Source organism: Xanthobacter aminoxidans (assembly GCF_023571765.1).
Taxonomy (GTDB): Bacteria; Pseudomonadota; Alphaproteobacteria; order Rhizobiales; family Xanthobacteraceae; genus Xanthobacter; species Xanthobacter aminoxidans.
In genome coordinates, this window is sequence record NZ_JAMJXC010000024.1 from 1 (window position 1) to 56260 (window position 56260).

Consider the following 56260-nt stretch of genomic DNA (forward strand, 5'->3'; position numbering starts at 1 on the left):
CGATTACATCGAGATGTTCTACAACCCCACCCGCAAACACGCACGCAACGGGATGCTGTCGCCCATCGAGTTCGAACGGCAGCACAAAGCGACCCCCGAAGGCGTCTAGAAAACTAGGGGCGGTTCATCCGGAGGCGTGGGGCATCGCCCCACGCCTCCGGTTGTCCTTCATCACGATACGATGATCAGTCCTGAACTTTTCCAAGCGCGGCGGCGAGGTGCGGACGCATTGCGCCCAGTCCCTAGGGAGAGTTCGGGCTCACCAGGAGCACACTTTCGCGGTCACCCGATGCGACAATATCCGATGCCCTGTGCAGGAATGCGGGATCTTCCGCCGCTATTCCCACATGCCGCGCAAACGGGCCCCAACGTCGATCCTCACATTCGGGACCGCGCCGGTCCTTACATCCTCTGGACAGGCCTTCGGCCAGGACACATGCTCGAAATGCGGAAGAACAGACTTCGGGATGAAGCGCGTGCGGGCCGCCAGAAGGTCCTTCACATGGACCGCATCGAGGAATTTCAGCCCAGCGCCAGAAGCAGACCTCACCAAGTGCGAGCCTGAACGTCCGGCATGGGGCCGCCCCCCCGACGGTCAGCTATCGAGTAACGAGTGCCGTGCAGCTGCCCTTTTGCTCCGCGACTCCATTACGGTCGTTTGCGATTTGCGGATCGCTCCCCAGAAGACGCCGCATCTTTATTTGGACTACCGGCGTGATTGGCACCGATGGGCGGCCTTGCTGGGCCGGAGGCAGGTTTTGCCTCACGGATCGGATGGGTGCCCTAACTATCTTCCACGACGCTTAATGCGTCAGGGATCTTCGATCTGTTGGAAACCGCCCTCGCAAAACTCGTCGCTCCGTGAGAGGGCACGATAAAGTGCTGACTGCCAACTGTTGATGTTCCGTCGGCTCCGACTGCGAACCTCGAGCTCCAGATCGTCGCGCAAGCCTTCTGGACCATCTGCCTGAAAAGTCTCTAGGAATGCCACCTTGCGGTCCACGAGTTCGACGGCCGCGTGCTCCGAATAGAGGTGACCCAGGCCCAGCTTGTCGAAATGGTGTCGCGCACGTTCTACCGTCGTCTCCGAGGCACCGTGTGGCTCGCGAACCGAATAGGTCACGGTCAAACCCTCGTCGAAGATCAGCGTCGCCTTGATCAGTCGGTGTGCGCTCCAGTCATCGAAATAGGGATGAAAGAGCAAACGCTCGACTCGGGTCGCTCGATAGATTCCCTTCTCGTGGTTGCAGTCGGAGCAGCAGGGTACGAGGTTGGCCGGCACCACGGCGAGCTCGGGATAGTCCTCGCGCGTTAAATAGTGGTCGAGAGTCTTCACGTCCCGCTGTGCGCAGAGCGGGCAGCGACCATAGCGTGCTGCGCCTTTGAGCTTGACGTATGTCCGGCGTTCGCCGCCCTTCACTAATGCCCTGTCGTAGACACCGCTGAGGTCGGCCGCCGGTATCCCGACCGGCACCTCGACGGCGAATTCGTGCAGGGCGGCGCGGTTCGCATGCTCCAGATAGGACGCCGCGCGAGTCTCGACGTACGGGCGCTGCAAAAGGAGCGCAGTTCGATCGGCAACCGAGCGCGTCCTAGTAGCGCACGCGGCGAAAAGCTCGCCTGCATCCTCCTCCGGCAGCGCGACCGCCTGCATCAGCCGCGGGCCCGCAGCATGGTTCGCGCAAGCGCGCGCCCTTCCGACCCCACGCGGTCGCCGAAGCGTTCGAGCACGTCCTCCAAATCATCCGACTGTGCGACCACGGTGGCTATGAGATTATGGTGACCGCTCTCCGTGACCTGAACGCGGAATATGTCCCTGGTCAGGGCACCCAGATTCTCCCCAAAGGTTTCGATTTCGGGTCGTTCCACCGATACGGCCCCGCCCGGTCGGAACAGCAGCGTCACGCAATCGGAAGGGACCTCCTGTACTACGACGGGGGAATGCGTGGCCAGGATCGCCACCCCGTTTCGCTTCGAAAGCAGGTTCGACAGGGCCCGGACGAAGGCCATCACCAACGGCGGATGCAAATGCGCCTCGGGCTCGTCGATGAGAACAAGAGTCCGTTCGCTGACCAACTCCGCCAACCGCGTCAATGTTAGGAGCACGATTTTGTGTCCTGAACTGGCTTTGGCGAAAAGATCACCAGCCGCCTTCTCAACACTCTGAGCAGGCAAGTCTGCCAGAGAGGAAGGGCCCAGCGCGCTGAACAAGGGATCCGCCTCGAGGATGCGCATCGCCGACTGCCAGCGCGGGCGGCTAGAGCTGCGGAGGCAGTGGAGTGTGCTGTCCACGAAATCGGTCAGTAGATCCTCCTCGCTCTTGTTGCCTGTGGCCCGCTCGTCGCCCCGCTTGATGCGCTTCTTCAAGCCGACATAAGTATAGCTGAGACCACTTCGCGTGCCGGCCTTCATGCTGCGAAGCAGACCGGAGGCGGAACGCGGCGGTGGATCGAAGCTGTCGAAGGCGCTGAAGGCCACGGTGATCAGGTTCGCGAACTGATCCTTGGCGTCCGCCACCGCTGCGCCCAAAAACCGTAACTGCCCCAGTCGACGATCACGCCTGTTGCGAAGCAGCGAGCTCATCGAGGTGAGCAGCGTGGTCTTACCCACGCCATTCCGTCCGATCACGACATGGATGTTGGTGGGCGGCAAACTGTTAGGCTCGACCTCGAACAGGATTTCCTCTTCGCTGTCGGGGAACCGGTACGAGAAGTTGAACGGGGTCAGTACCGCATCGTTCTGCAGGGTTGATGCGAATTTGGCGTAACGAGTGTCACCGATGGATCGCATGAGAGAGACGCCGTAGGCGCTCTGCTGTTTCAACGCTTCCAGATCGCCTTGATTCCAAATCACGTCCCGCAAAGCGGTCAGGATTTCGACCCTGACATTCTCGTCCAGATGCAGCAGCGATTCATAGTATTCTTGGCTTTGGCCCAGCGAGGCGTATTCGGGGGTCAAGAGTTCGAACTCTTCGTCGATAGGTGTATAGCCGCTGGTCATGCCGGACTGCATGATCTTGACGTCGCCGATGTCGAGGCGTGTACCTTCGCTATCGAAATAGACCAGCGCGAAATTGGTCCTGAAGCCATAATCATCCCAATTATCTCGTACGACGAATACCTCGTATCTACCTTCAAGGTTTCTGTATCGGCGAGCGCGTTCCGAATAGGGGATGACTGTGAATTTCATTGGTGGGTACGATCGCTAGGGAAGCTCTGTTCGATAATACTTCGCAGACATCGGTGGTCGCTGGCAACCGGCTATGTCGGAATTCCGGAGGCTGTAATCTCAGCCGTCGACACGCCTCGGCTGGTCTCATAATCCGCTCGGCGGAACCGATACATTCGGAGCATACGGTACGGTCGAAGGCAATGTTGCTCGGCGGTTCCGCAACATGGAGTGTCTTTCCAGGCGCGCTTTCCGCTAAAACCCGCCAGTCCGCATGCCACCCTATGCCTGCCCATTACCCCTCCGGCTGGGCTTCTTTAACACGCCGATCGTCCATGCGGTCGTGCGAACTCGCGATCCTCCGGTTTGGCCAGGTGTCGAACTCGAACACGAGATGCACGACATCAGTCGAGAAGCGACCTTGGATCCCATGGACCACGATATCGACGTCGCGCAAGTGCTTGGTAGTAATGATCTCCTCCCCCAGCAAAAGCGTCGTTTTCACGCGATCGGAAGGCAATGCAGCGCGGATCCCTTCCGAGATCAACAGCGTCCACTCGGCCGCGTCGCGGTCTGTCACGTATGCGAGCATACCTCCGAATCGCTCCAGGGTATAAGGAGCACTGGCATCATCGAAGCGCCCCAAGCCCTCCGCGCCGAGATAGTCGGCGGCGATGTCACCCGGTCTCGTGAGCTTCTTCGCCTCAAGGCGCAGGTCGAGACGGTCGCGATGGATCGCCAGCTGTATGTCGGTGGGCTGGGCGCGCGGTCCGATCGCCGGATCGTATCGCCGAGCGACCTCGACATGGAAGTCCATGCCCGTCAGACTGGGGATCGACGATCCTGGGCTCGGCGCAACGATGAACTGCTCGTCGCGGATCTCCTCCATAGCCTCGATAAGCGCCTGGCTTATCGACGTCTCGTCCGGAAGCTTGGCTCCCTTGAGGGCCTTGTTGCTCTTGCCGAACCACCCGGGCCGTCGCTCCGTCGACGCCGGCTCGCGAACCCGTCGCGCCGCTTCGCGCAGGCCGCCGATCGCCTCGCCGAGGAATCGATGCCAGGCGTCGTCCGCTAGGTCATCCGCAGGCCATCTTCTCATGGACATTCCGAAATGACCTGCCTGATGACTTCGCCAGCGTCGTCCACGGCCTGATCGGCCATCCAGGCGAACAACGCCGAAGATTTACTCAGGCGCGCCACGCGGCTGTTTGCGTCGAACGAAACGACGCTCGAAGCCACGAACTTGCCGTCACGGCTCGGCGGTGCGGCTTCTTCCTTCTCTGCGTCTTGCCCGAACGCGACGCGGAGCCTAACGACGCCGTCGCCGTGCCCTTCGATCGTCACCGATGGCGCGAACCGCTCCGTGAACGCGGCTGCGAGGTCGCGGCTGAAGCGATCCAGATAGAAACGGATTTGATCTTCACCCGCTTCCACAAACGCGTCGGCAGGAAGTTGCGCGTCGGCATACCCTTCCGAGAAAGAGAGGAACTCTTTTACTGCGCGTCGTAGATCCGAGCCCGCACCTAGCGCATCCAGGATGGATTCGTCCTTGTTCGAGGAACCATGCAAGTCCAGAAAGGCCGGCTCGGAAGCGTCTTCGAATGGGCAAGGAAGCGAGAGCAGATCACCCTTCTCGAAACGTTTGCCGTCTAGCAATACCGTCGCGCCGTAGAGGGCCGCAAAATATCGCACGACGCCCGATTCGAGGAACGCTTTCAGGGACCAAAGCGCGTCGATCTGCCGAGAGACTTGCGTATGCTCGAAGTGCTGCGTGGCCGATGCAGCGCGGCGATCATTTGCAAAAAATATCCCGTAGAAAGTGGAATTAAAGGCATGCGGCGCTTCGAGCACGCGTAGCCCCTTGAAGGCTCGTGGCACCAAAAGGATGTTGCCGGAGAAAAGCGCCCGATAGCCTGCAGCAATCTCCTGTTCTAAAGCCTTAGGCAGGGCGACGAGATTGACGGGTAATTTTCGCCCCTGGCTGTCGGTCCGCACCGGGAAGCGGAAACCCGTATCCTCCTCATTGCCGCCGCGCTGGATGCGCAAGCCCGAGCGCATCAGGAAATCCTCGACCGTCGATTTGCGCCGCCTCGTGAAGTTCCGAAGTGCGTCGCGGGTCCGCCGGTCCACCGTTCCTAGAATGAGCGGGCCGAACCAGCCATTGGAGTCCCCCTGTAGGTCCCTAACCTGGACGGTCTGCAGGTCGGTTTGCGACACAAAAAGCGCCCAGACGTCTCCAACCTCGCCTAGCGGTAACGAGGACAGCCGAGGTCTGTATACGGAGACGAGGTCGGACGGTTGGGGCGCTTGGTGGCGCGCCACCACGACCGTCGCCGCCGCACGGGCGCCGGTGAAGAGCCGGTATCGCAGATAGGAAAGATTGGCCACGGAACGGACGGAGACTTTGGAGGCTAATGCCGTGGCGAAGCGTTCCGATTGGCGACCTACTAAGGAGGTTGTCGGCAGGATAAGCCCGATGACCGCATCTTCCTCGCACAGACGCTCTACGGCGAGCCAGACGAACGCGTCCGAAAGGCGCCCGTGCATAACGGGTGTCTCAGCCTGCAGTTCGGCGAGAAATGCGGTCAACGCGTCATCGGTCACCGGAACGCTCTGGTTCGGAGCCTGGCTATTGCGTCTCGTAGCCTGACGCTTCAGCCGACGCCAAGGGGGATTGCCGAGAACATGGGTGAAGGTTGTGCCCTCGAAAGGATGCGAGAAGGCACTGGCGACAACGATGTTGTCGGCGAGGGGCGGCAAGAGCTTCTCGCCCGCATCGATTCCGGCGAGATCCTTGATCGCCACTCCGGCAATATAGTCTAGCATCGTCATATATAGGCTGAAGCGGCAAACATTGGCGGCCTGGGCGTTCTTCTCGATGCCGAAAATACAATCCCTTAACAGGTGGCGAGCCGAGTTCGCGTGGGCGGGGCCCCAGCCGCCGGGCGGAGCGCATCGCTCCATGATGCGGCGGTAGGCGGAGACGAGGAACACGCCGGAGCCGGCCGCGGCGTCGACCACCCGCGAGGTCGCATCCATAGGGCGTTGGGCATCGGCGCGCGTGACGACGAAATCGGCCAAGTAAGGCGGCGTGTAGAAAGCGCCTTCGTCGCGCTGCGCATCGCCGTCCTCTAAGCGAAGGAACCGCTCGTAGATTGCCGAAATCGTTTCGGTGCGAAGCACCTGGAACGAGACGTCGAGGAAGCTTAGCTGCCTTCCCTCTACCTTCTCGTCCCACCGCACGACCCGATGGATGAACGGGATCAGCTCAGACGGAATTTGGGGACGCTCGGTCTCCGCGATCGGGAACACACAGCCATTGATCGCCCCGTCGATGCCGTCCAGGACTGCCCAGACCTCGTCGGGCGAGAACTCCGGATAATTGGACCGCAAACCACGATGGGAAGCCGCGTCGGCGAATCCCATACCCTTGCATCCAGAGGCCCGGATGACATCGCGCAGCCACTGCTCGTCGATCAATCCCCTATCAATCAGCACGAACAGGTAGATAAGCTTGCCAACCAATGCGTTCACGAGCGCGCGGCCTTGGCGCGTATCGAGCTGGGGAAAAGTGGTGCACGCGTATCGGTTGAGTTGCTCGATCGCGGCTACGAGCCGGCTGTCGATTGTGTCCGCGCGCGAGACCTTGCGGTCCTTCCAAAAAATGGAAGTTGTCAGGGAGCGCGCCGAAACGTCCTCCAACGATGCGGGTAAAACGTCGTCGACGTCCTCGTGGCGCGTCAGGACAGACCCGTCGGATGGAGGGCCGAACCCGTTCCTCACTTCCACCCCACCAGGGGTTACGACGACGAGCAGCGGCACGACGCCCTGGGTCCAGACGCGACGGTGTAGTTCGTCCGCGGCCATGTCGTCGCGCGCCTGGCCCACATATACAACCGGCTTGAAAGATCCTGGAATCGCGCCATCAGAAATGCCGAACACGGAATGGACGCCGATCGCCCCAAACGCCGTCATGACGACGTGTACATTCTCGAGCCGATCGAAGGACTCGGCGTTGGCGAAATACGTCGCGCTGCCAACGTAGCCTAGCGCGCGACACAGCGACTCGACCTTGCGCGTGAGGGACGCGTCGTCCATCGCTCGCCTCCCCTATCCGCCACGTCCATGGGTGACACGACACCCTAAACCATAAAAAGGCATTAAGCCACTGAAAACAAACCGATTACTCAGGCGAGATTGTGCAGGCAGTGCTGGCACTTAGCCGCGGCGGTTCACTTTCGCTATTCGAGAAAAATGCGCGAACGCGATCAAATTCGTGGACGAACGAAACGTGCTAGACCGGATGCGGCACCATATCGTCTCATGCGTCGCATCTGGGCAGATCGACGGCATTTGTCGCGGGAGGTAGCGCCTCCTCTACGATGCACGGCTGGCGTGGCCGGCGGAAAAGAATGCGGTCCCGCTACCGTTGAGCACGATGCGATGGCGGATCCGCGCGCTTCAACGTTCGAGGTGAGCGCGTCTTATCGTGACGCAAGCTTGGTGTCGCTGGTGAAGGCGCGAATGTCTGCTCCTCGGTGGAATGCCAGTCGGCAAATGTCGCATTGGTGCCGACGAGCCCCAACTCACCAATGACCGCATTTTGGGACGCAGCGGTTGCCAGCTCAATGACTGAGATGGGGGCGCGAAGCAGACGTCGCTAAAGGCGAGATCAAAGGTCGGCAAAGGGTTCCGCACCCCTCAGGGGAACGCGGCGCCGGATCCGTGGAATGTCACGGCGACGACGGAGCCTCCTTCCGGCTTTATCCTCGGCTCATCCAAACCCCAGCAGTCTCCGAACCTCCGCGTCCACCTTCCGCAGCACGGCCGGCGACACCGACCCGATAGGCTCCGCCAAGCGCGCCTCGATCGTCGCTATCTTGCAAGGGCGGATGACAGAGGGGGCCGGCAGGCCACTCTCCCGATACCCGGCGCCGAGCAGCACATCGCCCGGCCAGGGGCGGTTCTCGGCACTGGTGATCATCACTACCCACAACAACTCGGCGGCTTCGCCCACGCCGCCGGGAGACACGACCAGTGCGGGGCGGTGCTGCCGGGTGGAGCGATCCGTGTAGGGGAATGGAACGCGGACGACCGCGCCCTTCTCAAAGGTCGGCATAGGCCTTGCGGTCCGCGTCGCTGTCCCACTCGGTGAAGGTGGCGAAGGGGTCATCGCCGGCCTTCGTAGCGGCCTTGGTGAGCACCACGCGGCCGTCCTCAATGCTGTAGGCGATCTCGTCGCCCTCCTTGAGGTGCAGGGCTGTGCGCACCGCCTGAGGAATGGTCGTCTGGGCCTTGGACGTGAGCTTGCTGACGATCATGCCGGCACCTCCATGGGAATAGGCCTTAATGTAAGGAATATCCTTACCGCGATCAAGTCGTCAAACCCCCTGTAGAAACTCGGTCATGGTTTCCGGCCACCTCCACGAAATCGACCGGCCCGCCCGGCTGCTCGTCGTCGAACATCCCCACCACCAGCCGTCCGGTCCGCCAAGCAAACGTGTCGAGGTTGGTCCTGTATTTCTTCAGCACCGGCCCCTCCGCGACCTGCTGGTGACCATGGACGATATGGAAGTCGCCATGCCCGCCGTGATCGTCTTCAGGGTAGATATCCCACAGCAGAGTCTGCTCCCGCTGTCGATGGAGCGGGCGCCAGCGGTCGACGGCGGCGTGAACATAGACGCGGTGCAGGTCCACATGCATGAGCGGGAGGCCGGCAAGCCAGGTGACGTGGGCCGCGGGGATCGGCAGCGGCTCACCGGGAGCCCACGTCGATGTACCATAGGATGCCAGCGTGGCTCCGCCGCCGTTTACGATGAAGCGGGGCATTCCGATCTCGGGGAACTTCACTAGCTCCACCAGCGTCGCCTCGTGATTGCCCATGAGGCAGATCCACTGCCAGCCTGGTGAGGGACCGGCCATAAGGCGCTCGATGATGTCCCGGCTCTGCGGTCAGCGATACACATAGTCGCCGAGGAAGACGATCGTGCCACCATCGGCGCGGGCCTCGATGGCGACCAGCGCCGCATCGAGCAGATCGAACCGGCCATGCAGGTCGCCTATGGCAAAGGTGAAGGGCACGGGCTGCCTCTCACAATCCGGGCTGGCGCGGGGCGTCTCCGCCCGGTGCGGGAACATCCAGCTCTGCCACGGCGGCAATCTCTGCCTGGACCCGGACGAGGCCGAAGCGCTCTGTGAGCCATCGGATGGCCTGCTCGAGCCGCACGCGCAGAACCTGCATGACCAGCGAGATCGCCCCGACGCCGCTGGCATGGACGTCCGGCTCACCCCAGGTCTCCGCGTCGAGCACGAACCGCCGGCCATCTTCGGCAAGATGGAAAGGGCCCGCCGGAGAGAGGCTGAGCTCCGGCGCCACCTCCTCGACCAGGTCGAGGGCCGGAGCCTCCAGGATCTCACGGATCTCGGCAGCCAGCGCCTCCGACTTGCGGAGCGCATCCGCGCGCTCGGCTTTCAGCCGGGCGGAGGCGTCCTTTTCGGCCTTGAGATCGTCTGATAGCCGTTCGGCTTTCATTCGTGCCAGGTCGCGTTCACGGGCGATCTTGTCCGCCGAAACCGAGAGAGTGCGTGCCTGATCGAGCTCGGCAGCGAGCCGGCGGCGCTCGTGGTCGCTCGCCGCCATGCGAACCGCGGCCTGTCCGGCCGCCTCGGCTAGCCGGGAATTTTGTTCGGCTATCCAGCGATCGGGTGCCAGCCGCTCAGAAAGGGTGGGCGGGGCAATCGTCGGGATCGCTGGCGGCGGTGCCTCGAGGATCCGCTGCACCTCCTCGTGCTTGAGGCGCGCCGCTTCCAGCTCCTGCTCGGCGGCGACCTTCGCCTTGTACTCCTCCGGCGTGAGGTGCGGCTTCTTGCTGGCTTCTTCGCCGCGAACGATGCAGGCGTCGAGGTGCTGCCGGGCGTGTTCCGCCCAGGAATCCTGAAGAGCGGAATAGGACTTCTGGCGGCCGTGACGCCTGGCGAGCTCCTGTAGTGCCTTGTTGACGCTGATCTTCAGCTTCGGTCGCGCCTTGGCGCGCCCGTCGACGCGGACTGGCGAACACAGGATATCCACGTTGCCGGCGCCGTCCTCGTCGGCGTCGTAACGCACCGCCCAGACGCAGTCCCTGCCGAAGGCTTCGTCGGCCCACCGCCGTGCCTCCTCGACCAACTGCCGGACACGGGGATTGCCCTGCCAGTCGCGAGGGTCGCCGGTCTCGGCGAGCCAGCCCTTGGACACGATTACTAAGAGGTGCATCGCCAGCGCGCCGTTGCCGTCGCTGGCGATGGCGTGTCGGCGTTTGTGCTCCTTGAAGGCGGCGACATAATCCGTGCCGGCCTTGAATCCTTCGCCCGCGAGCGACCAGAAATAATTTTCGGTGGCGTCGGCCCCGGGCCGCTGGCGCTCCTTGCCCTTTTTGTCCTGACGCCGGGCGTGGGACTGCGCGGATGTCAGGTCGGCGAACGTCTTGATATGCGCGCCCCGGTCCTTGCGTGTCACGCAGCGGACGGCTGCTTTTGGCGGCTCAACAAGCCCGGTGATTGGAGACATAGCGGATGCGTCCTGAATGTAGTTAGCACACTAGGGGATTGCCTTCGGCCCGCTCCGCTAATCCCCGTGTGCCGGGGTGTCCCCCTGGCCCCCAACCTCCGCTTCCACCTCGACAGGAGGCTCCGGCAACAGCGCCAGGTCGAGCCGCAGGAACTTCTCCAGGCGGCGGCGCGTCTGCATGCGCATGTGCCCGCTCGTCTCGACGACGCAAATCGTCTGGCGTGAGACGCCGATGATCTCTTCGAGCTGCCGCTGGGTGAAGGTTTCGATGGCCTCCAGTTCCGACAGCGCCGCGTCCTCATCTCCGATTGGAGGGCAAATCTCGAACATCGTTTCCGCTCCTTCTTTTCGCTAAGAAAATTTAGTCAGACCGTCGTCCGTCCGGTGCTCTCTGGGCGCCCAACTCGCCCAGAGAGCACAGGCACTGCCGTGCCATCGCGGCTGCGGCCTGAAGGCGGTCGAGCCTGTCAGCGACGCCCGCCATAGCGACGCCGGCGCTGCGGATCGCCTCCAGCAGCTCCGGGAGTTCAGGGATGAATTTGTTCTCCGTCAGGGTTTTGTACACCGCTGCGGCCAGGGCAGCCGTGCTGAACGGAGCCATCTCGCTTTCTTCGATAAGCAGTTCCGCCATCGTGTCCACGAAGGCTGCCCGCCGTATCGGATCGAAGTTGGCGCGACCGCTCGTAAGGACAGTGACCAGGCCCAAGATGTCCTCAGGCGATGCATGTTCGGCCAAGCCGGCTCGCAACACCTGCCTGGCTTCGTCTATCACCGGCGCAGGCGGAGCTCGCCGGTGTACCATCCACGCCTGCTCTCGGCTTTTTCGCGCGAGCTCTCCCGTGGCCGAATGCTCTGCTGCGTGGAAGAACCCCATGACGCTCGCATCGGAGCAGATGTCGGCGAACTTCCGGAACCAGCGCCAGGGCGCGAGGTGGGTCTTTAGGGCCGCCACCGGCGTGATGGAGTGATGGGGAGCCGAGTTGATGATCTCGGACATCAGAACGCTCCCATGGGCACATGCTGCCCTCCGCGGGAGGCCAAATCACTGCGATGCCGCGCCAGGACATTGGAGCAAATCGACTGAACGACCAGGTGGTCGGGGACAGCAGATCTCCGAAAATAGCCGGAACCCGAGGCCTCAGACTGACCGGAGGCAAGGGCCGGCGGAGCATCCTTCCATCGGCCATCCCGGAGCCAGTAGCCCGGCATGGCGATGAAGCGCGGCTCGCGGCCTCGACAGGCAGATCCATACCGCATGGCTCCGGCCAGCAGGTCAGCAGCTGTCACACCACGCTGGCGCGCAGCCCGGTATTCACGCCGGGCGCCATCCTCACCCTCCCGTTTGGGGTACTGCCCGAACCACTCCTGGAAGTCGCTCTCGACCGCGGCCCGTGGCGTGGCGGATCGGAGAGGTTCGGTAAGCTGATGGTGGCGCTGCTCCTCCAGCATTCGGCGGGGGGCAGGGGGATGCTCCCCTCTTACCGGTTTCTCTTCCTGGATTCGGGTCGCATTCCTGCAACTGCCTCCGGTCGCATTCTCGCGACCAGTGCCAAGGGCGGCCAATTCAGGGGCGGTCGCATTTTCGCAACCGGCTTCCGGGCTTTCCGACACCAGGTGCCGGATCCCCAACCGATCAAAGCGAAGCTCATAGTCAGTACGCTTGCCTTGCTTACGATCGGCTTCGACCCAACCGCGGTTCTCCAACTCCGCGATCGACCGCATGATCGCGTGTCGGCTGAGTGAGAGCAGGGCGGCAAGGCGAGCGACCGAGGGATTGCACTGGCCGGTCCGGCTGTTCAGATGATCCAGCAGCAAACCAAAGAGGTTCTTCGCCGTCGAGCACAGCGTGTCATCCACCAGACATGCCTGGAGCAGGCGCCACTTGTCGAGCAGCGTCACCTGGCTTGTTGGCTGCCGCTCCTCGTGGTACTGAAGATGCGCGGCTTGAGAAGAGCTGTTTCTGAATTGGGCCCGCGAAGCGCTGCCACGCTTCGCGGGTCTTTCGTTTTGAAGCCCCATCACTACTTTCCTCTGCTGAGGGGTAGTGATGAGGAACGCGGTTATTTCAATTCAACGGCTTGCGCCAAATTCCCAAGCTGTATGTCGTGGGTTCGATTCCCATCGCCCGCTCCAGTTTCGCGAGCTGTGACAAGAGCTTGTCGGCATACCGTTGAACTCGGCGCTCCCCGTGGGGGTCTACCGCCTGTTCCGGTGAGCTGACCGCATTTGGATCGGCGCCCGTCCCGGTGGTTTCCTTCACCATGAGGAGGTCGCCCGGGATGTGCGACCACGTGAGGCTCCCGGTCCAGTATCGGCCGCAGGGTGCAGCTCCAGCTTCGACCTGCGCCGACCAGGTCGCTTGAATCGGATCTCATCGAGGATGCGGGCCAGCCGTCCGCACTCTGGGGGCTCGGCCATGACGCCATATCCCGGTAGCCGGCGCATCATCGAGACGATGCCCTGCGCCTTTCGGACTCTTTTCGTACCCCCGGCCTTCTTCGGTCTATTCGCCTTATCGTACCCCCCGGAAGCACGCTCGTGGCGTATGCTGTCGCCAATCGAGTTCGAACGGCGGTACAATGCCAAAGCTAAAGGCGTCTGGAAACTTGGGGCAACTCAGAGACCTGAACGGCAAAGCGCTGGCTCCATCTCGGATGTTTAGCGCAAGTTGACGTGAATCAAGCCTGTTGATTTGGGTTCCGTTGTATCAACTTAAATAAAAATTCGCTGCGATTGGGCGCGCCGCCTCGGGCGGTACGAGGTGATTTCAAGAATCATCGATTCTCGGAATTTGGTGCAGACCTTGGACCAAATCAGCCCGAATGCTTGCCGAGCTTCACCAAGTTTGACCGTTACTGAATCAATGAGATCGTAACCATGAGACAAAAACTGAAGCTAGCCCTGTCTTCGCTGACGTTGATTGCGCTTTCGGTGATGCCCGGCGCTGCCCAGCAGTACAAATATGAAACCCCGATTGCGCCCGGCGTTTCCGTACCGGATAAGGTCGACACATCAATCGGCGAACTCAACTTGTCGCATGGCTACCCCGATGCACCAACCATTCAGACGATCTACGACAATTTGGACCGCTCGCGCGCCCTGCAAGCCTATCTGCTTGGCCTACCCATAGTAAATCAAGTCGGAATGAGAGATGCGCTGCGTGGATTTGGGCCGGTCAACCAGACGAACGTCATCTGGGAGAATTTGGTCGACTCTCGGACCGTGGAACTGACGGCAAACGACAACACCGTCTACAGTTTCATTTGGCTTGACACACACAAGGGCCCGTTAGTCGTCGAAATTCCACCCAAGGTCTTGGGGGCTATCGATGACTTTTGGTATCGCTGGGTTGCCGACGTCGGCATCACCGGTGACGACAAAGGCAAGGGTGGCAAGTACCTTGTATTGCCGCCGGGATATCAGGGCGAAATTCCACCCGGCTATTTTGTCGTACGGCCCAGCACATACGGCAACTGGATGCCGTTCCGATCGTTCCTTGTCGACGGTTCACCCCAGCCAGGGGTCGAATCCGTGAAGAAACATCTGAAGATTTATCAGCTCGCAGACGCCGCCAATCCGCCCGCAATGAATTTTGTCAATGTATCGGGCGTTCCGTCCAATTTTGTTGCCCCTGGTGACTATTCTTTCTGGAGTCTGCTGAACCAAGCGATCCAGGAAGAACCGAGCGAAGGAAGTGATCCAACCACGCTGGGCCTTTTTGCTTCCATCGGGATCGTTAAGGGAAAGCCGTTTGATCCCGATGCGCGGATGAAGAAGATTCTGGAGGACGCTGCGAATATCGGCGCCGTGACCGCACGCACGATCGCCTTTAAGATTCGCAGTGAAGACGCCTACTTCTATCCGAACAGTTCCTGGCGGCTGCCCTTCTTCGGTGGCTACAAATTCGAAGTCGCACCGGGGGTTGCCAACCTGGATGGGGCCGCCTTCTTCTACTATATCGCCACAGGCGTGACACCGGCGATGGCATTGAAGATGGTCGGCCAGGGGTCGCAGTACCCGTGGGCAGCCCAGGACTCGAAAGGCAACCCGTTCGACGGTGCCAAAACCTACAAACTGCACCTGCCTCCAAACATTCCGGTCAAGGATTTCTGGTCGGTTATCGTCTACGACAATCAGACGCGCTCCATGGTGCAGAGCGATCAGCAGTTCCCCAGCGTGAGCAGCCAGAACAAAGGCGTCAAGGTCAATGATGATGGCTCCGTGGATGTCTATTTTGGGCCAAAAGCTCCCGCTGGCTTTGAACAAAACTGGGTGCAAACGCTTCCTGGCAAAGGCTGGTTTATGATCCTTCGCCTCTATGGACCGTTGGAGCCATGGTTCGACAAAACATGGCGTCCTGGAGAAATCGAGCTGCAACAATAAAATCCAGCACTGCCAAGCCCCGGCTTCAACGCCGGGGCTTTTTGCTGCAGCGCGCGAATTTGGCGACGCCCGACATGATGCGCGCGCTCCGAGAAAGCGTGGAACCCGGTGAATTCGCGGCCACCAGCGACGCCATGCGGGATACTGGTCGCGTGTGACAGCGGCAACATCTCGTATTCGCCGGGCGCCTCAAGGACGTCCGACGCGTCACCACACGATAAGACCGCAACGCCTTCAGCTTTCTCGCCGCCGTCCGCATCGCTGCGACCGTCAGCGACTGGTCATGAACATCGACCCCAGGATTTTCTGGATCGCGGCCGGGACGGGCTCGATGATCCGGTCGGGAAAGCGCAGGCGCAGTCTTGCGGCGGCGTCGCTGAGCGGGCCACCTCCGATCACCACGGCATCCGCGCCGTCCTGCTCGATGCAGGCGGTCGCCGCCGCGGCCAGCGCCTGGTCCTGCGCGGGAGGATCCGCCGCGAGCGAGAGGGGATCACCATCCGGCACGCGAACCCCCGTAAATTGGCCCTGAAGGCCAAGGTCGCGGACGCCGGCCTCGATGGAGCGCACGAGATCCGGCGTCGTTGTGGCGATCCCGAAGCGGGATCCTTTCGCCGCGGCCTTGAGGATGGCCGCTTCACCGATACCAACCACGGGAACCCGCAGGAGCGCACGCAGCGCCCCCACTCCCGGGTTGCCGAAGGCCGATACGATGATGGCATCTACGCGCGATGCCTCCGCGACCCCGATGCGGACGACCTCATCGGCGGCCTCGGCAAGGGCGGCCTCGTCCACGATCATGGCGGCCCCGCTCTTGGCCGTCACCCCTCGCAGGGTGACGGCATCGGGCAGGAGGGGCCCCGCGACCGAGAGCATCATCTCGGTCGAGCGGGTGGAGGTATTGGGATTGATGAGGAGGATCGTTGTCACGGCAAGTTCCTGATACCCGGGCCGGACCGCGGCCCAGGGGAGAGGCGTCAGGCGGTCTGAAGCGGACGTTCGGCCGGCGCCGTCTCCGGCACGGCTTCCATCGACTTTCCGAAGGTCTCCGGCGCGAACTGCACGGCGATGGCGAAGATCGCGTACATGCCCGCCATCATGGTGAACATGCCGGCGACACCGGCCATGTCGAACACCCGGCCGGCAAGCAGCGGCATCCACGCGCCCGCCATGGTCCCGAGCGCGAGAATGAACGCCGTGCCGAAGCCGCGAACCCGGGTGGGGTAGTTTTCTGGCGCGAAGATCCAGATGGTCGTGTTCAGGAGCAGCACGAAAAACTGAAATGCGGCGCCGAACGCGAGGATCAGCGCGTCGGTGGTGGCCAGGAAGCCGAAGCCGAGCCCCGCCGCCACGGCGCACAGAGCGCCCGTCGTCAGCACGATCTTGCGCGGGACGCGCGCTGCCAGCACCGCCGCCGTGAGCGCGCCGAACAGGCTGCCGCTCTGCAGGATGATCGTGTACAGGAAGCTCCGCGTAATCGTATGGCCCTGCGAGACGAGGATCGTCGGCATGAGGGTCAGCACGGTGAGCTGCGCGCCGAACGTCATCCAGGACGCGATCCCCACGGCAAGGGTGCGGCGAAGAAGGCCGCGGCGGAAGATGTCGGCCACGATCGCGCCGAGCCTGGGCGTCTCGATCACCGGCTGCGAGGTGACGTGATCGGTCACCGTGACGTTCTTGGTCGAGAAGGACCCGGTCGCAAGCTGCGACAACACGCGATTGGCTTCTGCCACCCGGCCTCGTGTGACCAGGAAGCGTGGCGTCTCCGGCACGAAGCGCCGATAGAACACGACCAGGACCGCCGGTAGCACGAGCGCACCGAACAGCCACCTCCAGCCGTCCCCGCCCGGGAACAGGGTGAAGATCAGGAGGGCGAAGGCCGGGGCCAGCATGTTGCCGAGGCCGCCGCCTCCCACATTGATAAGCCCGACCGCCGTGCCGCGGAACTTGGAGGAGCAGAACTCGGCGAGCAGGGTGACTGCCGTCACGATCTCTCCGCCGAGCCCGAGGCCGACGATGAAACGGCCGATGGCCATCGTGGTATAGCCCGGCGCCAGCGCGCAGATCGCGGCGCCGACCGTGAACAACAGCAGGTTGACGTTCAGCATGAAGCGGCGGCCCACCCTGTCGGCCAGGACGCCGGAGCCGAGCCGCCCCATGGCGGCAGCGACGAAGGTCATCGTGTTGAGAAACCCGATGTCGGCCGCGGAGAGATGCCACTGTTCCCGCAGGAACGGGGCGATCAGCCCCACGGTGTTCTGCTCGAAGACGTCGAACATCACCCCGAACAGCACCAGCAGCACGATGAGCTTGTGCGCGGTGGTCACGCCGATCTTGTCGAGCGCCGTCTCGACCTGCACCGCCGCCTCGGACGCGGGGGCGGAAAGCTGCACGTTTTCCCCAGCCATGGTCAGTCCCTTCGTTGGTCCCCAAACCCGCAGGACGGCTGCGATTGAATTTTCAATATACCCGTTCTGCAAAATTTTTTTCAGCAACTTCCATGCCAGCGCAACGATCCGCATGGTGCCGCGCGGCGCTTTGGGTCATACAGGAGCTGGACCGCATGCCAGCGGCAGGCGGGCCGAACCGCAGTTCGGCTGACGGCACAAGATGATAGGAACAGGTGAGGCGCGGTGAGCACGACGATTTCCGCCAAGGACTCGCTGGTGGCGCGCATCACCCGCCACAGGGATGATCTGTCTCCGACCGAGAGGCGGCTCGCCGAATTCTTGATCGATTTTCCGGGCAATCTGCCTGCTTATACGGCAACCGAGCTTGCCAATGCCGCACGGGTCTCCAATGCGGCGGTGACCCGTTTTTTTCACCGGCTCGGGTATGAAAGCTATAACGACGCGCGGCGGCAGGTGCGGCTGGAGCAGAAGGCCGGCTCGCCGCTGATGCTGCTGAGCGGCGAGAGCCATGCCAGCGATACGTTGCGCGCCCACCTCGAACTCAGCGTCCAGAACCTGTCGGAGACCTACGGCGGATTGTCCGACGAGATGATCGACCGGATCGCGCGGGCCATGCTCGCGGCAAAGCGGGTCTGGTTCGTGGGCTTCCGCAACAACCAGTCCTTCGCGGCCTATCTGCGCTGGCAGGTCTTCCGCGTCATCGAGACCAGCATCCTTCTCCCGGTTGCGGGGGAGACCATCGCCGAATATGCGGTAACGCTGAATAAGGGCGACGTCCTCATCGTCTTCGCCCTGCGGCGTTCGACGCCCGCCTCCTCCCACCTGATCACGCGGGCAGTCGAGGCTGGCGCGCAGGTCCTGTGCGTGGCGGACTCGGCCACGGAGAACCCGGGCCCGGCCACATGGCTCATCACCTGCCAGGCGCGGGCGGCCGGCCCGCTGGACAACCATGTGGCGGTGATCGGGCTTTCGCATTTTCTGGCCACCCGCGTCCTGGAACTCAGCGGCCGTGAAGGCCGGCGCCGCATGGCCGCGATCGAGGCAGCCCACGATGCCTTCGACGAGGAGCCCTAGGGCATTTGAAAAGCGCGCTGCGCCCCGACAAGGTGTTTGCCTTGCCGGCCCCGTTCATTCCTCAAACCGCGGGATGTCTTCGACCTCTAAAGGCTGGAGACACAAGCCGTGTCGCAACAGACGGAACCTCCGCGACATCGCCCCGAGCTTCTGCGCAGTCCATGGTGATCTTTCGAGACCATCGCGTTCGCGACGTTCACCGGGGTCGGTGGGCTCAGGCATCGCCGGCTGTGCTGGAGCCCATCGGCACCACCATGCCGGCTGCAGTCGCGGAACCGGGGACCGCCTGCCAGCGGATCAGCGCCTCGCGCCCTGCCGGCGTGAGGCCGTAGATGCCGCGATCCACGCGGGCAAACCAGCCATAGACATTGTCCAGAAGGATTTTTCCGGCGTTGGGCGCGAACGCACGCAGATCGCGCGGGCGTTTGGGGGTCTCCACCATGGCCAGAGCACAGGCGAGCGCCTGCTGCCGATAGGCGGTCATGATGGGTGTACGCGACCCGCCCCCCACCGCCGGATCGCCCAGCCGGCGCCGGTGCTCCTCCACGAGCCGCGACCTGCGGCGCGGATCCTTGCGCGGCATGGGAGACGTGGGGCTGACGAGGACCGTCACCTCGCCCCCAGACGAGACGCCGAGCATGCCGAAGCCGAGGCGCCGACACAGGTTGCGGAAGCGCGCGTCGCTTTCCCGTCCGTTTCCGCGCACCGATGTGCGCGCTGCGAGCCAGACCTCGTCACAGGCGGAGGCACGGTCGACGGCCTGGAGGACGAGTTCCAGATTGAAGCTGAGCTTCAATTCCCCGATGACCACGATCGGGATTCCGTCCCCCGCCAGCGCAACCAGGTCGCAGCCGCCGACCTCGCCTTTGACGGCAAAGCCGAGGCCTTCCAGAAACGCCTTCACGGGCAGATAAAGGGATGTCTCCAGGATCCGCCTCCGTCAGGCCGGCCTGTGCCGGGCGGGGCCGGGAGGGCGGACCTCCGGATTGGTGGCGATCCAGATGATGTGGCGCGCCCCTCCGCGCCCGCCATTGGCCCGCACGCGCGCCTCTTCGACGCCGAACCCGGCTTTGCGAACCCGCTGGGTGAAATTCCGGTCCGGCCTCGACGACCAGACGGCCAGCACGCCGCCGGGCCGCAGCGCGGCCCTGGCCGTGTTGAGGCCGGCACTATCGTAAAGCTGGTCGTTGGCCGCGCGTGTCAGCCCTTCGGGTCCGTTGTCGACATCAAGCAGGATCGCATCGAAAGTCGCCCGGCCGGCACGGATCAGGCCGACCACATCCTCTTCGCGGATGCTGACACGCGGATCGGTCAGGCAACCCGCGAAGATCCCCGCCATGGGGCCCCGCGCCCACGCGACCACCGCCGGCACCAGTTCCGCCACGGTGACACGGGCATCGGGCCCGAGTTCGGCGAGCGCCGCGCGAAGGGTGAAACCCATTCCCAGCCCACCGATCAGCACATGCGGCCTGGGGCGGTCCCGAAGTCTGGCGCAGACCATCGTGGCGAGCGCCTCTTCAGACCCGCTGAGACGGCTGTTCATCAGCTCGATGGACCCGGCCATGATCGAGAATTCCGCGCCGCGCTGCATCAGGCGGAGGCGGCCGCCGCCATCGGGCACGTCCGCGGTGTCGAGCTGCGACCAGGGGATCACGGGTCACTCTTCGGTTGAGGATCGCGTTTTGCGAGCGGCCTTATATAGGCCAAACCTCCGTCCCCTCGCTACCGGCCAGCAGACGACCACGTGCCGCCGCACGACGGGAAGGCTCGTGTCTCAAGTTGAGGGGCAAGGCGGATCTGCCGATAGCGGACACTCGACCTGGCGGCCTTGATCTCAGCCATTGACTGCATGTTTCAATTCAACGGCTTGCACCGAACTCCCTGACTGTATGTCGCGGGTTCGTTTCCCATCGTTCGGTTCGGGCAATCCCGCAGGCAAGCCGTGCGTCAGTCGTCCGCGCCGTCGCCGGAATCGGGAAGGGTGGCTTGCAGCCGTTCCGCCGCTTCCTTGAGGTTGGGCACCAGCGCCCGCGCCTTCTCCAGCGAGAAGCGCGGCAACGGGCCGTGGCAGGCCACCGCCGCCACCACCGTGCCGCGCCGGTCCTTCACCGGCACGGCGATGGCGACGAGGCCTTCCAGAAACTCCTGATCGTCCGTGCTGTAGCCATTCTTCGCGATGCGCTCCAGCTCGGCGTCGAGCGCCTCGACGGTGGTGATGGTGTTCGGCGTCTGCGCCTTCAGGTGCAGCGTCTCCAGAATGCGCCGGCGCTGGACGGGGCGCATGGCGGAGAGGAACAGCTTGCCGGAGGCGGTGCAATGCATGGGCACCCGCGAGCCCACCTCCAGATGCAGGCGCAGCGGCCAGGCCGCCTCCACGCGGTCGAGATAGATCGCTTCCGAGCCCACGCGCGTGACGAAGTTGCAGGTCTCGCCCGCCACGTCCACCAGCGCTTCGAGGATGCCGCGCCGCTCGGTGCTCACCGAGTTGCGCAGCATGTCGAAGCCCATGCGCAGGAAGCGCGGCCCCACCGCGAAGCGCCGGCCGTCCGGCTCGCGCAGCAGATAGGATTCCGCCTCCAGCTTCTGGCACAGGCGATGGACGGTGGGCTTGGGCAGGGAGAGCCGCACGCACAGCTCGGGCACGCCGAGGGGCGTTTCGGAGCGGGCGATCTCGCCCAGAAGATCGAGCGCGCGGAGCATGGCCGAGGCGTTGTCCCGCTCCTCGGGCTTCTCCGGCTTCTCCACGCTCTCCAGCTGCTGCTTCGCTGCCTTGGCCATCTGAATCGCCAGCCTCTCGCTGCGTGCAGCCTTAGCGGCTGGCGGCGGGGTGTCAAACGGAACGCAGGTGCACACAGCGCCCCTCGCACTGCACAACATAAATCTCATTAAATGAGACGTTTCAGTTCAAAAAATGCATTGACTCATCTCATCCCTTCGTCGCATCGTCCGTTTCGCAGAGAGGAAACTGCCAATGCAAGGCGAGGAAAACTTCGACTTCGTCGTCATCGGCGCCGGGTCGTCGGGGTGTGTTCTGGCCAATCGGCTGAGCGAAGACGGCAAGAGCCGCGTCGCCCTGCTGGAAGCCGGACCGAAGGACACGAACCCCTGGATTCACGTGCCCATCGGCTACGGGAAGACCATGTGGAATGATCGCCTCAACTGGCGCTTCCACACCGAGCCGGAACCCACCATGGGCGACCGGCGCATCTACTGGCCGCGCGGCCGCGTGCTCGGCGGGTGCTCCTCCATCAACGGCCTCATCGTCATCCGCGGCCAGCAGGAGGACTACGACGGCTGGGCGGCGCGCGGCGCCACCGGCTGGGGCTTCGAGGACGTCCTGCCCTACTTCCGCAAGCTGGAGGACAACCCTGCCTTCGCCGGGGATCCGCTCCACGGCACCGATGGCCCTGTGCGCATCAGCTCCATCCCGCGCAAGCACGAGCTGATCGAGGTCATCAAGGAGACCGGACGCAAGCTCGGCGTGCCGGAGACGGCGGATTTCAACGGCGCCCGGCAGGAAGGCGTCGGCTATTACCAGCTGACCACCCGCAGCGGCTTCCGCATGAGCGCGGCAAAGGCCTATCTTGCCCCTGCCAAGGGCCGCGCCAATCTCTCCATCCTCACCGAGACGCAGGCCCGCCGGGTGCTGTTCGAGAACGGCCGCGCCGTGGGCGTGGAGGTGAGCGTAGGCGGGCGGGTAAAGGTCATCCGGGCGCGGCGGGGGGTGGTGCTGTCGGCGGGCGCGGTGCAATCGCCGCACCTGCTCATGCTCTCGGGCATCGGGCCGGCGGAACACCTGAAGTCCAACGGCATAGGCGTACATGTGGACAGCCCCGGCGTGGGCGGCAACCTGCAGGATCACCTCCAGCTGCGCCTGCTCTACCGCTGCACCAAGCCCATCACCACCAACGATGCGCTGAACTCCCTGTTCGGTCGCCTCAGGATGGGGCTGGAATATCTCCTGTTCCGCGGCGGCCCGCTGGCCATCGGCATCAACCAGGGCGGCCTGTTCACGCGGGTGCTGCCGGAATCGAAAACCCCGGACATCCAGTTCCACATCGGCACCCTCTCGGCGGACATGGCCGGCGGCAAGGTGCATGACTATTCCGGCTTCACCCTCTCGGTGTGCCAGCTCAGGCCGGAGAGCACGGGCTGGGTGCGGCTCGGCTCTGGCGATCCGCTCCAGCCGCCGAAAATCACCGCCAATTATCTGGCCACCGACACCGACCGCCGCTGCGCCATCGCCGCCATGAAGTTCGCCCGCAAGCTCGCCGCCACCGAGCCGCTGAAGAGCTATGTGGCGGAAGAGAAGATGCCCGGCCCGGGCGTCACCGACGACGAGGGCCTGCTCGCCTTCGCCCGCGAATATGGCGCCACCATCTTCCACCCCGCCGGCACCTGCCGGATGGGCCCCGACGCCGACCGCGACGCAGTGGTGGACCCGCGCCTAAGGGTCCGTGGCGTCGATGGCCTGTGGGTGGTGGATTGCTCCGTGATGCCGAGCCTCGTGTCCGGCAACACCAATATTCCCGCGATCATGATCGGAGAAAAAGCCGCCGACATGATCCGCGAGGACGTGATGAACAACAGGAATGGGCGAGACAACGCCCCAAATCAAATCAATGACGGGAGGACACAACAATGGCTGGGCAAGCAGGAGCTTCAAGTCGCGAGCTGAGGCGCGTGGTCGGCGCCAGCGTCATCGGCGCGACCATCGAGTGGTATGACTTCTTCCTGTACGGCATCGTCGCCGGCATCGTCTTCAACAAGCTGTTCTTTCCGGGCGACGACCCGGTCGTCTCCATCCTGCTCGCCTACACCACCTTCGCGGTGGGCTTCGTGGCGCGGCCGGTGGGCGGGCTCATCTTCGGCCATTTCGGCGACAAGCTGGGCCGCAAGAGCATGCTCATCATCACGCTGATGATCATGGGCGTGGCGACGGTGGCCATCGGCCTCCTGCCCACCTATGCGCAGATCGGCGTCGCCGCGCCCATCCTGCTGCTGCTCCTGCGCATCGCCCAGGGCATCGGCATCGGCGGCGAGTGGGGCGGCGCGGTGTTGATGGCGTATGAATACGCGCCGGAGGACAAGCGCGGCTTCTTCGCCTCCATCCCGCAGATCGGCCTTGCGCTCGGCCTGTGCCTCGCCTCGGGTGTCACCGCCATCGTCTCCATGCTGCCGGACGAGCAGTTCATGGCCTGGGGCTGGCGCGTGGGCTTCATCGGTTCCATCGTGCTCATCATCGTCGGCATGTACATCCGGCTGAAGGTGCAGGAGACGCCAGAATTCGAGCAGCTGAAAGCGGCCAACAAGGCGGAGGCCATCCCGTTCATCACCATGCTGCGGGAGTATCCGCGCAACGTGTTGCTGGGCATGGGCGTGCGCTATATCGACGGCGTGTTCTTCAACGTCTTCGCGGTGTTCTCCATCGTCTATCTCGCGAACTACGTGAAGGTACCGCGCACGACCGCGCTCTGGCTGGTGACGCTCGCGGCGTTCGTGATGGTGTTCACCATCCCCATGTTCGGCAAGCTGTCCGACAAGTGGGGCCGCCCGCGCACCTATGCGATCGGCTCGGCGCTGCTGGCGCTGGTGGCATATCCGGCCTTCTGGCTGTTTTCCACCGGCTCCCTGCCGCTGATCGCCCTCGGCATCGTGTTCCCGTTCGGCGTGCTCTACGCCATGTGCTACGGGCCTGAAGCCGCGCTGTTCTCGGACCTGTTCGACGCCCGGGTGCGCTACACCGGCATCTCGTTCGTCTACCAGTTCTCCGGCATCGTCGCGAGCGGCATCACCCCCATCATCGCCACCTATCTGCTCGCCCGCGGCGACGGACAGCCCTGGCAGGTGTGCGCCTACGTGGTGTTCGCGGCGCTGGTCTCCATGCTCTCGGCGCTGGCGATCCGGGTGCCGGCCCCCGGCACCCAGTTATCGAAGGCCACGCGCGCCTCGACCGAAACGGTACGCCAGCCAGCGCGCTGACGGGTTTCCGATCTGGAGGCGGCGCGCGGCCGCCGCCTCCCTCCCCCGAATTGCAAGATCTCCAAGGTTCCAAGAGGATTTTTTCGTCATGAAGATGACCACCGAAGAGGCGTTCATCAAAGTCCTGCAGGCGCACGGCATCAACGAGGCCTTCGGCATCATCGGCTCGGCCATGATGCCGGTCTCCGACCTCTTCCCCAAGGCCGGCATCCGCTTCTGGGATTGCGCCCACGAGACCAATGCGGGCCTGATCTGCGACGGCTACACCCGCGCCACCGGCCGCATGGCCATGGCCATCGCCCAGAACGGGCCGGGCGTGACGGGCTTCGTCACCGCCATGAAGACCGCCTACTGGAACCACACCCCCATGCTGCTGGTGACGCCGCAGGCGGCCAACAAGACCATCGGGCAGGGCGGGTTCCAGGAAGTCTCCCAGATGGCCATGTTCCAGGACATGGTGTGCTACCAGGAGGAGGTGCGCGACCCCTCCCGCGTGGCCGAGGTGCTCAACCGCGTGATCGAGAAGGCTTGGCGCGCCTGCGCCCCGGCGCAGATCAATGTGCCCCGTGATTTCTGGACCCAGGTGATCGACATCGAGCTGCCGCAGATCGTGCGCCTCGAGCGTCCCGCCGGCGGCCGCAACGCCATCGCCGAAGCGGCGCAGATCCTGTCCGAGGCGAAGTTCCCGGTGATCCTCAACGGCGCGGGCGTCGTCATCGGCAACGCCATCGGCGAGGCCATGGCGCTGGCCGAGCGGCTCGATGCGCCCGTCTGCTCCGGCTACCAGCACAACGACGCCGCCCCCGGCAGCCATCCCCTCGCCGTCGGCCCGCTCGGCTACAACGGCTCCAAGGCCGCCATGGAGCTGATCGCGCAGGCCGACGTGGTGCTGGCGCTCGGCACCCGGCTCAACCCCTTCTCCACTTTGCCCGGCTACGGCATCGACTACTGGCCGAAGCAGGCGAAGATCATCCAGGTGGACATCAACCCGGACCGCATCGGCCTCACCAAGAAGATCACCGTGGGCATCTGCGGCGACGCCAAGGAAGTGGCGGGCCAGCTGCTCGGCCAGCTCGCCCCCGGCGCCGGCGATGCCGGACGGGCGGAGCGCCGCGCGCTGATCCACCAGACCCGCTCGCGCTGGCTCCAGCAGCTCGCCTCCATGGACCATGAGGACGACGATCCCGGCACCCGCTGGAACGAGGACGCCCGCGCCCGCGACAAGGGCCGCATGTCGCCCCGTCAGGCGTGGCGGGCGATCCAGTCGGCGCTGCCGAAGGACGTCATCATGTCCACGGACATCGGCAACAACTGCGCCATCGGCAATGCCTATCCGAGCTTCGAGATCGGGCGGAAATATCTCGCGCCGGGCATGTTCGGTCCGTGCGGCTACGCCTTCCCGGCCATCATCGGCGCGAAGATCGGCTGCCCGGACGTGCCGGTGTTCGGCTTTGCCGGCGACGGCGCCTTCGGCATCTCCATCAACGAGATGACCTCCATCGGCCGCGAGGAATGGCCGCCGGTGACCATGGTGGTGTTCCGCAATTTCCAGTGGGGCGCCGAGAAGCGCAACACGACGCTCTGGTACGACAACAACTTCGTCGGCACCGAGCTCGACCCCAAGCTCTCCTACGCGAAGATCGCCGAGGGCTGCGGCTTCAAGGGGGTGCGCGTGGACACGCCGGAGAGCCTCAGGGAGGCCATCCACACCGCCGCCGAGGAGCAGAAGAAGGGCATCACCACCTTCATCGAGGTGGTGCTGAACCAGGAGCTCGGCGAACCCTTCCGCCGGGATGCCATGAAGAAGCCGGTGCCGGTGGCCGGCATCGCCCGCGCCGACATGCGCGAGCAGATCGCCCGCTGACCGAGATCCGGGCGGGGTTCAGCTTATCAGCACGCCCCGCCTGGCATTTTCTGCCCCAGTCCCCCGAGAGGAAGGCCATGCTCGCCCTCGACCGGATCATCGACGCCGCGCGTGCCGCCCCCCGCAGCATCGTCCTGCCCGAGGGGAGCGACCCGCGCATTGCTGCCGGCGCGCGCCGCGCCGCGCGGGAAGGGATCGCCCGGCCGATCCTCCTCGGTGCCCGCGAGGAGGTGATGGCGGCCCTCGATGGTGATGTGCGGGGCATCGCCATCGAGGATCCCGCCACATCGCCGCGTTTCCAGGCCTATGCGGAGGCGCTGCACCTCCTGCGCCACGCCAGGGGCATGGACCTCGCTGCCGCCCGTCGGCGCATGCGCGAGCCGCTCGCCTTCGCCGCCATGATGGTACGGCAGGGGGATGCCGACGGCACGGTCGGCGGCGCGGTGGCCACCACCGCCGAGACGGTGCGCGCCGCGCTCCAGATCATTGGCCTCGCGCCGGGAGCGAAGATCGTCTCCAGCTTCTTCCTGATGATCCTGTGCGAGGACTATCACGAGCAGAAGGGGGCCTATGTGTTCTCCGACTGCGGCCTCGTCATCGATCCCGACGCGGCGGAACTCGCGGACATCGCCCGTGCCGCCGCCCATTCATATACCGCCATGACCGGCGAGGCGCCCCGCGTGGCCATGCTCTCCTTCTCCACCAACGGCAGCGCGCGCCACCAGCGGGTGGACAAGGTGGTGGAGGCGGTGCGCCTCGTACGGCAGGCGGAGCCGGATCTGGTGATCGAGGGGGAATTGCAGTTCGACGCCGCCTTCGTCGCCACGGTCGGGGCGGCCAAGACGGCGCCGGGATCGAAGATCCGGGGGGATGCGAACGTGTTCGTCTTCCCCAATCTTGATGCCGCCAATATCGGCTACAAGATCGCCCAGCGCATCGGCGGGGCGAAGGCCATCGGCCCGGTGCTTCAGGGGCTGGCGAAACCCGCCAACGATCTCTCGCGCGGCTGCTCGCAGGACGACGTGTTCCACATGATCGCGCTCACCTGCGCCCAGGCCGGACGCACGCTCCCGGTCGCGATGTCTGGAAAGATTGAGGGCGTCTGGCAGAACTCACGGCCCGCCGCAGCCAGCCTCGGTGAGACGCGGGCCGGCTGAAAGGACGGATCAGTTGCCCAGCTGCAGCATGGACTCGGAGGCCGCATAGGCCTCGCCCCACTGGGCGAGCGTCTTGGAGACGGCCGACAGCGAGATCGGCTGCCCGGCCGCGCGCGGTGCCGCGGCCGCGAACAGCGCTGCCACCAGCACGAGCGGCAGGAAGACCTTTCGCAGTTCGTCTTGGGTGTTCATCTGGGTCACGAGCGTGGTTTCAAGCGACCAGTATATCCCCAGCTACATCCCTCGCCAAATGCGGCGCAACATCGCGCTCTGCTGCGCCGCACAATGGCGGAGAAAATCATGCGGTGCCAAGCTGTAAGGTGGCGCCACCCCTTCCACTTGACGCACCGTCAGCTTCCGGACTTGCCGTGCACGTTGGGCAGGAAGAGGTCCTTCCAGCTCTGCGCCGTGGCGGCGATCATGCCGGTGCGGGTCATGAAGTCCGCATATTTCTGGATCGCCTGCGGCGTGGTGGTGAAGGTCACCTGCGGGTCGTTCAGGATGCCCTCGATGAGCGCCACTTCGCTGCCATCGGCGGCGAGGCGGACATAGTCCCGTGCGGCAGCCGACTTGTCGCGATTGATGATGGCGATGGCCTCTTCGAGCGCCGCAAAGAAGGCGGCATAGATTTTCGGATTGTCATTGGCGAAGCGCGTCGTCGTCCACACCACGTTGAAGGTGGAAGGCTGGCCCAGCACATCGAAGGTGTTGAGCACCATGTGCACGCCGGGCTTCCTGAGTTCCAGTTCCTGGATCGGCGCGGCAGTGAAATGGGCCGTCACCTCATTGCCGGCCAAGAGCGCCGCCATGCCATCGGGATGGGAGAGCGTGACGGTCAATTTGTCGAGATCGTTGCGGTGGTCCGGGCCCAGCTCCTTCTCCGCGGCCATCTGCAGGAACATGGCCTGCACCGACACCTTCACCGCCGGCAGGGCAATCTTGTCCTTCGCGGTGAAGTCCTTCAGCGAGCGCACATTGGGATTGGACGTATTGAGCAGCAGCGGCATGGAATTCATGGCCGCCGCCGCCTTGATCGGATTCGCGCTATCCTTGGTCTTGGCCCACAGCAGCACCAGAGGCGGCACGCCGCCGGCGGCGAACTGGATGGCGCCGGACAGCAGGGCATCATTCATCGCCGCGCCACCGGCGAGCTTGATGTAGCGGGTTTTCAGGTTCGGCACGCCACGCGCCGCCGCCTCCTTTTCCAGCAGGCCGCGGTCTTCCATGATCATCAGCGGCAGATGGCCGAGGCTCGGCTGGCGGGCGATGGTCACGTTGTCCACTTCCGCCACCGCGGCTGACGTCATTGCGGCGAGCAGCACGAGCGCGCCCGCCAGCTTCCGTTTGAATGCGATCATCCTTGAGCCCTCTGTCTGCGTTTCCTCGCCCGTCTTAAGGGCGTCGCCGGGTCTGATGCCCGGATCGGGTCTGATGTTCGAATGGGGTTTTGGGCGGCTTCAAGTTCGGCCGCGACGGATCACCGGAGCGGGGACGCCCTCGATCATCACATTGATCGCTGCGGGAAGCCCGCTCGCATGGGCCTCGGCGAGGGCATCCGGCAGGTCGGCGGCATCGGTGACAAGGGCACCATATCCGCCCAGCGCCCGCACCACCTCGTCATAGCGGGTGGGCAGCAGGTCGCAGTAGCGGGTCCTCCCGGCGCCATAAGTACGCAGCTGGATCTGGTGCTCGGCGTTCCAGCGGGCGTCGTTTCCGATGACCGCGATGAAGGGCGCCCCAACGCGCAGGGCCGTGTCGAATTCCGCCATGTGGAAGCCGAAGGTGCCGTCCCCCATCACCGCCACCACCGGCGCCTCCGGCCGGGCGAGCCGGGCCGCGATGGCGAAGGGAATGGAGGCGCCGATGGTGCCGGACACGCCGTTGATGATGCGGTTCTGCGCCTTGACGATGGCTTGCGGCCACTGGCCGATCTCGCCGCCGTCGCACACCAGCGTCCCGTCGGGATGCCGGGCGAGGAAATCGCGCACCGCGACGCACAGCTCCACCGGATGGATACGACCCGAGGCAGCCCGCATATTCGCCCAGGCTGCCGGCAGGAAGGCCAGCGCCTCGCGCGCCCGCGCGAGCCAGGATGCACGGGGCGCCGAAGCGGCCGGCGGAGATGCGGCGAGGGCGGCGAGCACGCTGCCGGCCTCCCCTTCCACGCGCTCCACAAGGAGCGGACCTTTCGCCCTGGTGGCACGCGCCAGAAGGTCCGGGTCCGCGTCCACCACCGCAAAGCGGCAGGACGCCGCCACCGCGGGCGGCGCGCCGAACTTGAGGGTGAAATCCAGCGCCTTGCCGAGCAGCACCACGAGGTCTGCCTCGGCCAGCAACTCGGCAAAAGCGCCGAGGCCGGGATCGTTCACCCCGCGCGGGCTCTCCATGCCGATCACCGGAACGCCCGTGGCGGCTTCCAGCCGCGCCATGGCGCCCCGTCCATGCGGCGTGCACAAGGCGGGGCCGCACAGGATGAGCGGCCGGTCCGCGCTCTCAAGCAGCGCCGCGAGGCGCCCTGCGATGACCTGCGCGTCCGGCGCAGTCGGCGGCTCAATCGTCACGGCCGGCTCCGATGTGGCCAGCCGCTGCTCCAGCAAATCCACCGGCAGCGCGAGATGGACGGGGCCGGGCCGCCCCTCCCGCGCAATGCGGATGGCCCGCGCGATGTCGGTGCCGAGCGCTTCGGCGCTCTCCACCATCCACGAGGCCTTGGCCATGGGCCGCGCGACGGCCGCCTGATCCATCTCCTGAAAGGCGCCACGGCCCAGTTCGCCGATGCCGGCCTGGCCGGACAGCAGAAGCACCGGAGATTCCGCCCCCAGCGCCGTGAACAAGGCGGCCGCGCCATTGGACAGGCCCTGCCCGCCGGTGACGAGCGCCACGCCGATCTCACCGGTCAGGCGCGCATGGGCATCCGCCATATGCACGGCCGCCGCTTCCTGGCGCACGTGGACAAGGGCGATGTCGGTCTCCAGCAGCGCATCATAGACGGGCATGATGTGGTTGCCGGACAAAGAAAAAATGCGCTTCACCCCATGCGCCTGGAGCGCGCGGACAACGAGGTCCGCACCACGCGGGGCGAGGTCCTGCCTCGCGTTGGGGAGAGGGGCGGCGGCGGTGTGGGCGGGTGCGGGGCTCATGCGACGTCCTTCAGCAGGCTCTGGCCGGGCGCGACGCGGGTGAAGGCCACCGCGGCCGTGGAAATGTCGAGGCGGCCTGCCTCCTGCCGCACCAGCGTGTAGCGCGAGGTATCAAGGTCCGAGGTCTCGGGAAAGTCCTCGCGGAAATGGGCGCCCCGGCTGTCCTCGCGGGCGAGCGCCGCGGCGGTGATGGCCTGGCTGACGAGCACCAGATTCTCGAGGTTCAGCCGGTCCATCCAGGTGAGGTTGTAGCGGCGGTCGCTGTCCGGCGCGCCGGCGCGGGAGACGGCATCGCCGAGGGCACCCAGCGTCTCCTGGGCGCGCTTCAGCCCCTGCGCCGTGCGCAGGATGCCCACGTCGTCCCACATCGCCTCGTAGAGCGCCTCGCGGATGGCGGGCAGGTCCCGCGCGTCGCGGCCCAGCGGAGAAAAGGCGCGCTCCAGCGCCTGTTCCATGGCCGCCGGGTCAGGATCGGCCAGGGTACGCCCGCGCTCCACCTCCCGCGCCATGGCATCACCGGCGATGCCGCCGAACACGGTGGAATTGGCGACACCGTTGCCGCCAAGGCGATTGGCGCCGTGCACGCCGCCCGTATCCTCCCCGGCCGCATAGAGACGGGGCATGGCGGTGCCGCAATTGCCGCCGAACACCACGCCGCCCATCATGTAATGCGCGGTGGGGATCACCTCAACCCGACCGCCGGCCAGATCGAAGCCGCAATCGGCGCAGCGTTCCACCATGCCCTTGAAGGTCTTGCGCACATGGTCGGGGCCGAGATGCCCCATCTCGATGTGCACGCCGCCATGGGCGGTGGCATAGCCGTCGCGGATGCGGCGCATGATGGAGCGGCTGACGATGTCGCGGGTGGCCCGCTCGCCGCGCGGGTCATAGAGGTGCATGAACCGCGCGCCGGTGCGGTCGGTGAGCCAGCCGCCGGCGCCGCGCAGCCCCTCCTCCAGCACGGTGCCCGTCATGCGTGTGCCGGGGCCGGCGAGGAGGCCGGTGGGGTGGAACTGCACCATCTCCATGTCGCGCAGCGCGAGGCCGGCGCGCAGGGCCATGGCGAGCCCGTCGCAGGATTTGTCGCCGGAGGGGGTGTGGTACTTGTACATGGTCGGCCCGCCGCCGGTGGCGAGCAGCACCGCGCGCGCCTTCACCAGCACCGGAACGCCGGTGCGCATGTCCAGCATGAGCACCCCGGCGAGGCCGGAGCCGTCCGCGGCGGGGATGAGGTCGAGGGCGCGATGGTCCTCCATGCGGTTCACGTCACGCCGCCACACCTGTTCCATGAGGCGGTTGATGATCTCGATGCCGGTGAGGTCGCCCTTGTGCACCGTGCGGTCGAAGGTCTGGCCGGCGAAGGCCTTCTGGTGGACGCTGCCATCCGGATTGCGATCAAAGAAGCAGCCGAGTTCAGTCTCCAGCTCGCGGATGCGCACCTGCGCCTCGGTCACCAGCGTCCAGGCAAGATCCTGGTCGTTGAGCCACTTGCCGCCTTCCACCGTGTCCATGAAATGGCGCTCGACGCTGTCGCCGGGCGCGAGGGCCACGTTGTAGCCGCCCTGCACCATGCGCGTGCAGCCGCATTTGCCAATGAGGCCCTTCACCGCCACCGTCACGTCGAGGTCGGGCGCCGCCTTCTTGGTGTGAAGCGCAGCGAACAGGCCGGCTCCGCCCGAGCCGAGGATGAGGACGTCCGTCTCCCGGACCGCGACGGCGGGGGTCATTCGGACGCTCCGATGCCGGCCAGCACCGCGTCGCGGCGGGCCGCGACATCCGCCTGCACCCGGTCGAACAGGGAGCCGCCATGGGCGTCCATGCCCACCAGCAGTGGCCCGAAATCACGGATGCGGAATTTCCAGAGGCTCTCGGGGTGGAGATCGTCCATGTCCACGTCCTCGATCTCCTCGATCCACGTGGTCTCCAGCGCTGCCGCGCCGCCGACGATGGCGAGATAGGCGCCGCCCAGATCGCGGAAGGCCTCCAGCGTCGCCGGACCCATGCCGCCCTTTCCGACGATGAGGCGCACCCCTTCCCGCTCCATGAGCGGGCGGGTGAAGCGCTCCATGCGCATGGAGGTGGTGGTGCCGATGCAGAAGGGCGTGTAGCCGGCGGGCGCGGCGGGGGATTTCTCCACCCGGTGCACGTTGGGCGCGGTGTGGATCACCGCATGGCCGTTCAGGTCGAGCCGCGTGGTGCGGCCGCGGTCGAACATGTGAATCTGCGTGGCGTCGCGGATGCCGAACAGGGTGCGCTGGAGCGTCACCGTATCACCGACCTTCAGGGCACGGACCTGATCGGCATCAACCGGCATTTCAAGGACATGGTGGGCCATCGGGGCGCTCCGGATCAGCTGAAGGCGATGCCGCCGGGGGTGAAGGTGGCCCGCGCGCGGCGGGCGGAATGGCACTGGATGTTCACCGCCACCGGGTTCTGGGTGATGTGGGTGGCGGCGACTTCCACATGGACGGCGAAGGCCGTGGACCGCCCGCCGAGGCCCTGCGGCCCGATGCCCAGCTCGTTCACCGCGCGGGACAGCTCGGCCTCGATCTTCGCGCCTTCGGCATCCTCGCACACTGTGCGCAGGGGCCGCGTGGCGGCGATCTTCGCGAGGTGCATGCACAGGTCCGAGGTGCCGCCGATGCCGACGCCGACGATGGTGGGCGGGCACACCCGGCCGCCCAGCTCGATCACCCGGTCCACCACAAAGCGCTTCACGGCGGTGATGCCGTCCGAGGGCAGCAGCATCTTGAGGAACGAGCCGTTTTCCGAGCCCGAGCCCTTGGGGATCATCTCGATGGAGACGGTCTCCTCCCGGTCGTCGAAATCGATATGGATCACCGGCACGCGGATGCCGCAGGAAGTCTGGTCGTTCTTGCGGGTGATGGGATGCACCACCGACGAGCGCAGGGAGTTTTCCTTGGTCGAGCGCGCCGCGCCGCGGCGCACCGCCGCCTTAAGCCCGGCCCCGTCGAAGGCCACGTTGCGGCCGATGGTGATGTTGTAGATGGGAATGCCCGTGTCCTGGCACAGGATGTTGCGGGTGCGCTCGGCGACCTTGATGTTCTCCACCATGGTGCCAAGGATGGCCTGGCCGGTGGCGTCCGTCTCCGTACGCTGGAGGTCCGAGAAGCCGGCCTTGATGTCCGGCGGCAGCAACTGGAGCGCGCGCAGATAGAGGTCGGCGCAGATCTTTTCGACTTCGTCGAGGTTGAGGTCCATGGGGTGCTCCTAGAAGACCAGCGCCAGACCCGAGAGCAGGATCATCAGCGACAGCATCTGCTTGAATGCCTTCTCGTTCAGGCGGCCGTAGATCTGGAGGCCGAGCACGGCGCCGATGGCGAGCGGCGGCAGGGCCAGGACGATGAGCAGCCAGGATCGCCCGTCGATGCCCACCACCCCCACGGCTGCCAGCGTCACCACATGCGCGAACAGGATGAAGGGCTGGTACACCCCGCGCGCCACCTCCTTCGGCCAGCCGCGCAGCTGGGTCCAGATGGTGGGGACCACCCCCGAGTAGCCGCCGAGGCCGCCGAGGATGCCGCCCACGAAACCGATGCCCGCATTGGCCCACCGGCCGCCCCCGCCGATCACCGGAAGGCGCGGGGCGAGGAGCGCGTAGAGGGCATAGGCCGCCATGCCGAGGCCCAAGGCGAGCTTCAGCGGGGCGGGGTTCACCGCCGTGAGCACCAGGACGCCCAGCGGCACTCCCACCAGCGCGCCCACGAGGAAGGGCGCGAGGCGCACCCCGTCGATGGACCGGCGGATGGGCCAGACCAGCGTGAGATGCAGGATACTGCCGCAGGCGACGATCAGCGCGGTGGTCTGGATCGGGTCCAGCGCGTGCAGCCAGATGGCGGATGCGGCAAGGGCGAAGGCAAAGCCTGCCCCGCCCGCCGCCAGCGCACCGAGAAAGGCGCCGGCCCAGAGAATGGAAAGGGTCGCGAGCGGAATGCCGAGCATGCTCACCACCCGCTCAGCAGGAAGAGGAGCCCCACGGCGAGGCCTGCCGCGATGGCACCCGCCACCACCCCGGCGGTGTGGCCACGGAAGGAGAACCACTCGATGGCCAGCACCCGGAGGCCAAGCGCCATGTGCACGGCAAGGGCGCTCACGAGGCCCCATTCGGCGATCTTCACCAGCGGGCTGTGGGTGACGGACAGGAAGCTGTCGAGCGCGTTGGCGCCCGAGAGTGCGGTGCCTAGCGCGATGAAGTGCATGGGCAGGAACACCGCCAGCGCCACGCCCGACAGGCGATGGAGCAGCGCCGCGATGAAGCCCGGCTTCAGGTGGGCAGCCTCGCGCAGGCCGGGGCGGGTCGTGGAGGTGAGGGTGGACGGCTTCACGGCACCAGTCCTCCCGGCTGATAGACCGCCAGCGCAGCACGCAGCCCCAGCACCAGGATGGCGGCAGCGAAGGCCAGCATGGCCATGTCGAGGGAGCGCGAGCGCCAGCCGGTCCATTCACGGATTACGCTGCGCAGGCCGATGGGGGCGTGAATGGCGGCGGCGCAGACGAACACACAGTAAAACGCGAGAAACCAGCCGTTGCCCGCCGTCCGCGACAGGATTTCCGCCGCGCTGAGCCCGCCGCGAACGGCGTGCACCATGGTGGCGAGGTGCAGCGCCACCGCGAGCGCCAGCACCGCGGCCGTGCCGCGCTGGGCCATGTAGAGAAGGGGATTCATGACTTCACCAGCAGCGCGAGGAGGCGGCCCAGGGGCGAGGGCGCGGTGGCGCGCTTGAGGCCCGCGATGGCGTAGGTGGGCGCCAGATCCTTGGGGCAGAACTCGGTGCAGCTCATGTGGCTGTGGCAGGAGTGGCAGCCCACGTCCCCGGACACGGCGGCGAGCCGCGCCGCATTGCCCCGGTCGCGCTCGTCATTCACCAGAGTCCAGGCGCGGTTGAGGGCGGCGGGACCGAGATAGTCCTTGTTCCAGGCCACCACGTCGCAGGCGGAATAGCACACGCCGCAATTGATGCATTCGACGCCGGCGTCGGCGGCCTTCCGCTTCGGGCTGTCGGGCCGCACCGGCGCGAAATCCGCAGGCGGGGCCTCGCCCGGCTCGAAGGCGCCGTGGGCGCCGCGCCATTTCTCGAAGAAGGGGACCATGTCGACGGTCAGATCCTTCACGATCGGCAGGTTGCGCAGGGGCTCCAGCACAAGGATGTCGCCGTCCAGAGCCTCGGAAACCCGGGTGCGGCAGGTCCAGCGCGGCCGCCCGTTCACCACCATCGCGCAGGAGCCGCACATGCCGACCCGGCAGGCGAAGCGGTAGGAGAGCGTCGGGTCCTGCGCGCGCTGGATCTCCGTCACCACGTCGAGAACGGTCTGGCTGGCGCGGCGCGGCACCGCGAAGTCCTCGAAGGCGCCGTCGGCCTGGCCGCGCCACACGCGGACGCGCAGGGTCTCCTCGGCCTGCGCTGCCGCCGGCCGCCCGTTCTGGCTCGTGCTGGTCATGTCGTTCGTCCTGAAGGCTTCTTGAGACGCCGCAGGCTGCCGCCCGCGACGGGAAGGCACGCGATGGCCGCGCGCCCGGCCAAGGCGATCTTCAGCCCCCCGGCGCACCGTGGATGGCGGGGAAGAAGATGTCCTTCCAGTCCTTGGTGGTGGCGCCGACGAGGCCGGCCCGGTGCATGTAGTCGAGATAGGACAGCACCTTCTTCGGGGTGGTGGTCCACTCGTTCTCCGGCGACTTGATGATGGCCACCGCCTCGTCAACGCTCATCTTGGAGCCCTCGGCCTTGATCCACAGCGCGGCCATGGCGGCAGGATCCTTGCGGATCAGGGCATTGGCCTCCTCCAACGCGGCGAGGACGGCGGCGAGGGCCTTGGGGTTCTCGGTGGCGAACTTCTCGGTGGCCCAGATGACGTTGAAGGTGTGCGGCCCGCCGAGCACCTGATAGCTGTCCAGCACCTTGTGGGCGCGCGGGTCCTTCAGCTCCAGCTCCTGGAAGGGGGAAGAGCCGAAATGCGCGGTGACCTCGGACTTGCCGCCCATCATGGTGAGCTGGGCATCCGGGTGGCCCATCGAGACGGTGAGGGAATCCAGCTTGTTCTGCTGGCCCGTGCCGAAGGCCTGCTCGGCGGCCATCTGCAGCGTCACCGCCTGGATGGAGGTCTTCACCGCCGGCAGGGCGATCTTGTCGGCGGAGGTGAAGTCCTTGATGGTCTTCACGTTCGGGTTCACCGAGACGAGGTAGAGCGGCATGGCGTTCAGCGCCGCGATGCCCTTGACCTTGAGATTGCCGCGCGTGCGGGCCCAGATGGTGAGCATCGGCCCGACGCCGCCGGCGGCAATATCGAGATTGCCGGAGATGAGGGCCTCGTTCATGCCCGAGCCGCCGGTGAAGCGCAGCCATTCGGTCTTCAGCGCGAAGCCCTTGGCGCTCGCCTGCTTCTCGATGAGGTTCAGCTCCTCCATCACCGTCATCGGCAGATAGGAGATGCCGAACTGCTTGGCGAGGCGGACCGTTCCGGTTTCCGCACGTGCCGTTCCTGCGGCGAGCGACAGCGGAACAAGGGCTAGCGCTGCGGCGGCGAACACAGCCGCGCGTTTGAAGAAGAGACCCATTGCGTTCTCCCTGGTGGCAAGCTCCCTGGCGCCTCGCAGCCGGCACGCCTGGGGCTGCCTTTGCCGCGCGCTCAAGGCGTGCGGTCTTGTTTTCGTTTCGGGATCAAAGGCCGATAGACATGTCCGCTCGGCTTCGATCCGGCGCGCGACCATTTTCCGATTGAGTGTCGGCAGGGGCAGAGTACCCTCGGCAAGACAGGTGTCAATAGTCTTAGGTCATATATATGACATCGGAATCCGTCACCCCCACGAACGCCCGGGCGGCCGCCATCGAGGCACGGCCGCTCTACCAACAGACGCGCGACCTGCTGCTGAAGCGCATCATCGACGGCGTGTGGAAGCCCGGCGGCTACCTGCCGAGCGAGCAGCAGCTCTGCGGCGAGCTGGGCGTCTCCATCGGCACCATCCGCAAGGCCACTGAGGAGCTGGTGATCCACGGGCTTCTAGAACGCCAGCATGGACGCGGCACGCGGGTGGTGCCCCACTCCAGCGCCAAGTCGCGCTTCCGCTTCCTGCGCTTCGTGCATGGGGATGGACGCCCGCTCGATCCGGTGGCGCATCTCCTCACCCAGACCGTTCGCGCGGCCAGCGCCGAAGAGCGCCGGCAGCTCGATCTCGACGCCAATGGCAAGGTGCTGGCGCTCACGCGCATCCGCAGCGAGAAAGACCAGCCGCTGGTCTACGAGCGCCTGGCGCTGCCGGCGCAGACCTTCGCCGCGCTGGGGCTGGAGACCGGCGAGGATATCGTGGAGGAGGTGTACGTCTTCTATCAGGAGCGCTGCGGCGTCACCATCATGCGCACCGAGGACGAGGTGGGCATGGCGGTGGCGGATGCCACCATGGCGCAGCATCTCGGCATCGCGACGGGCGCCCCGGTTCTGGAGGTGCGGCGCGTCGCCCACGCCCTGGATGGGCGGCGCGTGGAATATCGCGAGAGCTTCACCGCCCACCTCAAGTACAGGACCGCCCTTGAGTAAGGGCGGTCCAAGTTTCACACCTACCGAAACCGCTCAGGCCTGCATGCCCCAGCGCTGGATGGTGTGGCGCTCGATGGTCTGGAAGATCAGGTTTTCCACCACGAGGCCGATGAGGATGACTGTGAGCAGACCGGCGAACACGTTGGCGATGTCCAGCATGTTCTTGTTCTCGAAGATGAACCAGCCGAGACCGCCGGACCCCGATGACACGCCGAACACCAGCTCTGCCGCGATCAGCGTGCGCCACGCAAATGCCCAACCGATCTTCAGCCCGGTGAGGATGGAAGGAAACGCCGCCGGGATGAGGATGGTGGCGATGAAGCGCGGCCCCCTCAGCCCGTAGTTCCGACCCACCATCTTCAGCGTGCGGCTCACCGAGAGAAAGCCGGAATGGGTGTTGAGGGCGATGGCCCATGTCACCGAATGCACCAGAACGAAGACAAGGCTGGCGGTGCCGAGCCCGAACCAGATCAACGCCAGCGGCAAGAGCGCGATGGCCGGCAGTGGATTGAACATGGAGGTCATGGTCTCCAGGAAATCCGTGCCGATGCGCGAGGCGATGGCGAGCGCCGTCAGCACCGCCGCCAGGGTGATGCCGATGGCGTAGCCCATCAGCAGCACCCGGAGCGATCCCCACGCGCGTTCCGGCAGCACGCCGTTCATCACGTTGGCGAAGAAGGCGGAAACGGTGGCGCTGAAGGTGGGAAAGAGCAGGTCGTTGTTGAGGACGCGCCCGTAGATTTCCCAGGCCAATGCCAGCGCGGCGAGAATGATGAGCTTGCGGAAGAAGCTCCAGTTGTAGAGCAGCTCCCAGGTGGAAAGCGGCTTTTCCACCACCGTCATGGCGTCGGCCGGCATGTCCTCACGATAGATTTCCGGACGCGGCTCGGTGATGGGAATGACCTTCAGGGTGGCGACCTCAGGCATCGATGATCTCCTTCGCCTCGTCGGCGAACAGCATGTGCTGGATGCGCTGCTCGAGAAGCGCGGCGTCCTTGGGATCGGTGGTGCTGTTGATCTCCGCCTTCACCCGGCCGGGATGGGGCGAGAGCAGGAGGATGCGGTTGCCGATCTTGATGGCCTCGGCGATGGAATGGGTGACGAATAGCACGGTGAAGCGGGTGTCCGCCCACAATTGCAGCAGTTCGTCCTGCATCTTCCGGCGCGTCAGCGCATCGAGCGCGGCGAAGGGCTCGTCCATCAAAAGGATGTCGGGTTCCATGGCCATGCCGCGGGCGATGGCCACGCGCTGCTTCATGCCGCCGGAGAGCATGTGCGGATAGGTGTCCGCGAACTTGGTGAGGTTGACCTTTTCGATGTAGTGCATGGCCCGCTCGTCCGCCTCCTTGCCCTTCAGCTTGCGGGCGGCGGTGAGGGCGAAGGCCACGTTCTGGCGCACGGTCTTCCAGGGCAGGAGCTGGTCGAATTCCTGGAACACCATCATGCGGTCCGGCCCGGGGGCGCGGATCACCTGCCCCTTGAGGCGCATCTCGCCCTCCGTGGGCGTGATGTAGCCGCCGACGGCCTTCTGCAGGGTGGATTTCCCGCAGCCGGACGGCCCCAAGAGGATGAAGCGGTCGCCCTCGAGAACGTTGAAATCCACCCTGTAGGTGGCGGTGACGAGTAGATTCGGCGTCTTGTACTGCAGCGTTACGCCACTCACCTCCAGAAGAGGTTTCTGCGAACCCATGCATCCCTCCCTTGGGACCTGTCGCCGCGGCCTTTATTGGCCGTTCTGGCGAGGCGTCGTTTCTGCTCCCGGTCTTCATGGGGCCTGACCACCCTTGGCGGGGCGGCAGGCCTTGTCGTGTCTGTTGGGATCCCGCGGTCGGGGCGAGCGAAATGGCGCATCCGCCCCGCCGTTCTTCGGCTCTTCCTGCTGGCTGCGGACGCCTGTCGCGCCGCCTCAGGTGTCATGACGATAGACAAGGCTGGTAGGCCTGTAAAGGTCATCTACTATCATATATAAGACATAAGTTTTGTCGCGCCACGCCCACGGCCGCCTCACACCGCAAGATTCAACAGGATCAATGATTTGTGAAAATCAGGTCAGGTCGGAGAGATAGTGGAAACCGGCTGTCAGGCAGAAGCTGATGCGCCATTCCACCGGCGTGCCGTCGAGCGAATAGGCGAGGCGGTCGATCAGCAGCACCGGCGCGCCGGGCTCCACATTGAGCATGGCCGCAGTATCGGCATCCGCGCCAACGGCCTTCAGTTGCTCCCGCGCCCGCGCCACGGTGATGCCGTAGCGCTGCGCATAGAGGCCGTAGAGATTGTTCGGCACGGGCGCATCGGCGAGGCCGGGAAACATCTGGTCGGGCAGGATCAGGCTCTCGATGATGAGCGGCGCGCCGTCGAACGTGCGCAGGCGGCGGATGCGCAGGACGCGCCCATTGCGCGCCAACGCAAGCGCGGCGCATTCGGCGGCCGTGCCCTTGGCTCTCTCGATGCCCAGCACCCGGCTTTCGGGAAAGTGGCGCTCCCCGTCATCCCCCACCAGCTTGAAGAACTGGAACAGGATGCGCTCCTCGTCGTGGCGGGCGACAAAGGTGCCGCGGCCCTGCCGGCGCACGACGATGTTCTCCGCCGCCATCTCGTCCAGCGCCTTGCGCACCGTGCCCTGGCTGACCCCGAGTTCCGCGGCGAGCTGGATCTCGCTGGGCAGGGGCTCTCCGGGTGCCCACACGCCATCCACCATGCGGCGGATTAGGGTCTCGCGGACCTGCCGGTAGAGCGGCTTGGATTCGAGTCCTTCGCCCTCGCCGCGATGGGCGGCGCCGGCCGGGCTTCTCTCCTGCGCCCGGCGGGGTTCGGCCCCGGCGGCAATGCTTGGCTTGCTCACGATCCTCTTGCCCCCTGGTCCGGCGCGTCAGTCTCCGACGCTTATAGGTGCGGCTGGCCCGGCTTGCATCTCACCCCGTGGAGCTTGCAACACCCGCCAGTCTCATATCTTATATATGATAACGGAATAGAAGCGCATGCAATGCCCTCGTTCCGCGCCCAGAACGACAATATCCGAAAACGACAACCGGAAACGCCCATGCCCGACATCGTCGTCACCGAGTTCATGGACGAGGCGGCGCTCGCCGCGCTGCGCGGCCGTCACAAGGTCCATTACGACCCGGCGCTGGTGGACCAGCCCGACGCCCTCCACGCCCTTCTCAAGAACGCGCGCGCCCTCATCGTCCGCAACCGCACGCAGGTGCGCGGAGCGCTGCTCGCGGCGGCGCCCAGGCTGGAGGTGGTGGGGCGGCTCGGTGTCGGCCTCGACAATATCGACGTGGAGGCCTGCCGCGCCCGTGTCATCGCCGTGCGTCCGGCCACCGGCGCCAACGATCTGGCGGTGGCCGAATATGTCATCTGCGGCGTGATGATGCTGCTGCGCGGCGCCTACCACGCCTCCGCCGAGGTGGCGGGCGGCGCCTGGCCGCGCACGCGCCTGATGGGGCGAGAAACGTCCGGCCGCATCCTCGGCCTCGTCGGCTTCGGCGCCATCGCGCGGGAGACAGCGCGGCGCGCCGTGGCCCTGGGCATGGACGTGATCGCCCACGATCCCTTCCTCGATGCCGGCAATCCCGCATTCGCCGCGAACGGCGCGCGCCCGGCCTCGCTCGACGCGGTGCTGCGGGACGCCGATGCGGTGAGCCTCCACGTGCCGCTGACCGCCGAAACGCGCGGCCTCATCGGCGCCGACGCCCTCGCCCGCATGCGGCCGGATGCGGTGCTCATCAATGCCGCGCGCGGCGGCGTGGTGGACGAGGCGGCTTTGGCCGAGGCGCTGAAGGCGGGCCGGCTGGCCGGCGCCATACTGGACGTGTTCGAGACGGAGCCCCTGCCCGGCGGTGGCCCGCTGGAGGGCGTGCCCAACCTCATCCTCACGCCGCACATTGCGGGCGTCACCGTGGAATCCAACGTGCGTGTCAGCGAGGCGGTGGCCGTCGCGGTGGCGCAGGTGCTTCAGGAGAAGGCGGCATGAGCGAGCAACTCTCCCTCCACGCGGCCCGCGCCCTCGCCCGCGCGGTGCTGATCGCGGCCGGCGCCAGTCGAGCGGCGGCCGAGGCCACCGCCGAAGCCCTCGTCGCGGCAGACGCGGACGGCATCGCCAGCCACGGCCTCTCCCGCCTGCCGGCCTATGCGGACCAGATCCGCTCCGGCAAGGTGAAGGGCCAGGCGGAGCCGGCGCTCGAATGGACCTCCGTCTCCACCCTGCGGGTGGATGCGCGCGAGGGCCTCGCCTTTCCCGCCATCGCCGCCGGGCTCGAAGCCGCCGCAGGCCGCGTGGCCGAGAGCGGCATCGTCGCGGTTTCGGTGTTCGCCTCGCACCATGCGGGCGTCATGGGCCATCACGTGGAGCAGATGGCGGAGCGGGGGCTGGCCGCCCTCGCCTTCTCCAACTCGCCGCAGGCCATCGCGCCGTGGGGCGGGCAGGCCGGAGTGTTCGGCACCAATCCCATCGCGTTTGCCACCCCACGCAAGGATGCCGCGCCCCTCGTCATCGACGCCTCCCTGAGCAAGGTGGCGCGGGGCAAGATCATGGTGGCCGCCCAGCGCGGCAATCCCATTCCCTGCGACTGGGCGCTCGATGCGCAGGGCAATCCCACCACCGATCCCAAAGCGGCGCTGGCCGGCACCATGCTGCCCATCGGCGATGCCAAGGGGGCGGCGCTGGTGCTGATGGTGGAAATCCTCGCCGCCGCACTGACCGGCGGACAGTTCGGCTTCGAGGCGGCCTCCTTCTTCACCGCGGAGGGCCCCTCCCCCGCCATCGGCCACCTGTTCCTGGTGATGGACCCGGTGCGGCTGGGCGGGCCGGACTATCTCGTCCGGCTGGAGCTGCTGCTCGGTGCCATCCTGGGGCAGGACGGCACCCGCCTGCCCGGCGAGCGGCGATTGAAGGCGCGGGCGGTGAGCGAGGCCGAGGGCATCACCATCCCCGCCGATCTGCTGGAAGACCTGCAGCGCCGCTCCGCCGCCTGAGACCGGGAAACAGAAAAGGGCCGCCGGCATATCCTGCCGGCGGCCCTTTTTGTGCGGGGGAGAAGGCGGCCGCTCCCGGCCGCCCTGCCCTCACGCGCTGCGGTAGAGCTTGGTCATCACGAACTCGCGGTGGCCGAGGGATTCAGCCGCCGTGAGGCGCCCGTTGGCGGTGCGCACGATCATGTCGATGAGCGCGTCGCCGGCCTCCGGAATGGTCATCTCCCGGCGCAGCACGCCCGACACGTCCACGTCGATATGCTCGCCCATGGTGCGGATGGTGCGCGGGTTGCCCGAGATCTTGATGACCGGGACGATGGGGTTGCCGATCACGTTACCCTGCCCGGTGGGGAAAGTGTGGATCACATAGCCCGCCGCCGCCATCAGCGTCACGCATTCGGCCGCCGCGGAGGAGGTGTCCATGTAATAGAGGCCGGGACCCTTGGCGGGAGCCTCGGCGGGCTCGAGGGCGTCGATGTAGCGGCACTCGCGGCCGATCTTCTCGAGATTGCCCAGCGCCTTTTCCTCGATGGTGGTGAGGCCGCCGGCGATGTTGCCCTTGGTGGGCTGGCTGTCGGAGAGATCGTCGGTCTTGTGGGCCTCGATCACGTCGTCCTGGTAGGACTTCCACATCTTGAACCACTTCTCGGCCACTTCCGGGGTGGCCGCGCGCTCCTTGCACAGGTGCTCGGCGCCGGTGATTTCCGAGGTCTCGCCGAACACGCCGTAGATGCCGTGCGGGATCAGCTTGTCATACATATTGCCCACGGTGGGGCAGGAGGAGAGGCCCGTGGTGGTGTCGCTCTCACCGCACTTGGTGGAGATCCACAGGTCGGAGATGGGGCAGTCCTCCTGCGGCAGTTCGTTGGCCCACTGCACGAAGCGCTTGGCCTCGTAGGAGGCCTTGGCCACGGTGGCGATGTCGCCGTTGAGCTCGATACCGAAGCCCACCACCGGCTTGCCGGTCTTGGCGATGCCCTCGACCACGCGGTTGGTCCACTGGTCCTCGATGCCGATCACCACCACGGCGGCGACGTTCGGGTTGGAGCCGATGCCGATGAGGGTGCGGAAGTGGATTTCCAGATCCTCGCCGAACTGCAGGCGGCCATAGGCGTGGGGCAGCGCCATGGTGCCCTTCACATGGGCGGCCACGGCCTCGCAGGCGGCGTTGGAGAGATCGTCGAGCGGCAGGATGACGACGTGATTGCGCACGCCCACCCGGCCGTTCTCGCGGCGCCAGCCGCGGACGGTGGCGTTGGCATAGTCGGCCGAGGCGAGCGCCTTGGGAGTCGCCTTGGTGATGAGCTGGTCGGGCGCGCCGCCGCGGAAGGGGTTGGGCGCGGTCTGGGCGTGGAACATGGCGATGTTGGACATTTCTTCCCTCACCAGCGCTTGGTCTTGGCATTGTGGATGTGGACGTGCTCGCCCTTGGCGATGTCGGCCTTGGCGATGCCGATGTCCTGGCCGTACTTCCAGATGGTGTCCCCGGCCTTGATGTCCGTGAGGGCGACCTTGTGGCCGATGGGCACGTCCATCTTGGAGGTGAGGTGGAACGCCGAATTGTCGTGCGTCACCACGCACAGCATGTCGGTGCCGGCCTTCAGGCCTTCCACCACGACGACACCCACGGTGTCCTTCTTCTCGTGAACCAACAGTTGCGGCGCACTCACGCTTGCCTCCTCCTTGTCGTCTCGGCCGGCCTGTGTCGACCAAGTCTTATATAAGATATAGTACATAAAACTTCGAACAAAACCCTGTCAAGCGGCCCGTCGGGTCCCAGCGTTCTTTCTGGTTTTTCGAATGAAGAGCGGGCCTGAATGAAGGGCGGGGCTTGGCCGCGCGGCACCGGCGCCTGCGCCGGAGCCGCGGGCGGGGATGGGATCTAGGGATGAGGAAAGCGCCCCGGACCGGCCGGGGCGCGTCGGCGGTCAGAGCCGCAGGACGATCTTGGCCGCGCCGGTGCGGCCGGCATCGATGTCGGCGAAGGCGGAAATGGCCTCCGCGAATCCCCGCTCCTCGATCCAGCCGAGGGAACCGAGGCGCCCAGAGGCGAGCGCATCCACCGTCGCCCGGAAGTCGGCGGGCGTGTAGCAATAGGTGCCGGAGACGATGATCTCCTGAAGCGTGATGCGGCGGATGTCGAGCCCCTCCGTGCCGGGCAGAAGCCCCGCATGGACGATGACGCCCCCCGGCCGCACGAGACGGCAGGCCGCGGCGCGGGTCGCGACCGCGCCCACCGCATCGATCACGAGATCAATGCTGCCATCCTTCGGCTCTCCGCTTTCCTCCGGCGCGTAGCAGCGAAAACGGCCGGCGCGCTCCACCGTGGCCCGCCGCGCCGCATTGGGCTCGGCGACGAAGATCTCGGCGGCTCCCTGCATGGCCATCACCAGCGCCGCCGCAAGGCCGATGGCGCCGCCCCCGAGCACGAGGCAGCGGGCGGCGGACAGGGGCATGCCCAGAAGGCGCGCGCCCTGGTTCACCGCGTGGTAGCTCACCGCCACCGGCTCGGCGAGCGCGGCGTGGGCGACGGGGAAATCGTCGGGGATGGGCACCAGATTGCGCTCCGGCACCCGCACCAGCTCCGCAAACGCGCCGGGGCGCGGCGGCATGGAGAGGATCTGCCGGTCGGGGCACAAATGCGCGCGCCCCGCCTCGCAGGCCGGGCAGGTGCCGCAGGTGACAAGCGGATTGACGGTGACACGCTGTCCCGCCCGTGGCCCGGAGGCGATGCGCCCCGCCGCCTCGTGGCCCAGCACCAGCGGCGCCGGGCGCCGCGTGTCGTGCCCGTGATAGGCGTGCATGTCCGAGCCACAGATTCCCACCGCCTCTACCCGCACCAGCACCTCATCGTTGGCGGGCAGGGGCTCGGGCTCGCTGCGGAACTCCAGCCGGTGGGGGCCGGTATAGACCAGAGCTTTCATGATCGGGCTTTCATCTCGGGGCGCTATTTGGCGGTGAAGCCGCCGTCCACCGCCAGCACCTGGCCGGTGACGTAGGCCCCGGCGTCGGAGGCGAGGAAAACGGCGGGACCCACCAGATCCTCCAGCCGCCCGTTGCGGCCAATGGCGGTCTGGGCCGCATTGTGAGCGGCGCGCGCCGCGTCCTCGAACACCGCCTGGGTGAGGGCGGTGGGGAAGAAGCCCGGAGCGATGGCATTGGCGGTGATGCCATGCCGGGACCATTCCTCCGCCATGGCCCGCGTGAGCTGGGCGACGGCCCCCTTCGCCGCGCCATAGGGCGCGGAATTGGGAAAGGCACGGAAGGATTGCAGCGACGCGATGTTGAGAACGCGTCCCCACCCCCGCCCCGCCATGGCCGGCGCGAGCTTCTGCACCAGCATGAACGGCGCGCGCACATGCACCGCCATGTGCAGATCGAAGGCCTCCCGCGTCACGGCGCCAAAGGGCTGGCGCAGGTTCATGCCGGCGGCATTGACGAGGATGTCGATGCCGTCGCCGGCCGCTTCAGCCAGACGCTCGGCCCCGTCGTCCGCCGCAAGGTCGGCGACGATGGCCCGGGCGGCGATGCCGTTGCGGGCGAGGTCGGCGCAGGCGGCATCCAGCTCCGCCGCGCGGCGGGCGGCGAGGACCACGCCGGCCCCCGCCTGCCCCAGCCCCGCAGCGATGGCGAGGCCGATGCCGGAGCTTCCGCCCGTCACCAGCGCGGTGCGGCCGGAAAGGTCGAACAGGGAAGACAGATTGAACATGGCTCAGGCGTCCACCGGCACGCCCATGTCGAAATTGTGCCCGGGGAAGTATTTGGCGAGACGGTAATCCCCGGTGCGGGCGTGCGCCTCCATGCCTTCCAGCCGCGAGATGCGGGCCGTGACCTGGGCGATGGTCTTGCAGGCGTCCCGGCTCATCTGCTGCCAGGTGAGCGGCTTCAGGAATTTGTGCACCGACAGCCCGGCCGAATAGCGGGCCGCGAACTTGGTGGGCAGGATGTGGTTGGGGCCGGATGTCTTGTCGCCGAACGCCACCGTGGTCTCCTCGCCGAGGAAGAGCGAGCCGTAATTGGTGAGGGCCTCGCGCCACCAGCCGAGGTCGGCGGCGTGGACCTCCAGATGCTCGGAGGCGTAGCGGTCGGACACCTCCACCAGCTCCTCGCGGGTGTCGCAGACGATCACCTCGCCATAGTCCCGCCAAGCGGCGGCGGCTGCATCACGCGCGGTGGGCGGCAAATCGGCGATGAGGCCGGGCACGCTGCGCATCACCTCATCCGCCAGCGCGCGGGACGAGGTGAAGAGCCATGCGGGGCTCTCGTGACCGTGCTCGGCCTGGCCCACGAGGTCCACCGCCACCATCAGGGGATCGGCGGTCTCGTCGGCGATCACCGCCACCTCGGAGGGGCCGGCGAACACGTCGATGCCCACCTTGCCGAACAGCATGCGCTTCGCCTCGGCGACGAACTTGTTGCCGGGGCCGACGATGATGTCCGCCGGCTTGCCGGTGAACAGGCCGTAGGCCATGGCGGCGATGGCCTGCACGCCGCCCAGCGTCATCACCACATCCGCCCCGGCCACCATCATGGCATAGAGCACGTAAGGGTGGATGCCGCCGCCCCGGTAGGGCGTGGAGCAGGCGACCACGGTGCCGACGCCCGCTGCCTTCGCCGTGGCGACGGACATGTAGGCGGACGCGATGTGAGCATAGCGCCCGGTGGGCACGTAGCAGCCGGCGACATTGCAGGGCACCAGCTTCTGTCCCGCGGTGAGGCCGGGCAGAAGCTCCACCGAGAAGTCCTTCACGCTCTCGCGCTGGGCGTCGGCGAAGCGGCGAACCTGATCGGCGGCGAAGGCGATGTCGCGGCGCACCTGATCGGGCACCTCGCGGGCGCGGCGCTCCATCTCCTCGCGGGTGACGAGGATGGGGCCGTCCCACTTGTCCAGCTTGAGGGCATACTCGCGGACCGCCTCCTCGCCTCGGCGCTCGATCTCGCCCAGCATGGCGGTGACGACCTCGCGGGCCGTTCCCGTCTCGGTCTCGGGGGTCTTGCTCGCGCGCTTCAGGTATTCGATGGCCATTTCAATGCTCCATGGCGCCGGGGAGGAGACGTCCTGCCGTCCGGGCTCTAGTTGGTCGTGTCGAATTCGGTGGCGAAGGCCTTGAGCTTGGGGTCGGCCGCGACCCTCCGCATGAAGCTGTCGTCCACGTAGGACTTGGCCTCGGGCGCCGCGGGAATGGTGCCGACTTCCGCCATGAAGGCGCCGATCCGGCCGAGCCAGCCGTCGAGGGCGGACGGTCCCTTGGCGCGATCCATGAGGCGGAGCTGTTCGGTGAGCGCGAAGGTCGGCCGCAGGGCGAACTCCTGGTCGATGGCGGAATCCGAGGCCTCGACGCCGCCGATGGCATAGAAGGCCTTGGTCATGGCGTGCGCTTCCTTCGGATGCGCCTTGGCCCAGCCCCAGGCCCGCAGATAGACGGCGGCCACCTTGGCCACGAGGTCCGGATGCTCCTTGGCGAAGGCGGGACGCACCACCAGCGCGCCGGGCACGATGGCGCCGGCATCCGCGCCGGAGCACAGCACCTTGGCGCCGGCCTTTTCTTCCAGCGTGTAGGTGTAGGGCGCCCATACCCCCACCACCTCGGAAGTGTTGGCCATGGCGGCGGAGATGATCTGCGCCTGACCGAGATTGACGAACTGCATGTCGGAAGATTTCAGCCCCCATTTCGCGAGGCAGTTGCGCGCCGCATAGTCCGCCGTGGAATTGGTGGTGAGCAGCAGCTTCAGGCCCTTCAGGGCGGACGGATCCTTCTGCAGCGCCGCCACCTTGTCGGCGCGGGTCATCAGCGCGTTGGTCTTGGATTCGTCATTGGTGATACCCACCGTGACGAGCCCGAAGCGCGCCGCGCCCAGCACGGCCGGGACCGAGCCGGTGCCGCCCACATCCCACGAGCCCGCCTGCGCCGCCGCCACCTGCGGCGCACCCGCCGGGAAGGTGACGAAGGTCGCGTCGAGCCCGACCTCCTTCCACCAGCCCTTCTCGGTGGCGATGTAGAAGGGCAGAGCCCAGTAGAGCGAGGGCTGGTAGGAGATGCTGATCTTGGTCAGCCCCTCGGCCCGTGCCGGTGCGGCCGGAGCGACCAGGGTTGCCGAGAGGGCGGCGAACGCCGCCGCGAGGAAGGTGTGCCTGCGCGCGGGGCGTTCGAACGGCGTGTCCTTGACCTTGGTCATGCGTGTCTCTCCCTGGTGCTGCCGGTGGTCCGGCCTGTTCTGGAGCGCGCGCCGGGGCGCCCTGCTCCCTTTTTCGACGCCGTCAGTGCGCGGCACCGGTCTTTTCCTCGCGGAGCGATCGCCAGATGTGGGTGCGCAGGTGGACGAAGGATTCGAGGTCCATCACGTCCTCGATGCGGCTGTAGCGCTCCCAGCCCTCGGCCTCGCGGATCGACTTCACGTCCACGATCTCCTTCAGGCGGCCGGGGCGGCGGGTCATGATCGCCACCCGGTCGGCGAGATAGACCGCCTCTTCCACGCCGTGGGTGATGAACAGCACCGTGCGCGGATTGCGCCGGGCGAGGCGCACCAGCTCTTCCTGCATCACCACACGGGTCTGCGCGTCGAGGGCGCCGAAGGGCTCGTCCATCAGCAGCACCTGGGGATCGAGCACATAGGCGCGGGCGATGGCCACGCGCTGCTGCATGCCGCCCGAGAGCTGGTGCGGATAGGCGCCCTCATAGCCATTGAGGCCGATCAGCTCGACCGCCTCCATGACGCGGATGCGCCGCTCCTCGCGGGGCATGTTCCGGTTGCGCAGGCCCAGCTCGATGTTCTCGACCACCGTCTTCCAGGGGAAGAGGGCGAACTGCTGGAACACCACCGCCCGGTCCGGCCCCGGTTCGCGCACCTCGGCATTGCCCACCAGCACGCGGCCGGAGGTGGGAAACTCGAAGCCCGCGGCGAGCCTCAGGCAGGTGGTCTTGCCGCAGCCGGAGGGGCCGACGATGGCGAGGAATTCCTTGTCGGCGATGGCAAGGTCCACGTCGTCCAGCGCCTTCACCTGGCCGGCGCCGAAACTCTTGCTCACGGCATCGAAGCGGATGGAGCTCATCTTGTCCTCTCAGGCTCGCGCGAGGCGGTTGTGGATGCGCGCCTCGAGGGCACGAAGGGCGATGTCGATGAGGACGCCGACGAGGCCGATGGCCGCCATGCCGACCATCACCGTCGCGGTGGCGACGCCGCTCTGGGCCTGCACCATCATGTAGCCGACGCCGGTGGAGGCCACGATCAGCTCGGCGCCCACCAGAGACTGCCAGCCGAGACCGGCGCCGATCCTGAGGCCCGCCACGATGGAGGGGGTGGCGGCGGGCAGCAGCACTTCCAGGATCAGGCGATGGGTCGGCGTGCCCAGCATCTCGGCGGCCTCGATATAGCGCGGGTCAACCTGGCGGGCGCCGCGATAGGCGTTGAGCAGGCAGGGCGGAAAGGCGCCGGAGAAGATGATCAGGACGGGCCCGCCGAAGCCGGTGCCGAACCACAAGGCGGCGAACGGCACCCACGCGATCGGGGCGATGAAGCGCAGGGCGTCGAACAGCGGCGAGACGATGTCGTCGAGCAGCCGGAAGCGCCCCATCAGCAGGCCCAGCGGCACGCCCACCGCCGCCGCCAGCAGGTAGCCGGCGGAAAAGCGCTGGAGGCTGGAGGCGAGATGCTGCGGCAGCGTGCCCCCCGCGAACGAGGTGTGGAGCAACGTCACCAGCCGCTCGGCCACTTCCAGCGGGCCGGGAAGGAAGGCCTTGCCCACAAGCCCGCTCGCCGCAACCAGCGCCCACAGGCCGAAGAAGCCGACGAGACCGGCGAGGCCCAGCACCATGCGCCGGGCAGGGTCCAGCGCGCCGGTCATGCCGTCTCTCCCTTGATGCGGACCCAGGTCAGGGTGCGGCGCTCGACAAGCCCCAAGAGAGCGGTGGTGAGCGCGCCGAAGATGGCGACGCAGATCATGCCCACGAGGATCATGCCGGGATAAAGGTCCTGCTGGGCGAGGTTGAGCAGGTGGCCGAGCCCGGCGAGGGCGCCCACCAGCTCGGCCGCCACCAGCGTGGTCCAGCTCGCCTGCAACGACAGGCGCAGGCCGGTGAAAATCATCGGCGCCGCGCCGGGCACCACCACCTCGCGGATGAAGCGTCCGTGCGGTGTGCCGAGCATCCGCGCCGCCTCGATGAGGGGGCGCTCGATGGTGCGCACGCCGGCCTGGGTATTGATGACCGAAGGCACGAAGGCAGCGAAGAAGATGACCATGATCTTGGCCGTGTCCCCGAGCCCGAACCACAGGATGGCGAGGGGGATCCAGGCCAAAGGTGGAATGGGGCGCAACAGCATGAACACCGGGTTCAGCACTGCCTCGGCCGTGGCGCTCGTGCCCATCAGGAGGCCCAGCGGCACCCCCACCACCACCGACACCACGAAGCCCAGCGCCACCAGCTTCAGCGATTGCAGCACATGCACGACCAGCGTCGCGTCGCCGTAGCCCCGCCCCATGGCCTGGAGGCCGGCGGCCCACGTATCGGCCGGCGTCGGGAAGCGTCCCGGTGAGATCAGCCCGTTGGCGCCGGTGGCCATGAACCACGCGAGCACCAGCAAGCCAAGCGTCGTCACGCCGATGGCGGACCTGCGCCCGAGCGGCATTTGTCTCCTCCCGTCATTGCGTGCTCCATCTGCGGGAGCATCGGCACGCTGCTGGTCCGCCTCGCCGGCGGCTTATGCAAGCGCTTACATGAAAGCTATCATCGAGCGCTCGAGTGTCAAGCAGCGATCGGCCGAGACCTCGACTTTCACTGCTGCACTGCGGTGGCTGTCTTGCGCGCACAGGCTGCAAGCGCATTCATCTCTGTTCATCGCGGCCGCCTGCTGGCATGATGACAACCATGAATCGCAAGGCGCGGGCGACGCTTCAGGATGTGGCTCAGTTGGCCGGGGTCTCCACGGCCACGGTCTCGCGCGCCCTCTCGCGCCCGGACCTGGTGCAGGAGGAAACCCTGGCGCGCGTGAGCGACGCCATCGCGCGGCTGAACTACGTGCCGGGCGGCGCGGCGCGCGCCCTCGCCTCGGGCAAGACGCTGACCATCGGCGCGGTGGTGCCCACCCTCGATCACGCCATCTTCGCCCGCGCCATCCAGGCCATGCAGACCGAGCTTGCGGGCAACGGCTACCAGCTCCTCGTCGCCGCGCACGATTATGCCCCGGCGCAGGAGGCGGCGGCGGTGCGGGCGATGCTGGCGCGCGGCGTCGACGCGCTGATGGTGGTGGGCGCCGACCATCTGGAGGAGACCTGGGCGCTGCTCACCACCGCGTCCGTTCCGGTGGTTCTGTCCTGGTCGTTTGACGCGCGCCTGCCCGCCATCGGCTTCGACAACGAGAAGGCGGGGCGGCTCATCGCCGATCACCTGCTCGACCTCGGCCACCGCCGCTTCGGGATGATCTCCGGCTTCACCCACGCCAACGACCGCGCCCGCTCCCGCGTCGCGGGGGTCCGCGCCGCCCTCGCCGCACGGGGGATCGAGCTGCCCTCGTCCTGCGTGGTGGAGGCCCCCTTCACCCTTGCCGGCGGCCGCGCGGGGCTGGCCGAGCTGATGGCGCGGGCGACGCCGCCGACGGCCGTGGTCTGCGGCAACGATCTTCTGGCGGCCGGTGCGTTGTTCGAGGCCCAGGCGAGCGGCATCGCCGTGCCCGGCGCGCTCTCGGTCGTGGGCATCGACAATCTGGAAATCGCCGCCCACCTCGCCCCACCGCTGACCACGGTGCATCTGCCCACCACCGAGCTGGGACGCACGGTGGCGCGCCATCTGCTCGCCCGCCTTCGCGGCGAAGCTCAGCCGCAGCGCGTGGAGCTGCCCATCGAGCTGGTGATCCGCCGATCGGCCACGGCGCCGGCCACAAGTCCGGCTCTCGCCCGGGAACCGTCATAGAGCCAGCCGGCGGTCCGCGCGCCTAACCGGCCGGTTCGGTCTCTCCCGGCGCGCGGGACGAACACGCGGCCCGCAGTGCCGCGCGCAGCCATCGGTGGGCGGGGTCGGCATCGAAGCGGGGATGCCAGGCAAGGGACACAGCGAGCGCATCCGTCTTCACCGGTAGGTCGAAGGTGTGGAGGCCGGCACGCCCCGGCTCCGTCAGCCGCGCCGGCACCGCGGCAACGTGGTCCGAGGTGCGCACGATGGCGAGCGCATCACTGAAATTGGCCACCGCAATGGCGACGAAGCGCTTCAATCCCAGCGCTGCCAGCGCCACGTCGATGGGCCCCGAGAACCGGCCCCGTCGCGAGACGGAGACATGGGGAAAGGCGGCGAACCGCTCCGGCGTCACGTCCCCGGCGAGCGGATGGCCGGGCCGGACCACCCCCACGAAGCGGTCGTGGAACAGCGCCTGCAAGCGGATCTCCGGCCCCATGGCGCCGATGACGCCCACATCGGCGTCGATCCGCCCCTCCCGCAGGGCCTCCACATCCTCCTTGTCCTGATGAGCGAAGCGCAGCCGGACCAGGGGCGCCTCCTGCGCGGCCAATGAGGCCAGCGCCGCGCCGAAGGTGCCGACGAACCCGTCATTGGCGCGGATGACGAAGGTGCGCTCCAGCCTCAGAAGATCGATCTCGTCGTCGCCGCGCACCAGCGCCTCGGCCTCTGCCACGAGGCCGCGCAGCCGTTCGCGCAGGCCCTCGGCACGCGGGGTCGGCACGAGCCCGCGTCCCGCCCGCACCAGCACCGGATCGCCCAGGAGGTGACGGATGCGCGCGAGCTGGCGGCTCATGGCCGGCGCGGAGAGGTTCAGCCGCTGCGCCGCCCCCACGACGCTGCCCTCCGAGAGAAGCGCATCGAGCGTCACCAGCAGGTTCATGTCGAGCGGCGGCACGTGGCGCGCAACTTGGCGCGTAACTTGGCGTCGCGTCGGTTTGGCAGGCAAGGGAGGCGCCTCCGCATCAGTGCATCCGATGCAATCATATAGTAGCGACATTGCACTGTATGCAAACAACGCCACCCCCTATCGAAAGACCAGTTCAACGCGCCTGCGCGCCGCTTTCGACAGGACCCCACATGACACGACAAACCTCTTCCCCCACCGCCCAGCCGCACGCCGCGGCCGCACACCGGCCCATCCGGTCCGGCATGGTGCTCACCGGGCTTTCCCTTGCCATCCTGCTGTCGCAGCTCGGCACCAACATCATCAACGTCGCCCTGCCCACCTTGGTGAAGAGCCTCGGCGTGGACTTCGGGGCCGTCCAATGGGTGGTGGTGAGCTATCTGCTCGTCGTCACCGCCCTCATCGTCGGCGTCGGCCGTTTCGGCGACCAGCTCGGCAAGAAGCGGCTTTATCTGTGGGGGCTCGCCGTCTTCATGGCGGCCTCGGTGCTGTGCGCCCTCTCCAACAGCCTGCCGCTGCTGATCGCCGGCCGCGCCGGCCAGGGGCTTGGCGGCGCCATCCTGATGGCGCTCTCCTTCGCCTTCGTCGGCGAGGTGTTCCCCAAGGAGCGCACCGGCTTCGCCATGGGGGTGCTATCCACCATGGTGTCCTTCGGCATCGCGCTCGGACCGTCGCTCGGCTCGCTGGCGCTGGCCGCCTTCGGCTGGCAGGCGGTGTTCTGGGTCAACCTGCCGTTCGGGCTTCTCGCCTTCCTTCTGGTCTCGCGCTATCTGCCCAATGCCGTCGATGCGCCGAAGCATCCCGTCCCCGCGGCGCGGTTCGACTGGCTCGGCACGATCCTCCTCGCTTTGACGCTCGGCGCCTATGCGCTGGCCATGACCTTGGCCGGCAAGCAGGGCTTCGATGCCCCGCTCGTGCTGCAGCTCGGGCTCGGCGCGCTCGTCGGCCTCGCTTTGTTCCTCGCGGTGCAGGTGAAGGCGCGGGCGCCGCTGCTGAAGCTCTCCATGTTCGGCAACGCACTGCTCTCCACCAGCATGGTCATGAGCGTGCTGGTCTATGCAGTGATGATGGCCACCCTGGTGCTGGGGCCGTTCTTCCTCTCGAAGGCGCTCGGCCTCGACACCCGCATGGTCGGCCTTGTGATGACGGTCGGTCCCCTCGCCGCAGCCATCATGGGCGTGCCGGCCGGCACCCTTGCCGACCGCATCGGTGCAAGGCTCGCCATGGTCATCGGGCTGGCGCTGTTCACCATCGGGGCGTTCGTGATGTCCTGGGTGTCGCGTGATGGCGGTGTCGCCATCTACATCGTCGCCATCCTGTTCATCAGCGTCGGCCTCGCCTTCTTCCAGACGCCGAACAACACCGCCGTCATGACCGATGCGCGCCCCGAACAGCGCGGCCTCGTTTCCGGCCTGCTGGCCCTCGCCCGCAATCTCGGCCTCATCACCGGCGCCTCGCTCATGGGCGCGCTCTTCGCCAGCGTCGCCGGCGATACGGCCACCGCCACCCCGGACCTCGTGACGGAGGCCATGCGCTTCGCCTTCCGCATCGCGGCGTCCATGGCCGCCGCCGCCTTCCTCCTCTCCCTCACCACGCTGCGCCGGCGTCACGCCTGACCCGGCGGCCAAGGACCCTTCCGATGAAACAGCACAACGCACCCCTCGCGGGCGTCGAACGCCCGGTCCCGCCCGAACGCCGACTGAGGATCGCCGAGGTCCGCAAGATCATCGAGGTGAGCCCGCACATGCGGCGCATCACCCTCGCCTCGGCGGCGCTCATGGACTTTCCCGTCCGTCGCCCCGCGCAATGGGTCAAGGTCTTCGTGCCGACAGCCGACGGCGAGAAGCCGAGCGGACGCGCGTACACCATCCGCCATTTCCGCGAGGCGCTGTGCGAGATGGACATCGATTTCGTTCTGCACGGAGACGGCCCCTGCTCCACCTGGGCGCAGAACGCGGCACTTGGCGACGTGGTCCAGATCGCCGGCCCGCGGGGCGGCTTCCGGCTCGATCCGGACGTCTCGCATCTGCTGATCGGAGGCGACGAGACTGCGCTTCCGGCCATCGCTTCCATCCTCGAATCCCTGCCGGCCGGACTTCCCGTCGATGCCTTCGTGGACATTCCCGACGATGCCGACGCCCAGATCCTCACCTCGACAG

Annotated in this window: 54 protein-coding genes (1 of these 54 cut by a window edge); 12 read left to right on the top strand and 42 right to left on the bottom strand. The window is 66.4% G+C overall.

Annotation, left to right across the window (positions count from 1 at the left end; all coding sequences use genetic code 11):
- Nucleotides 1-811: 811 nt before the first annotated feature.
- From EJ105_RS24305 to EJ105_RS24360, 13 genes are all read right to left on the bottom strand, one after another.
- A complete protein-coding gene (locus EJ105_RS24305; RefSeq protein WP_250168350.1) occupies nucleotides 812-1654 on the bottom strand; it encodes a hypothetical protein in 843 nt (280 codons plus the stop codon).
- On the bottom strand, nucleotides 1654-3189 hold the full coding sequence (locus EJ105_RS24310) for an AAA family ATPase (RefSeq protein ID WP_250168351.1): 1536 nt from the start codon (nucleotides 3187-3189) through the stop codon (nucleotides 1654-1656). Before EJ105_RS24310 ends, EJ105_RS24305 begins: the two co-directional genes overlap by 1 nt.
- A gap of 274 nt (nucleotides 3190-3463) precedes the next feature.
- Nucleotides 3464-4267: a hypothetical protein gene (locus EJ105_RS24315; protein ID WP_250168352.1), complete on the bottom strand. Its 804-nt coding sequence runs from the start codon at nucleotides 4265-4267 to the stop codon at nucleotides 3464-3466.
- Nucleotides 4264-7266: an N-6 DNA methylase gene (locus EJ105_RS24320; protein WP_250168353.1), complete on the bottom strand. Its 3003-nt coding sequence runs from the start codon at nucleotides 7264-7266 to the stop codon at nucleotides 4264-4266. Before EJ105_RS24320 ends, EJ105_RS24315 begins: the two co-directional genes overlap by 4 nt.
- Before the next feature lie 676 nt (nucleotides 7267-7942).
- A complete protein-coding gene (locus EJ105_RS24325; RefSeq protein WP_250168354.1) occupies nucleotides 7943-8287 on the bottom strand; it encodes a type II toxin-antitoxin system PemK/MazF family toxin in 345 nt (114 codons plus the stop codon).
- Nucleotides 8274-8489, bottom strand: a complete 216-nt coding sequence (locus EJ105_RS24330) for an AbrB/MazE/SpoVT family DNA-binding domain-containing protein (protein WP_250168355.1) — start codon at nucleotides 8487-8489, stop codon at nucleotides 8274-8276. The genes EJ105_RS24325 and EJ105_RS24330 overlap by 14 nt, the downstream gene beginning before the upstream one ends.
- Nucleotides 8490-8541: 52 nt before the next feature.
- Nucleotides 8542-9051: a serine/threonine protein phosphatase gene (locus EJ105_RS24335; RefSeq protein WP_250168356.1), complete on the bottom strand. Its 510-nt coding sequence runs from the start codon at nucleotides 9049-9051 to the stop codon at nucleotides 8542-8544.
- A gap of 69 nt (nucleotides 9052-9120) precedes the next feature.
- Nucleotides 9121-9249: a hypothetical protein gene (locus tag EJ105_RS27910; RefSeq protein WP_284145627.1), complete on the bottom strand. Its 129-nt coding sequence runs from the start codon at nucleotides 9247-9249 to the stop codon at nucleotides 9121-9123.
- 10 nt (nucleotides 9250-9259) lie between these two features.
- Nucleotides 9260-10714 carry a plasmid recombination protein gene (locus EJ105_RS24340; protein WP_250168357.1) on the bottom strand — a complete coding sequence of 485 codons (1455 nt, stop codon included), beginning with the start codon at nucleotides 10712-10714 and terminating at the stop codon, nucleotides 9260-9262.
- 57 nt (nucleotides 10715-10771) lie between these two features.
- A complete protein-coding gene (locus EJ105_RS24345; RefSeq protein WP_250168358.1) occupies nucleotides 10772-11044 on the bottom strand; it encodes a hypothetical protein in 273 nt (90 codons plus the stop codon).
- Nucleotides 11045-11075: 31 nt separating this feature from the next.
- Nucleotides 11076-11711: a hypothetical protein gene (locus EJ105_RS24350; protein WP_250168359.1), complete on the bottom strand. Its 636-nt coding sequence runs from the start codon at nucleotides 11709-11711 to the stop codon at nucleotides 11076-11078.
- Entirely contained in the window at nucleotides 11711-12733 is a 1023-nt protein-coding gene (locus EJ105_RS24355; protein ID WP_250168360.1) for a helix-turn-helix domain-containing protein, read from the bottom strand. The genes EJ105_RS24350 and EJ105_RS24355 overlap by 1 nt, the downstream gene beginning before the upstream one ends.
- 46 nt (nucleotides 12734-12779) lie before the next feature.
- The gene (locus tag EJ105_RS24360; RefSeq protein WP_250168361.1) at nucleotides 12780-12977 is read right to left on the bottom strand and encodes a hypothetical protein; all 198 of its coding nucleotides are present in this window, start codon (nucleotides 12975-12977) and stop codon (nucleotides 12780-12782) included.
- A gap of 671 nt (nucleotides 12978-13648) precedes the next feature.
- Here EJ105_RS24360 and EJ105_RS24365 point away from each other — a divergent pair.
- Nucleotides 13649-15097 (top strand): DUF1254 domain-containing protein, encoded by a 1449-nt coding sequence (locus EJ105_RS24365; RefSeq protein WP_394042813.1) that lies wholly within the window; start codon nucleotides 13649-13651, stop codon nucleotides 15095-15097.
- Nucleotides 15098-15367: 270 nt separating this feature from the next.
- Here the strand turns inward: EJ105_RS24365 and EJ105_RS24370 are convergent, their stop codons facing one another.
- On the bottom strand, nucleotides 15368-16027 hold the full coding sequence (locus EJ105_RS24370) for an aspartate/glutamate racemase family protein (protein WP_250168363.1): 660 nt from the start codon (nucleotides 16025-16027) through the stop codon (nucleotides 15368-15370).
- Nucleotides 16028-16074: 47 nt separating this feature from the next.
- Entirely contained in the window at nucleotides 16075-17619 is a 1545-nt protein-coding gene (locus EJ105_RS24375) for an MFS transporter (protein ID WP_250168364.1), read from the bottom strand.
- 111 nt (nucleotides 17620-17730) lie between these two features.
- On the opposite strand from EJ105_RS24375, the gene EJ105_RS24380 reads away from it, so the two are divergent.
- A complete protein-coding gene (locus EJ105_RS24380) occupies nucleotides 17731-18582 on the top strand; it encodes a MurR/RpiR family transcriptional regulator (RefSeq protein WP_250168365.1) in 852 nt (283 codons plus the stop codon).
- Nucleotides 18583-18796: 214 nt separating this feature from the next.
- Here EJ105_RS24380 and EJ105_RS24385 read toward each other — a convergent pair whose 3' ends face one another.
- The 3 genes from EJ105_RS24385 to EJ105_RS24395 all read right to left on the bottom strand — a co-directional run bounded on the left by EJ105_RS24385 (nucleotide 18797) and on the right by EJ105_RS24395 (nucleotide 21360).
- Nucleotides 18797-19510: a DUF2161 domain-containing phosphodiesterase gene (locus EJ105_RS24385; RefSeq protein WP_250168406.1), complete on the bottom strand. Its 714-nt coding sequence runs from the start codon at nucleotides 19508-19510 to the stop codon at nucleotides 18797-18799.
- Between the two features lie 12 nt (nucleotides 19511-19522).
- Nucleotides 19523-20236, bottom strand: a complete 714-nt coding sequence (locus EJ105_RS24390; protein ID WP_250168366.1) for a spermidine synthase — start codon at nucleotides 20234-20236, stop codon at nucleotides 19523-19525.
- A gap of 293 nt (nucleotides 20237-20529) precedes the next feature.
- The gene (locus tag EJ105_RS24395; RefSeq protein ID WP_250168367.1) at nucleotides 20530-21360 is read right to left on the bottom strand and encodes an IclR family transcriptional regulator; all 831 of its coding nucleotides are present in this window, start codon (nucleotides 21358-21360) and stop codon (nucleotides 20530-20532) included.
- A 193-nt stretch (nucleotides 21361-21553) separates the two neighbouring features.
- Between EJ105_RS24395 and EJ105_RS24400 the strand changes: the two genes are divergently transcribed.
- The 4 genes from EJ105_RS24400 to pta all read left to right on the top strand — a co-directional run bounded on the left by EJ105_RS24400 (nucleotide 21554) and on the right by pta (nucleotide 27585).
- A complete protein-coding gene (locus EJ105_RS24400; protein ID WP_250168368.1) occupies nucleotides 21554-23260 on the top strand; it encodes a GMC family oxidoreductase in 1707 nt (568 codons plus the stop codon).
- Nucleotides 23224-24564: an MFS transporter gene (locus tag EJ105_RS24405; RefSeq protein WP_250168369.1), complete on the top strand. Its 1341-nt coding sequence runs from the start codon at nucleotides 23224-23226 to the stop codon at nucleotides 24562-24564. Before EJ105_RS24400 ends, EJ105_RS24405 begins: the two co-directional genes overlap by 37 nt.
- Before the next feature lie 88 nt (nucleotides 24565-24652).
- A complete protein-coding gene (gene xsc / locus EJ105_RS24410; RefSeq protein WP_250168370.1) occupies nucleotides 24653-26428 on the top strand; it encodes a sulfoacetaldehyde acetyltransferase in 1776 nt (591 codons plus the stop codon).
- Nucleotides 26429-26505: 77 nt separating this feature from the next.
- A complete protein-coding gene (pta, locus tag EJ105_RS24415; protein ID WP_250168371.1) occupies nucleotides 26506-27585 on the top strand; it encodes a phosphate acetyltransferase in 1080 nt (359 codons plus the stop codon).
- 9 nt (nucleotides 27586-27594) lie between these two features.
- On the opposite strand, the gene EJ105_RS24420 is transcribed toward pta, so the two are convergent.
- The 11 genes from EJ105_RS24420 to EJ105_RS24470 form a co-directional block, all read right to left on the bottom strand.
- The gene (locus tag EJ105_RS24420; protein ID WP_250168372.1) at nucleotides 27595-27777 is read right to left on the bottom strand and encodes a hypothetical protein; all 183 of its coding nucleotides are present in this window, start codon (nucleotides 27775-27777) and stop codon (nucleotides 27595-27597) included.
- A gap of 158 nt (nucleotides 27778-27935) precedes the next feature.
- Entirely contained in the window at nucleotides 27936-28943 is a 1008-nt protein-coding gene (locus tag EJ105_RS24425) for an ABC transporter substrate-binding protein (RefSeq protein WP_250168373.1), read from the bottom strand.
- A gap of 99 nt (nucleotides 28944-29042) precedes the next feature.
- A complete protein-coding gene (locus EJ105_RS24430) occupies nucleotides 29043-30725 on the bottom strand; it encodes a thiamine pyrophosphate-binding protein (RefSeq protein ID WP_250168374.1) in 1683 nt (560 codons plus the stop codon).
- Nucleotides 30722-32452, bottom strand: a complete 1731-nt coding sequence (locus EJ105_RS24435) for an L-aspartate oxidase (protein WP_250168375.1) — start codon at nucleotides 32450-32452, stop codon at nucleotides 30722-30724. The genes EJ105_RS24430 and EJ105_RS24435 overlap by 4 nt, the downstream gene beginning before the upstream one ends.
- On the bottom strand, nucleotides 32449-33060 hold the full coding sequence (locus tag EJ105_RS24440; protein WP_250168376.1) for a fumarate hydratase C-terminal domain-containing protein: 612 nt from the start codon (nucleotides 33058-33060) through the stop codon (nucleotides 32449-32451). Before EJ105_RS24440 ends, EJ105_RS24435 begins: the two co-directional genes overlap by 4 nt.
- 14 nt (nucleotides 33061-33074) lie before the next feature.
- On the bottom strand, nucleotides 33075-33947 hold the full coding sequence (locus EJ105_RS24445) for a fumarate hydratase (protein WP_250168377.1): 873 nt from the start codon (nucleotides 33945-33947) through the stop codon (nucleotides 33075-33077).
- A 9-nt stretch (nucleotides 33948-33956) separates the two neighbouring features.
- On the bottom strand, nucleotides 33957-34688 hold the full coding sequence (locus EJ105_RS24450) for a sulfite exporter TauE/SafE family protein (protein ID WP_250168378.1): 732 nt from the start codon (nucleotides 34686-34688) through the stop codon (nucleotides 33957-33959).
- Between the two features lie 2 nt (nucleotides 34689-34690).
- Nucleotides 34691-35071, bottom strand: coding sequence for a succinate dehydrogenase, cytochrome b556 subunit (locus EJ105_RS24455; protein WP_250168379.1), 381 nt, complete (start codon nucleotides 35069-35071; stop codon nucleotides 34691-34693).
- Nucleotides 35068-35412 carry a succinate dehydrogenase gene (locus EJ105_RS24460; RefSeq protein WP_250168380.1) on the bottom strand — a complete coding sequence of 115 codons (345 nt, stop codon included), beginning with the start codon at nucleotides 35410-35412 and terminating at the stop codon, nucleotides 35068-35070. Before EJ105_RS24460 ends, EJ105_RS24455 begins: the two co-directional genes overlap by 4 nt.
- Entirely contained in the window at nucleotides 35409-36185 is a 777-nt protein-coding gene (locus EJ105_RS24465; protein WP_250168381.1) for a succinate dehydrogenase/fumarate reductase iron-sulfur subunit, read from the bottom strand. Before EJ105_RS24465 ends, EJ105_RS24460 begins: the two co-directional genes overlap by 4 nt.
- Before the next feature lie 91 nt (nucleotides 36186-36276).
- Nucleotides 36277-37299, bottom strand: coding sequence for an ABC transporter substrate-binding protein (locus EJ105_RS24470; protein ID WP_250168382.1), 1023 nt, complete (start codon nucleotides 37297-37299; stop codon nucleotides 36277-36279).
- A gap of 224 nt (nucleotides 37300-37523) precedes the next feature.
- On the opposite strand from EJ105_RS24470, the gene EJ105_RS24475 reads away from it, so the two are divergent.
- Nucleotides 37524-38276, top strand: a complete 753-nt coding sequence (locus EJ105_RS24475; protein ID WP_250168383.1) for a GntR family transcriptional regulator — start codon at nucleotides 37524-37526, stop codon at nucleotides 38274-38276.
- A 33-nt stretch (nucleotides 38277-38309) separates the two neighbouring features.
- Here the strand turns inward: EJ105_RS24475 and EJ105_RS24480 are convergent, their stop codons facing one another.
- The 3 genes from EJ105_RS24480 to EJ105_RS28045 form a co-directional block, all read right to left on the bottom strand.
- Nucleotides 38310-39134, bottom strand: coding sequence for an ABC transporter permease (locus EJ105_RS24480; protein WP_245279425.1), 825 nt, complete (start codon nucleotides 39132-39134; stop codon nucleotides 38310-38312).
- Nucleotides 39135-39195: 61 nt separating this feature from the next.
- Nucleotides 39196-39966 carry an ABC transporter ATP-binding protein gene (locus tag EJ105_RS24485; RefSeq protein WP_024280486.1) on the bottom strand — a complete coding sequence of 257 codons (771 nt, stop codon included), beginning with the start codon at nucleotides 39964-39966 and terminating at the stop codon, nucleotides 39196-39198.
- A 354-nt stretch (nucleotides 39967-40320) separates the two neighbouring features.
- Nucleotides 40321-41118 carry a GntR family transcriptional regulator gene (locus tag EJ105_RS28045; protein ID WP_250168384.1) on the bottom strand — a complete coding sequence of 266 codons (798 nt, stop codon included), beginning with the start codon at nucleotides 41116-41118 and terminating at the stop codon, nucleotides 40321-40323.
- A gap of 198 nt (nucleotides 41119-41316) precedes the next feature.
- Between EJ105_RS28045 and EJ105_RS24495 the strand changes: the two genes are divergently transcribed.
- Nucleotides 41317-42252 (top strand): hydroxyacid dehydrogenase, encoded by a 936-nt coding sequence (locus EJ105_RS24495; RefSeq protein ID WP_250168385.1) that lies wholly within the window; start codon nucleotides 41317-41319, stop codon nucleotides 42250-42252.
- Nucleotides 42249-43253, top strand: a complete 1005-nt coding sequence (locus EJ105_RS24500) for an Ldh family oxidoreductase (protein ID WP_250168386.1) — start codon at nucleotides 42249-42251, stop codon at nucleotides 43251-43253. The genes EJ105_RS24495 and EJ105_RS24500 overlap by 4 nt, the downstream gene beginning before the upstream one ends.
- Before the next feature lie 90 nt (nucleotides 43254-43343).
- Here the strand turns inward: EJ105_RS24500 and EJ105_RS24505 are convergent, their stop codons facing one another.
- The 9 genes from EJ105_RS24505 to EJ105_RS24545 form a co-directional block, all read right to left on the bottom strand.
- Nucleotides 43344-44624 carry a UxaA family hydrolase gene (locus EJ105_RS24505; RefSeq protein WP_081837441.1) on the bottom strand — a complete coding sequence of 427 codons (1281 nt, stop codon included), beginning with the start codon at nucleotides 44622-44624 and terminating at the stop codon, nucleotides 43344-43346.
- Between the two features lie 8 nt (nucleotides 44625-44632).
- Nucleotides 44633-44920: a UxaA family hydrolase gene (locus tag EJ105_RS24510; protein WP_029555396.1), complete on the bottom strand. Its 288-nt coding sequence runs from the start codon at nucleotides 44918-44920 to the stop codon at nucleotides 44633-44635.
- A gap of 258 nt (nucleotides 44921-45178) precedes the next feature.
- Nucleotides 45179-46174: an alcohol dehydrogenase catalytic domain-containing protein gene (locus tag EJ105_RS24515; protein ID WP_250168387.1), complete on the bottom strand. Its 996-nt coding sequence runs from the start codon at nucleotides 46172-46174 to the stop codon at nucleotides 45179-45181.
- 23 nt (nucleotides 46175-46197) lie between these two features.
- Entirely contained in the window at nucleotides 46198-46959 is a 762-nt protein-coding gene (locus tag EJ105_RS24520) for an SDR family NAD(P)-dependent oxidoreductase (RefSeq protein ID WP_250168388.1), read from the bottom strand.
- 3 nt (nucleotides 46960-46962) lie between these two features.
- Nucleotides 46963-48276: a sulfopropanediol 3-dehydrogenase gene (hpsN, locus tag EJ105_RS24525; protein ID WP_029555399.1), complete on the bottom strand. Its 1314-nt coding sequence runs from the start codon at nucleotides 48274-48276 to the stop codon at nucleotides 46963-46965.
- Nucleotides 48277-48323: 47 nt separating this feature from the next.
- The gene (locus tag EJ105_RS24530; protein WP_250168389.1) at nucleotides 48324-49427 is read right to left on the bottom strand and encodes an ABC transporter substrate-binding protein; all 1104 of its coding nucleotides are present in this window, start codon (nucleotides 49425-49427) and stop codon (nucleotides 48324-48326) included.
- Between the two features lie 82 nt (nucleotides 49428-49509).
- Nucleotides 49510-50301, bottom strand: coding sequence for an ABC transporter ATP-binding protein (locus EJ105_RS24535; protein WP_029555401.1), 792 nt, complete (start codon nucleotides 50299-50301; stop codon nucleotides 49510-49512).
- A 9-nt stretch (nucleotides 50302-50310) separates the two neighbouring features.
- A complete protein-coding gene (locus EJ105_RS24540) occupies nucleotides 50311-51093 on the bottom strand; it encodes an ABC transporter permease (protein WP_250168390.1) in 783 nt (260 codons plus the stop codon).
- Nucleotides 51090-51875, bottom strand: coding sequence for an ABC transporter permease (locus tag EJ105_RS24545; protein ID WP_250168391.1), 786 nt, complete (start codon nucleotides 51873-51875; stop codon nucleotides 51090-51092). The genes EJ105_RS24540 and EJ105_RS24545 overlap by 4 nt, the downstream gene beginning before the upstream one ends.
- Nucleotides 51876-52114: 239 nt before the next feature.
- Between EJ105_RS24545 and EJ105_RS24550 the strand changes: the two genes are divergently transcribed.
- Nucleotides 52115-53155, top strand: coding sequence for a LacI family DNA-binding transcriptional regulator (locus EJ105_RS24550; protein WP_250168392.1), 1041 nt, complete (start codon nucleotides 52115-52117; stop codon nucleotides 53153-53155).
- A gap of 22 nt (nucleotides 53156-53177) precedes the next feature.
- On the opposite strand, the gene EJ105_RS24555 is transcribed toward EJ105_RS24550, so the two are convergent.
- Entirely contained in the window at nucleotides 53178-54077 is a 900-nt protein-coding gene (locus EJ105_RS24555; RefSeq protein ID WP_284145634.1) for a LysR family transcriptional regulator, read from the bottom strand.
- A gap of 197 nt (nucleotides 54078-54274) precedes the next feature.
- On the opposite strand from EJ105_RS24555, the gene EJ105_RS24560 reads away from it, so the two are divergent.
- Together EJ105_RS24560 and EJ105_RS24565 are read left to right on the top strand one after the other, a co-directional pair.
- Complete coding sequence (locus EJ105_RS24560; protein ID WP_250168394.1) at nucleotides 54275-55717, top strand: MFS transporter; 1443 nt, start codon at nucleotides 54275-54277, stop codon at nucleotides 55715-55717.
- A 23-nt stretch (nucleotides 55718-55740) separates the two neighbouring features.
- Nucleotides 55741-56260, top strand: partial view of a siderophore-interacting protein gene (locus tag EJ105_RS24565; protein WP_250168395.1) — the 5' portion only. The gene runs 248 nt beyond the window's last position; only the first 520 of its 768 coding nucleotides appear in the window; its start codon is at nucleotides 55741-55743; the stop codon falls past the right edge of the window.

Coding starts and splice junctions, on each gene's coding strand:
- EJ105_RS24305 (WP_250168350.1), bottom strand. CDS start 1,654: ATGCAGGCGGTCGCGCTGCCGGAGGAGGATGCAGGCGAGCTTTTCGCC.
- EJ105_RS24310 (WP_250168351.1), bottom strand. CDS start 3,189: ATGAAATTCACAGTCATCCCCTATTCGGAACGCGCTCGCCGATACAGA.
- EJ105_RS24315 (WP_250168352.1), bottom strand. CDS start 4,267: ATGAGAAGATGGCCTGCGGATGACCTAGCGGACGACGCCTGGCATCGA.
- EJ105_RS24320 (WP_250168353.1), bottom strand. CDS start 7,266: ATGGACGACGCGTCCCTCACGCGCAAGGTCGAGTCGCTGTGTCGCGCG.
- EJ105_RS24325 (WP_250168354.1), bottom strand. CDS start 8,287: ATGCCGACCTTTGAGAAGGGCGCGGTCGTCCGCGTTCCATTCCCCTAC.
- EJ105_RS24330 (WP_250168355.1), bottom strand. CDS start 8,489: ATGATCGTCAGCAAGCTCACGTCCAAGGCCCAGACGACCATTCCTCAG.
- EJ105_RS24335 (WP_250168356.1), bottom strand. CDS start 9,051: ATGGGCAATCACGAGGCGACGCTGGTGGAGCTAGTGAAGTTCCCCGAG.
- EJ105_RS24340 (WP_250168357.1), bottom strand. CDS start 10,714: ATGTCTCCAATCACCGGGCTTGTTGAGCCGCCAAAAGCAGCCGTCCGC.
- EJ105_RS24345 (WP_250168358.1), bottom strand. CDS start 11,044: ATGTTCGAGATTTGCCCTCCAATCGGAGATGAGGACGCGGCGCTGTCG.
- EJ105_RS24350 (WP_250168359.1), bottom strand. CDS start 11,711: ATGTCCGAGATCATCAACTCGGCTCCCCATCACTCCATCACGCCGGTG.
- EJ105_RS24355 (WP_250168360.1), bottom strand. CDS start 12,733: ATGGGGCTTCAAAACGAAAGACCCGCGAAGCGTGGCAGCGCTTCGCGG.
- EJ105_RS24360 (WP_250168361.1), bottom strand. CDS start 12,977: ATGGTGAAGGAAACCACCGGGACGGGCGCCGATCCAAATGCGGTCAGC.
- EJ105_RS24365 (WP_394042813.1), top strand. CDS start 13,649: ATGCCCGGCGCTGCCCAGCAGTACAAATATGAAACCCCGATTGCGCCC.
- EJ105_RS24375 (WP_250168364.1), bottom strand. CDS start 17,619: ATGCGGATCGTTGCGCTGGCATGGAAGTTGCTGAAAAAAATTTTGCAG.
- EJ105_RS24395 (WP_250168367.1), bottom strand. CDS start 21,360: ATGGCCAAGGCAGCGAAGCAGCAGCTGGAGAGCGTGGAGAAGCCGGAG.
- EJ105_RS24400 (WP_250168368.1), top strand. CDS start 21,554: ATGCAAGGCGAGGAAAACTTCGACTTCGTCGTCATCGGCGCCGGGTCG.
- EJ105_RS24405 (WP_250168369.1), top strand. CDS start 23,224: ATGGCTGGGCAAGCAGGAGCTTCAAGTCGCGAGCTGAGGCGCGTGGTC.
- xsc (WP_250168370.1), top strand. CDS start 24,653: ATGAAGATGACCACCGAAGAGGCGTTCATCAAAGTCCTGCAGGCGCAC.
- pta (WP_250168371.1), top strand. CDS start 26,506: ATGCTCGCCCTCGACCGGATCATCGACGCCGCGCGTGCCGCCCCCCGC.
- EJ105_RS24420 (WP_250168372.1), bottom strand. CDS start 27,777: ATGAACACCCAAGACGAACTGCGAAAGGTCTTCCTGCCGCTCGTGCTG.
- EJ105_RS24425 (WP_250168373.1), bottom strand. CDS start 28,943: ATGATCGCATTCAAACGGAAGCTGGCGGGCGCGCTCGTGCTGCTCGCC.
- EJ105_RS24430 (WP_250168374.1), bottom strand. CDS start 30,725: ATGAGCCCCGCACCCGCCCACACCGCCGCCGCCCCTCTCCCCAACGCG.
- EJ105_RS24435 (WP_250168375.1), bottom strand. CDS start 32,452: ATGACCCCCGCCGTCGCGGTCCGGGAGACGGACGTCCTCATCCTCGGC.
- EJ105_RS24440 (WP_250168376.1), bottom strand. CDS start 33,060: ATGGCCCACCATGTCCTTGAAATGCCGGTTGATGCCGATCAGGTCCGT.
- EJ105_RS24445 (WP_250168377.1), bottom strand. CDS start 33,947: ATGGACCTCAACCTCGACGAAGTCGAAAAGATCTGCGCCGACCTCTAT.
- EJ105_RS24450 (WP_250168378.1), bottom strand. CDS start 34,688: ATGCTCGGCATTCCGCTCGCGACCCTTTCCATTCTCTGGGCCGGCGCC.
- EJ105_RS24460 (WP_250168380.1), bottom strand. CDS start 35,412: ATGAATCCCCTTCTCTACATGGCCCAGCGCGGCACGGCCGCGGTGCTG.
- EJ105_RS24465 (WP_250168381.1), bottom strand. CDS start 36,185: ATGACCAGCACGAGCCAGAACGGGCGGCCGGCGGCAGCGCAGGCCGAG.
- EJ105_RS24470 (WP_250168382.1), bottom strand. CDS start 37,299: ATGGGTCTCTTCTTCAAACGCGCGGCTGTGTTCGCCGCCGCAGCGCTA.
- EJ105_RS24475 (WP_250168383.1), top strand. CDS start 37,524: ATGACATCGGAATCCGTCACCCCCACGAACGCCCGGGCGGCCGCCATC.
- EJ105_RS24480 (WP_245279425.1), bottom strand. CDS start 39,134: ATGCCGGCCGACGCCATGACGGTGGTGGAAAAGCCGCTTTCCACCTGG.
- EJ105_RS24485 (WP_024280486.1), bottom strand. CDS start 39,966: ATGGGTTCGCAGAAACCTCTTCTGGAGGTGAGTGGCGTAACGCTGCAG.
- EJ105_RS24495 (WP_250168385.1), top strand. CDS start 41,317: ATGCCCGACATCGTCGTCACCGAGTTCATGGACGAGGCGGCGCTCGCC.
- EJ105_RS24500 (WP_250168386.1), top strand. CDS start 42,249: ATGAGCGAGCAACTCTCCCTCCACGCGGCCCGCGCCCTCGCCCGCGCG.
- EJ105_RS24505 (WP_081837441.1), bottom strand. CDS start 44,624: ATGTCCAACATCGCCATGTTCCACGCCCAGACCGCGCCCAACCCCTTC.
- EJ105_RS24515 (WP_250168387.1), bottom strand. CDS start 46,174: ATGAAAGCTCTGGTCTATACCGGCCCCCACCGGCTGGAGTTCCGCAGC.
- EJ105_RS24520 (WP_250168388.1), bottom strand. CDS start 46,959: ATGTTCAATCTGTCTTCCCTGTTCGACCTTTCCGGCCGCACCGCGCTG.
- hpsN (WP_029555399.1), bottom strand. CDS start 48,276: ATGGCCATCGAATACCTGAAGCGCGCGAGCAAGACCCCCGAGACCGAG.
- EJ105_RS24530 (WP_250168389.1), bottom strand. CDS start 49,427: ATGACCAAGGTCAAGGACACGCCGTTCGAACGCCCCGCGCGCAGGCAC.
- EJ105_RS24535 (WP_029555401.1), bottom strand. CDS start 50,301: ATGAGCTCCATCCGCTTCGATGCCGTGAGCAAGAGTTTCGGCGCCGGC.
- EJ105_RS24540 (WP_250168390.1), bottom strand. CDS start 51,093: ATGACCGGCGCGCTGGACCCTGCCCGGCGCATGGTGCTGGGCCTCGCC.
- EJ105_RS24545 (WP_250168391.1), bottom strand. CDS start 51,875: ATGCCGCTCGGGCGCAGGTCCGCCATCGGCGTGACGACGCTTGGCTTG.
- EJ105_RS24550 (WP_250168392.1), top strand. CDS start 52,115: ATGAATCGCAAGGCGCGGGCGACGCTTCAGGATGTGGCTCAGTTGGCC.
- EJ105_RS24555 (WP_284145634.1), bottom strand. CDS start 54,077: ATGAACCTGCTGGTGACGCTCGATGCGCTTCTCTCGGAGGGCAGCGTC.
- EJ105_RS24560 (WP_250168394.1), top strand. CDS start 54,275: ATGACACGACAAACCTCTTCCCCCACCGCCCAGCCGCACGCCGCGGCC.